The 57,546-nt window shown below is 40.8% G+C and carries 61 protein-coding genes (2 of these 61 running past the window's edge); 25 read left to right on the forward strand and 36 right to left on the reverse strand.

All coding sequences use genetic code 11. The annotated features are described in order from the left end of the window. The 8 genes from SD449_RS05720 to SD449_RS05755 form a co-directional block, all read left to right on the forward strand. Positions 1-706: the 3' portion of a type I restriction endonuclease gene (locus SD449_RS05720; protein WP_166250163.1), read on the forward strand. It extends 344 nt beyond the left edge of the window; only the last 706 of its 1,050 coding nucleotides appear in the window; its start codon lies off the left edge, out of view; its stop codon occupies positions 704-706. Next, on the forward strand, positions 696-923 hold the full coding sequence (locus SD449_RS05725) for a hypothetical protein (protein ID WP_166250164.1): 228 nt from the start codon (positions 696-698) through the stop codon (positions 921-923). The genes SD449_RS05720 and SD449_RS05725 overlap by 11 nt, the downstream gene beginning before the upstream one ends. A gap of 215 nt (positions 924-1,138) precedes the next feature. After that, positions 1,139-1,324 carry a YegP family protein gene (locus tag SD449_RS05730; RefSeq protein ID WP_166250165.1) on the forward strand — a complete coding sequence of 62 codons (186 nt, stop codon included), beginning with the start codon at positions 1,139-1,141 and terminating at the stop codon, positions 1,322-1,324. Positions 1,325-1,336: 12 nt separating this feature from the next. Next, the gene (locus SD449_RS05735) at positions 1,337-1,642 is read left to right on the forward strand and encodes an excalibur calcium-binding domain-containing protein (protein WP_166250166.1); all 306 of its coding nucleotides are present in this window, start codon (positions 1,337-1,339) and stop codon (positions 1,640-1,642) included. A gap of 13 nt (positions 1,643-1,655) precedes the next feature. Then, entirely contained in the window at positions 1,656-2,060 is a 405-nt protein-coding gene (locus SD449_RS05740) for a hypothetical protein (protein WP_309474609.1), read from the forward strand. Position 2,061: 1 nt separating this feature from the next. Next, positions 2,062-3,327 (forward strand): ABC transporter permease, encoded by a 1,266-nt coding sequence (locus SD449_RS05745; RefSeq protein WP_166250168.1) that lies wholly within the window; start codon positions 2,062-2,064, stop codon positions 3,325-3,327. Positions 3,328-3,331: 4 nt separating this feature from the next. Continuing rightward, the gene (locus SD449_RS05750) at positions 3,332-4,246 is read left to right on the forward strand and encodes a hypothetical protein (protein ID WP_166250169.1); all 915 of its coding nucleotides are present in this window, start codon (positions 3,332-3,334) and stop codon (positions 4,244-4,246) included. Between the two features lie 291 nt (positions 4,247-4,537). Then, a complete protein-coding gene (locus tag SD449_RS05755; RefSeq protein WP_240905090.1) occupies positions 4,538-5,323 on the forward strand; it encodes an ion transporter in 786 nt (261 codons plus the stop codon). 9 nt (positions 5,324-5,332) lie between these two features. Here the strand turns inward: SD449_RS05755 and SD449_RS05760 are convergent, their stop codons facing one another. The 18 genes from SD449_RS05760 to SD449_RS05845 form a co-directional block, all read right to left on the reverse strand. Then, the gene (locus SD449_RS05760) at positions 5,333-6,148 is read right to left on the reverse strand and encodes an endonuclease/exonuclease/phosphatase family protein (protein WP_166250170.1); all 816 of its coding nucleotides are present in this window, start codon (positions 6,146-6,148) and stop codon (positions 5,333-5,335) included. A 49-nt stretch (positions 6,149-6,197) separates the two neighbouring features. Next, positions 6,198-7,385 (reverse strand): PDDEXK-like family protein, encoded by a 1,188-nt coding sequence (locus SD449_RS05765; RefSeq protein ID WP_166250171.1) that lies wholly within the window; start codon positions 7,383-7,385, stop codon positions 6,198-6,200. A gap of 13 nt (positions 7,386-7,398) precedes the next feature. Next, the gene (locus SD449_RS05770) at positions 7,399-7,722 is read right to left on the reverse strand and encodes a DUF6804 family protein (protein WP_166250172.1); all 324 of its coding nucleotides are present in this window, start codon (positions 7,720-7,722) and stop codon (positions 7,399-7,401) included. A gap of 24 nt (positions 7,723-7,746) precedes the next feature. Further along, positions 7,747-8,835, reverse strand: coding sequence for a tellurite resistance TerB family protein (locus SD449_RS05775; protein ID WP_166250173.1), 1,089 nt, complete (start codon positions 8,833-8,835; stop codon positions 7,747-7,749). 87 nt (positions 8,836-8,922) lie between these two features. After that, positions 8,923-9,588 (reverse strand): hypothetical protein, encoded by a 666-nt coding sequence (locus tag SD449_RS05780; RefSeq protein ID WP_166250174.1) that lies wholly within the window; start codon positions 9,586-9,588, stop codon positions 8,923-8,925. Between the two features lie 246 nt (positions 9,589-9,834). Then, the gene (locus SD449_RS05785; RefSeq protein ID WP_166250175.1) at positions 9,835-10,551 is read right to left on the reverse strand and encodes a HEPN domain-containing protein; all 717 of its coding nucleotides are present in this window, start codon (positions 10,549-10,551) and stop codon (positions 9,835-9,837) included. Positions 10,552-10,744: 193 nt separating this feature from the next. Beyond that, entirely contained in the window at positions 10,745-11,557 is an 813-nt protein-coding gene (locus SD449_RS05790; RefSeq protein WP_166250176.1) for a DUF4138 domain-containing protein, read from the reverse strand. A 17-nt stretch (positions 11,558-11,574) separates the two neighbouring features. Then, positions 11,575-12,492, reverse strand: coding sequence for a conjugative transposon protein TraM (gene traM / locus SD449_RS05795; protein ID WP_166250177.1), 918 nt, complete (start codon positions 12,490-12,492; stop codon positions 11,575-11,577). Further along, complete coding sequence (locus tag SD449_RS05800; protein ID WP_166250178.1) at positions 12,473-13,099, reverse strand: conjugal transfer protein TraK; 627 nt, start codon at positions 13,097-13,099, stop codon at positions 12,473-12,475. Before SD449_RS05800 ends, traM begins: the two co-directional genes overlap by 20 nt. A 17-nt stretch (positions 13,100-13,116) precedes the next feature. Further along, positions 13,117-13,956 (reverse strand): hypothetical protein, encoded by an 840-nt coding sequence (locus SD449_RS05805; RefSeq protein WP_166250553.1) that lies wholly within the window; start codon positions 13,954-13,956, stop codon positions 13,117-13,119. Positions 13,957-13,958: 2 nt separating this feature from the next. Further along, positions 13,959-14,564, reverse strand: coding sequence for a conjugal transfer protein (locus tag SD449_RS05810; protein ID WP_205791799.1), 606 nt, complete (start codon positions 14,562-14,564; stop codon positions 13,959-13,961). Continuing rightward, complete coding sequence (locus SD449_RS05815; protein WP_166250179.1) at positions 14,561-16,972, reverse strand: TraG family conjugative transposon ATPase; 2,412 nt, start codon at positions 16,970-16,972, stop codon at positions 14,561-14,563. Before SD449_RS05815 ends, SD449_RS05810 begins: the two co-directional genes overlap by 4 nt. Further along, entirely contained in the window at positions 16,965-17,243 is a 279-nt protein-coding gene (locus SD449_RS05820) for a hypothetical protein (RefSeq protein ID WP_166250180.1), read from the reverse strand. The genes SD449_RS05815 and SD449_RS05820 overlap by 8 nt, the downstream gene beginning before the upstream one ends. Before the next feature lies 1 nt (position 17,244). After that, a complete protein-coding gene (locus SD449_RS05825; RefSeq protein ID WP_166250181.1) occupies positions 17,245-17,532 on the reverse strand; it encodes a hypothetical protein in 288 nt (95 codons plus the stop codon). A gap of 381 nt (positions 17,533-17,913) precedes the next feature. Then, entirely contained in the window at positions 17,914-18,759 is an 846-nt protein-coding gene (locus SD449_RS05830; protein WP_166250182.1) for an SMODS-associated NUDIX domain-containing protein, read from the reverse strand. Next, positions 18,756-19,640 (reverse strand): ATP-binding protein, encoded by an 885-nt coding sequence (locus tag SD449_RS05835; RefSeq protein WP_166250183.1) that lies wholly within the window; start codon positions 19,638-19,640, stop codon positions 18,756-18,758. The genes SD449_RS05830 and SD449_RS05835 overlap by 4 nt, the downstream gene beginning before the upstream one ends. Next, entirely contained in the window at positions 19,640-20,113 is a 474-nt protein-coding gene (locus tag SD449_RS05840) for an HORMA-1 domain-containing protein (RefSeq protein ID WP_240905092.1), read from the reverse strand. Before SD449_RS05840 ends, SD449_RS05835 begins: the two co-directional genes overlap by 1 nt. A 38-nt stretch (positions 20,114-20,151) precedes the next feature. Next, positions 20,152-21,132, reverse strand: coding sequence for a CBASS oligonucleotide cyclase (locus SD449_RS05845; protein WP_166250185.1), 981 nt, complete (start codon positions 21,130-21,132; stop codon positions 20,152-20,154). A 616-nt stretch (positions 21,133-21,748) separates the two neighbouring features. Here SD449_RS05845 and SD449_RS05850 point away from each other — a divergent pair. From SD449_RS05850 to SD449_RS05860, 3 genes are read left to right on the forward strand one after another with little or no spacing between them, the layout of a single operon-like run. Beyond that, positions 21,749-22,384, forward strand: coding sequence for an RNA polymerase sigma factor (locus tag SD449_RS05850; RefSeq protein WP_166250186.1), 636 nt, complete (start codon positions 21,749-21,751; stop codon positions 22,382-22,384). 10 nt (positions 22,385-22,394) lie between these two features. Next, positions 22,395-22,709, forward strand: a complete 315-nt coding sequence (locus SD449_RS05855; RefSeq protein WP_166250187.1) for a hypothetical protein — start codon at positions 22,395-22,397, stop codon at positions 22,707-22,709. Beyond that, the gene (locus SD449_RS05860) at positions 22,693-23,505 is read left to right on the forward strand and encodes an ImmA/IrrE family metallo-endopeptidase (RefSeq protein ID WP_166250188.1); all 813 of its coding nucleotides are present in this window, start codon (positions 22,693-22,695) and stop codon (positions 23,503-23,505) included. The genes SD449_RS05855 and SD449_RS05860 overlap by 17 nt, the downstream gene beginning before the upstream one ends. Before the next feature lie 4 nt (positions 23,506-23,509). Here SD449_RS05860 and SD449_RS05865 read toward each other — a convergent pair whose 3' ends face one another. The 5 genes from SD449_RS05865 to SD449_RS05885 form a co-directional block, all read right to left on the reverse strand. Next, complete coding sequence (locus tag SD449_RS05865; RefSeq protein WP_166250189.1) at positions 23,510-24,172, reverse strand: P-loop NTPase family protein; 663 nt, start codon at positions 24,170-24,172, stop codon at positions 23,510-23,512. Continuing rightward, complete coding sequence (locus SD449_RS05870) at positions 24,169-24,708, reverse strand: hypothetical protein (protein WP_166250190.1); 540 nt, start codon at positions 24,706-24,708, stop codon at positions 24,169-24,171. Before SD449_RS05870 ends, SD449_RS05865 begins: the two co-directional genes overlap by 4 nt. A 2-nt stretch (positions 24,709-24,710) precedes the next feature. Next, the gene (locus tag SD449_RS05875) at positions 24,711-24,989 is read right to left on the reverse strand and encodes a helix-turn-helix domain-containing protein (RefSeq protein WP_166250191.1); all 279 of its coding nucleotides are present in this window, start codon (positions 24,987-24,989) and stop codon (positions 24,711-24,713) included. A gap of 287 nt (positions 24,990-25,276) precedes the next feature. Next, a complete protein-coding gene (locus SD449_RS05880; RefSeq protein ID WP_127142150.1) occupies positions 25,277-26,116 on the reverse strand; it encodes an RteC domain-containing protein in 840 nt (279 codons plus the stop codon). Positions 26,117-26,128: 12 nt separating this feature from the next. Next, entirely contained in the window at positions 26,129-28,534 is a 2,406-nt protein-coding gene (locus SD449_RS05885) for an aminotransferase class I/II-fold pyridoxal phosphate-dependent enzyme (RefSeq protein ID WP_166250192.1), read from the reverse strand. Between the two features lie 198 nt (positions 28,535-28,732). Between SD449_RS05885 and SD449_RS05890 the strand changes: the two genes are divergently transcribed. The 4 genes from SD449_RS05890 (at position 28,733) to SD449_RS05905 (ending at position 30,906) form a co-directional block, all read left to right on the forward strand. Then, the gene (locus SD449_RS05890) at positions 28,733-29,116 is read left to right on the forward strand and encodes a DUF7793 family protein (RefSeq protein WP_166250193.1); all 384 of its coding nucleotides are present in this window, start codon (positions 28,733-28,735) and stop codon (positions 29,114-29,116) included. Between the two features lie 12 nt (positions 29,117-29,128). Next, positions 29,129-30,055, forward strand: coding sequence for a helix-turn-helix domain-containing protein (locus tag SD449_RS05895; RefSeq protein ID WP_166250194.1), 927 nt, complete (start codon positions 29,129-29,131; stop codon positions 30,053-30,055). A 96-nt stretch (positions 30,056-30,151) separates the two neighbouring features. After that, a complete protein-coding gene (locus SD449_RS05900) occupies positions 30,152-30,589 on the forward strand; it encodes a MauE/DoxX family redox-associated membrane protein (RefSeq protein WP_166250195.1) in 438 nt (145 codons plus the stop codon). Positions 30,590-30,660: 71 nt separating this feature from the next. Beyond that, complete coding sequence (locus SD449_RS05905; protein ID WP_166250196.1) at positions 30,661-30,906, forward strand: DUF6520 family protein; 246 nt, start codon at positions 30,661-30,663, stop codon at positions 30,904-30,906. Between the two features lie 116 nt (positions 30,907-31,022). Here the strand turns inward: SD449_RS05905 and SD449_RS05910 are convergent, their stop codons facing one another. The 3 genes from SD449_RS05910 to SD449_RS05920 all read right to left on the reverse strand — a co-directional run bounded on the left by SD449_RS05910 (position 31,023) and on the right by SD449_RS05920 (position 37,909). After that, a complete protein-coding gene (locus SD449_RS05910; protein ID WP_166250197.1) occupies positions 31,023-33,341 on the reverse strand; it encodes a zinc-dependent metalloprotease in 2,319 nt (772 codons plus the stop codon). 83 nt (positions 33,342-33,424) lie between these two features. Further along, entirely contained in the window at positions 33,425-34,864 is a 1,440-nt protein-coding gene (locus SD449_RS05915; RefSeq protein WP_166250198.1) for a RagB/SusD family nutrient uptake outer membrane protein, read from the reverse strand. 15 nt (positions 34,865-34,879) lie between these two features. Beyond that, on the reverse strand, positions 34,880-37,909 hold the full coding sequence (locus SD449_RS05920; RefSeq protein ID WP_166250199.1) for a SusC/RagA family TonB-linked outer membrane protein: 3,030 nt from the start codon (positions 37,907-37,909) through the stop codon (positions 34,880-34,882). Positions 37,910-38,715: 806 nt separating this feature from the next. Between SD449_RS05920 and SD449_RS05925 the strand changes: the two genes are divergently transcribed. The 4 genes from SD449_RS05925 (at position 38,716) to SD449_RS05940 (ending at position 40,573) form a co-directional block, all read left to right on the forward strand. Further along, complete coding sequence (locus SD449_RS05925; RefSeq protein WP_318309303.1) at positions 38,716-38,937, forward strand: hypothetical protein; 222 nt, start codon at positions 38,716-38,718, stop codon at positions 38,935-38,937. Between the two features lie 259 nt (positions 38,938-39,196). Beyond that, positions 39,197-39,418 (forward strand): hypothetical protein, encoded by a 222-nt coding sequence (locus tag SD449_RS05930; RefSeq protein WP_166250201.1) that lies wholly within the window; start codon positions 39,197-39,199, stop codon positions 39,416-39,418. After that, the gene (locus SD449_RS05935) at positions 39,418-39,951 is read left to right on the forward strand and encodes a DnaJ domain-containing protein (RefSeq protein WP_166250202.1); all 534 of its coding nucleotides are present in this window, start codon (positions 39,418-39,420) and stop codon (positions 39,949-39,951) included. The genes SD449_RS05930 and SD449_RS05935 overlap by 1 nt, the downstream gene beginning before the upstream one ends. 4 nt (positions 39,952-39,955) lie before the next feature. Then, positions 39,956-40,573: a hypothetical protein gene (locus SD449_RS05940; RefSeq protein ID WP_166250203.1), complete on the forward strand. Its 618-nt coding sequence runs from the start codon at positions 39,956-39,958 to the stop codon at positions 40,571-40,573. A 317-nt stretch (positions 40,574-40,890) separates the two neighbouring features. Here the strand turns inward: SD449_RS05940 and SD449_RS05945 are convergent, their stop codons facing one another. Continuing rightward, positions 40,891-42,126 (reverse strand): site-specific integrase, encoded by a 1,236-nt coding sequence (locus SD449_RS05945; RefSeq protein WP_166250204.1) that lies wholly within the window; start codon positions 42,124-42,126, stop codon positions 40,891-40,893. A 432-nt stretch (positions 42,127-42,558) separates the two neighbouring features. On the opposite strand from SD449_RS05945, the gene SD449_RS05950 reads away from it, so the two are divergent. The 4 genes from SD449_RS05950 to SD449_RS05965 all read left to right on the forward strand — a co-directional run bounded on the left by SD449_RS05950 (position 42,559) and on the right by SD449_RS05965 (position 45,966). Continuing rightward, on the forward strand, positions 42,559-43,782 hold the full coding sequence (locus tag SD449_RS05950) for a site-specific integrase (protein ID WP_225603158.1): 1,224 nt from the start codon (positions 42,559-42,561) through the stop codon (positions 43,780-43,782). Between the two features lie 184 nt (positions 43,783-43,966). Further along, on the forward strand, positions 43,967-44,404 hold the full coding sequence (locus SD449_RS05955) for a hypothetical protein (RefSeq protein ID WP_225603159.1): 438 nt from the start codon (positions 43,967-43,969) through the stop codon (positions 44,402-44,404). 96 nt (positions 44,405-44,500) lie between these two features. Beyond that, the gene (locus tag SD449_RS05960) at positions 44,501-45,685 is read left to right on the forward strand and encodes a TolC family protein (RefSeq protein WP_225603160.1); all 1,185 of its coding nucleotides are present in this window, start codon (positions 44,501-44,503) and stop codon (positions 45,683-45,685) included. Between the two features lie 20 nt (positions 45,686-45,705). Continuing rightward, on the forward strand, positions 45,706-45,966 hold the full coding sequence (locus tag SD449_RS05965) for a hypothetical protein (RefSeq protein ID WP_225603161.1): 261 nt from the start codon (positions 45,706-45,708) through the stop codon (positions 45,964-45,966). 285 nt (positions 45,967-46,251) lie between these two features. Here the strand turns inward: SD449_RS05965 and SD449_RS05970 are convergent, their stop codons facing one another. Further along, the gene (locus SD449_RS05970) at positions 46,252-47,352 is read right to left on the reverse strand and encodes a PepSY-associated TM helix domain-containing protein (RefSeq protein WP_225603162.1); all 1,101 of its coding nucleotides are present in this window, start codon (positions 47,350-47,352) and stop codon (positions 46,252-46,254) included. Positions 47,353-47,415: 63 nt separating this feature from the next. Continuing rightward, a complete protein-coding gene (locus SD449_RS05975; protein ID WP_225603163.1) occupies positions 47,416-49,800 on the reverse strand; it encodes a TonB-dependent receptor in 2,385 nt (794 codons plus the stop codon). Between the two features lie 342 nt (positions 49,801-50,142). Here SD449_RS05975 and SD449_RS05980 point away from each other — a divergent pair, with 342 nt between their 5' ends. Together SD449_RS05980 and SD449_RS05985 are read left to right on the forward strand one after the other, a co-directional pair. After that, positions 50,143-50,346, forward strand: a complete 204-nt coding sequence (locus SD449_RS05980; protein ID WP_225603164.1) for a hypothetical protein — start codon at positions 50,143-50,145, stop codon at positions 50,344-50,346. A 150-nt stretch (positions 50,347-50,496) separates the two neighbouring features. Further along, positions 50,497-50,901, forward strand: a complete 405-nt coding sequence (locus SD449_RS05985) for an efflux RND transporter permease subunit (protein ID WP_225603165.1) — start codon at positions 50,497-50,499, stop codon at positions 50,899-50,901. A 105-nt stretch (positions 50,902-51,006) separates the two neighbouring features. Here the strand turns inward: SD449_RS05985 and SD449_RS05990 are convergent, their stop codons facing one another. From SD449_RS05990 to SD449_RS06020, 7 genes are all read right to left on the reverse strand, one after another. Continuing rightward, a complete protein-coding gene (locus SD449_RS05990; RefSeq protein WP_225603166.1) occupies positions 51,007-51,309 on the reverse strand; it encodes a PepSY-like domain-containing protein in 303 nt (100 codons plus the stop codon). Between the two features lie 340 nt (positions 51,310-51,649). After that, positions 51,650-52,630, reverse strand: a complete 981-nt coding sequence (locus SD449_RS05995; protein ID WP_225603167.1) for a YVTN family beta-propeller repeat protein — start codon at positions 52,628-52,630, stop codon at positions 51,650-51,652. Between the two features lie 19 nt (positions 52,631-52,649). Then, the gene (locus SD449_RS06000; protein ID WP_318309306.1) at positions 52,650-53,363 is read right to left on the reverse strand and encodes a LamG domain-containing protein; all 714 of its coding nucleotides are present in this window, start codon (positions 53,361-53,363) and stop codon (positions 52,650-52,652) included. A 35-nt stretch (positions 53,364-53,398) separates the two neighbouring features. Continuing rightward, positions 53,399-54,115 carry an ABC transporter ATP-binding protein gene (locus tag SD449_RS06005; protein ID WP_225603169.1) on the reverse strand — a complete coding sequence of 239 codons (717 nt, stop codon included), beginning with the start codon at positions 54,113-54,115 and terminating at the stop codon, positions 53,399-53,401. Next, positions 54,108-55,667, reverse strand: coding sequence for an ABC transporter permease (locus SD449_RS06010; RefSeq protein ID WP_225603170.1), 1,560 nt, complete (start codon positions 55,665-55,667; stop codon positions 54,108-54,110). The genes SD449_RS06005 and SD449_RS06010 overlap by 8 nt, the downstream gene beginning before the upstream one ends. Beyond that, positions 55,652-56,662, reverse strand: a complete 1,011-nt coding sequence (locus SD449_RS06015) for an extracellular solute-binding protein (RefSeq protein ID WP_225603171.1) — start codon at positions 56,660-56,662, stop codon at positions 55,652-55,654. Before SD449_RS06015 ends, SD449_RS06010 begins: the two co-directional genes overlap by 16 nt. Before the next feature lie 11 nt (positions 56,663-56,673). After that, positions 56,674-57,546 carry the 3' end of a carbohydrate binding family 9 domain-containing protein gene (locus SD449_RS06020; protein ID WP_225603172.1) on the reverse strand. The gene runs 1,281 nt beyond the window's last position, so the window shows 873 of its 2,154 coding nt (coding positions 1,282-2,154); its start codon lies beyond the right edge, outside the window — the gene reads right to left on this strand; its stop codon occupies positions 56,674-56,676.

Raw genomic sequence — 57,546 nt, forward strand, 5'->3', positions numbered from 1 at the left:
TCAATTTTTTACCGATTTGGAATCAACCAATAAAATGGACGAAAAACCTTTTTTGGAATTCGATATCACTCAGTTAAAGGAGAATGTAGTCAACGAGATTGCAAAATTCCATAAGACGAACTTTAACGTCGATGAAATTGTGGACAATGCGAGCTCCCTGAAATATACCAAGGAAATAAAAAAACTTATTGGGGAAGAACTGCAAGCGCCAAGTTATGATTTTGTCAGGCTCTTCGCATCACGGATCTATACTGGCCGGCTTACTGAAAAGGTAATGGGGGAATTTACCGATTTGGTAAGCAAGGCCTTTACCCAAACCATTAGCGAGAAGGTGAACGATCGCTTGAATTCAGCGCTTCATAAGGAAGCGGAAAAACAACAGGAAGAGGACAAGGAGCCAGAAAAACTAAGCAAGGTCAAAACCACCGAGGAAGAAATGGACGCATATCGTATTGTGGTGGCCATTTTGCGGAGAAAACTCTCGGTTGATCGTATCGTGCATAGGGATACCCAATCCTATTTTGGTATATTGTTGGACGATAACAACCGAAAACCCCTCTGTCGTTTACATCTCAATGGGGGCAATAAATACTTAGGGACCTTTGATCAGCACAAGGAGGAGACCCGACATCCGATTGAGACGGTGGACGATATTTACCAGTTCGAGGACCTATTGTTGAAAGCAGTTGATTACTATGAGGATTAGAATTTTTTTGCTCCCGGTACTTTTTATGTTGCTTTGTGCCTACGGTATGCCTTCCAATAATGATACCATGGTCTATGTATGCATGGGAAAGGGAAGCAAAAAATATCACTATCGTAAAGACTGCAGGGGCCTTTCCAACTGTTCTACCAAGATATATGAGGTCACTTTGACCAAGGCCAAGGATTTGGGCCGTACGCTCTGTGGTTGGGAGGATTGATAATTTCTGAGAATTATACCAAACTTTTTTATTGGAATAAATATCGTTTTTTGCGATAAATGAACTTGCTTGCCTAGTAAGGGCTTTTTCAATTGTGTTTTTCCAAATCCTTTTTGAGCCCACCAGCCTAATTATTGCTATGCTTACGGAAAACCGTAAGGAATTGGTCAGTATTGGAAGTAGGTTTGAGGTAGTAACCTTTAAAACCAATAGAAATGGCCTTTCCTAAATTTGAAATCAAAAGAAGCAAAAATGACCAATATTTTTTCAACCTACGATCAAAAGGAAATGGAGAAGTAATAGCCACAAGTGAAATGTACAGTTCTAAACAGGCCTGCTTAAACGGTATTACAGCTGTAAAAAGGGATGCTCCAGATGCTGGGATAGAAGATTTGACATAATAGAGTTGAATCATGGGCTATCGCAGAGGATATCATAAAAAGGATGGGACCTATGTACAAGGACATTTCGTTAGCAATCGGTCTAAGAACAGTGATCGAAAGAAGAGTAAAAGTGGTTGTGGAGTTTTAATATTGATTCTAGCGATACTCATTGCTAGTATTAGTATATCATGTACCAATGAAAGTAATACGCCCTGTGTTAAAAAGAACTGTTTCGACTTTTCTTCTAGAGCAGAAGCACAATCAACATTTGAAACCAATAGAAGCTGCTATGCCAATTTGGATAGGGACAAAGATGGCATTGCTTGTGAAAATTAAATAATCATCAAACATGGAAAAAATGAATGTTTCATTGGAATTGCAGAGTCATTTTTTGAGGCTTTACCAGATGGCGTTTTCCGATGATAATTTTGATGTCCTTGAATTGCAAATGCTATACCGATTTGCAGAGGAACGGGGCGTAAACCAAGAACAATTAAACGAAGTGTTGTTGAATCCCTCACAAGATTCAAGGATACCGGAAGAATTGGAGGATAAAATTGAATATCTCTATGATTTGGCATTAATGATTTGGGCTGATGGTATAGCAACCGAAGATGAGATTAATACACTCAAGAAGTATTGCCTAAAGTTCGGTTTTTTGGAGGAAAATATTGAAGACATCTGCGAGTTCCTATTAGAAAATGCCAAACAAAGGATATCTAAAAAACAATTGATGAATCTTATGAACGATTGATATGAGTGCATTAAAAAAAATATTCTCCATCAAAAAGAAACCGGAGTCAGCTGTTGAACCGTCCAAAGAGGATGATGTCAAAAAGATAAAGCTCACCTTTTTTGAAAGCGGGTATGGCTCATCCAAACAAGCAGAGGGGAACCATATGGTATTTAAAGCTTGCTTACAGGATGTTTATATGGACTATAAAGGTAAATGTAGGGAAGATGAGAGACTGCAGAATTCTCTTAAGGAGCCCTATATTCAAGAAAGGAGCAAATATGAAATAGAATTAAAAAAGCGAAGGACAGTAAAAGCGATTTTGGATGAGTCCATTGCAACTTTGGAAAAGAAAATCCAATTGTTTAAATCTGAAATAGTTGATGTAAGGCACAATCCCGAAAAATATGTGGAGGACGTGGACAAGAAACCCAAGGCACAGTTTTATTTGGGGTTGATTGTTTTGATTCCTATTACTTTTTATCTTCTGGTATTTTATATATCAGCTTCTTACTCCGCATTTTTCAAAACTTTTGATCCAAATGCAACGGTAACCGCTGCTATATTTGATGCCAATGCATTATCAAAAGCAATAGAAGATGGCTGGTTGGAAGGCGTATTTGTAGCAACCATACCCTTCGCCTTTATGGGGCTGGGCTATTTGATACATATGTTTCAAAAACATAAGAATTGGTTGTCCTTTGTAAAAATAGGGACCTTATTTGTTGTCACTTTTATTTTTGACGCTATCCTAGCATATCAAATCGAGAAGAAAATATATGATTTTGATAAGACACCAATATCACCTCCATTTGATGTTGGAATAGCTTTGACCTCCCCAGAATTTTGGGGAATCATCTTTGCTGGATTTGTCGTTTATATCATTTGGGGGCTGGTGTTCGATTTTATCATGAAAGAGTACGAGAATTTTGATAGGATAAAATCCTTTATTAGGGCTAGACGAGAAGATATCGAAAATGCCCATCTCGAAATCAACAAATTAATTGGTAAAATCAATCCCATCAAAGAAGAGATTTCTGGTATAGAAGGCAAAATAAACGACCTGCAAAGAACTATAGATGGGTTCATTTTTTCCAATAAGCACTACCTCACTTACCACGCGGAGTATGTTAAAGGTTGGTTTTTGGCCATAGCTGATAATTTTGATTCGTTAAAAAGAAGGGATGAATTATTGGCTAAATGCAAAGAGGAAGAGCGAAAACATTTGGAAGAACATGAAATAGCCGATGAAAGCTACGAAGGTAGGTTATATAAACTCATAAACTGATTACATGAAGACAAAGATTCTAATAATGCTTATAACTTTCTGCTCACTACAGTCTTGTAGAAAGGATGCAAAAATAGAAACAGCTGAAAAAGAAGAACAAACCAATATCGAGCTAAAAAAAACTTCTCCTAACAATAATCTGAACATCAGTATTTTGCTAGATCTTTCAGATCGAATAAACCCCGAAAAGTACCCTTCGCCAGCTATGCAATATTATCAAAGGGACATTGGCTATCTGATGTCGGTTGCCAAGACTTTGGAGACACACATTTTATCCAAAAGGATTAATCAGATAGATGACAAGATTCAGGTTTTTATTGATCCCGAACCATTTGACCCAAACTTGAATAAGAAGATTGGGGAACTAAAGTATCATTTTACAAAGGATACTGCTATCAAAGACTCCATTTTTATGGTATCTGAAAAATATGGTCTCATTTCAGATTTTATTTATAAGGCAGCCATTGATGACAATCATTATGTAGGTTCTGATATATGGGGCTTTTTTAAGAACAAGGTCGATGACTATTGTATTGATGAGGGGTATCGTAATATACTTGTGATTTTATCTGATGGTTATATGTATCATAAGGATGCCAAGATGGAACAGGAAAACCGAACGAGTTATTTAATTCCGCAATGGATTGAGAAAAATAGATTAAACAATGAAAAATGGCAACAACGAATGGAAGAAAAAAACTTTGGATTCATGGTGGCCAATACAAACCTTTCTAATCTTGAAGTACTTGTGTTAGGTATCAACCCAAATAAGGGTAATCCTTATGAAGAAGATGTAATAAGAAGATATTGGAGCCAATGGTTTGACGAAATGAAGGTGGCAAAACACGAGCTAAAGCAGGCGGACCTACCGACACATATGGATAAGATTATTCGAGATTTTATTCTAAAAAAGGAGTAAAATGGCCTTCAGATTTAACAAACGGGTTTCACTTGGTAAAGGCATGGGCTTGAATATTAGTAGGTCAGGAATTACACAGAATTATAAAAGAAAGTTCAGAAGTGTCAGTAGTAAAGGATACTCTGTTCGCACAGGAATACCTGGTTTAACTAATCGCAAGGCATTTTCCTAAGGACAGGAATAGTGGATGTTTGGTTATGCTCCTATTTTTATTGCTCGTTGGATATGAATTTCCTGTTCATCCTTGATGAAATTGCCATTTAGGGAGCAGCATTTGTAAAATTTATTACTATGAATTTGAAAAGAAGAATGTTTCAGTTCGTTAACGGGGTATTTTTCTCCAAATTCATATACGGATTAATTGTCCTCAACGTAATTGCCATAATTTTTGAATCCCATAAGGATATACTGCGTTCGTATAATCAATTCTTTCAGGCCTTTGAGTATTTTTCCATTGTTGTATTCTCAATAGAATATGTAATTAGAATTTGGATTGCTGACTTGGACAATAATACCCCTATTCTCTTTAGGTCAAAACGTTTGGGCTATGTATGTTCTGGATATGGAATTATCGATTTGATAGCCATTGTCCCCTTTTATCTCCCACTTTTGGTTGCTTTCGATTTGAGAATAGTAAGGATTTTAAGGCTTCTCCGGTTACTGCGTATTCTTAAGTTGGGCAAATACTCCAAATCCCTGCGGATAATTAAGAATGTACTCAAGGATACCAAACCCCAACTTTCCGTGACAGTATTTGTGGCATGGATTCTTTTGGTGTTGGCTTCAACACTGATGTTCTATGCGGAGAATGATGCTCAACCGGATAAATTCTCCAATATTGGTGATTCATTGTGGTGGGCAGTTGCAACCTTAACTACGGTTGGATATGGGGATGTTTACCCAGTAACAGTTACTGGTAAGTTGTTAAGTGCGATAATCGCCTTAATTGGAATTGGGTTTGTGGCGTTGCCGACAGGAATCCTTAGTTCTGCTTTTATCGATAATGTTCGCAAGGATAGAGAAAAAAGCAAACCGTGCAGATGTCCCAAATGTGGTGAAGAATTCAAAACCTCCTAAGAAGGGGTATCAGTCTTTTAGAGAAAATTTTAAAAATACTGGTAAATGATCTGATAGTTTACGAGCCTGTTCCAATTCATCGCAGTAGCGCACAAAATCTATGGCCTTTCCTTCCAATTTTTGAATATTTTTAGAATAAAAAATATTGTCAATAGAGTGGTTGAGGTAGTCGGTTCGTTCACAACTCCATTTCAAGGTAGTCTTTTGGTTGGAAATGGCTGTTCTGTACCCTGAGTTTTTCAAGGTATTAAAAACGGGCATTTTTTCATCGACATTAAAATCTCCAGCAATGAGTAATGGCGTTTTTAAAGAATCGATGACAAACTTGGAAAGCACAATGATTTCACTTTCCGGGTCTTTGTTGTAAGGCCTGGAATGGAAGTTGATGATTGTAAACCGTTTCCCCTCGAGGTAAAAGTTTAGTAAAAAAGGCTCTCGGTCAATTTGGGTGGCCAATTCGGAAATTAGCCATCCCCTGTTCTTTATTTTGATGCGATGGGTCTTCCAAATAAAGGCATATCGTTCGGCAATATATTTAGGGCTGTTGGTAGGGTCACTGATGACATAGTCCCATTTCGCCCCTTTCCGATTCAATATATCCGCAAGCTTTGCCACAGCTTGGGCACCCCCATACCCTGCAACTACTTCTTGAATGGCCAAAATATCGGCATGCCTGACAATTTCTGCAATTTGATTGAGTTCTTCCGTGTTTTTGGTTCTGCCAAAGTCTTTGATATTCCAAGAAATTAAATTGACTTCACCTTGTTGGGAAAAGATTAGGAAGTGAGATAAAATCAGGAATAATAATGCCAGTCTTCTTATCATGAGGTGGGTTGATTTGTGCAATGTATTAGGTGCTCAGCACCACACTATTTTACTGGTCGAATATTTTTATAGGCTCATATGTCAATTCTACCGTTTTGTGGTAAATTTCCATCATACGGTCGATTTTATCTTCTAGGTCTCTATAAAAACCAAAATCTTTGTCAAAGTATATTTTGTTTAACGTGTGATAATAAAAGTCCCTATATTCAGTATATTCAATATAAGCTAGCCATTGATCGGATTGCTTACTTTCTGAAAACACTTTCTTGAATCCCTGATGCAATTTATCTGGGTCCAACGATATATTTGAATTGGTTTTCACAAAGCCCATGTTCAATCTTGAATATTCCTTTCCCTCAAAGTACAATGCGAGTTTTATATGATTTTTTTTCATGGATGCGGTCTGAATATGAAACAATGTACCTTGTGTAACTCCACAATCCATTGTTTTAACGTCTTCAATTCCTTTTTTGGAGAGCATCTCTTGGATTTTACCTAGAATCCTTGTGACCAATTCTTTTTTTAATTCATTGTTGACATCGTACAAAACTTTGTAAGCGGTCAAATATTCTTTTTCTTCCAGAATTTTATTTATGATCTCTTGACTCATTTTATTATTTAAACTTTGATTTGTCAATTTCTTGATTACATTGATGTATTGTATGATGGTTTGTTGTATTACAGGCATGTTCTCAACCTTGACAAGGCATTGTTCAAGCCAATTGACCATGTCCGTTTCATAGGACATGGTTTCATAAAGGCCTGCTGAATTTTCTTCTCGGCTTTTCTCGCCAAACAATGTTAGATAAATGAGCTTCCCACTTGGGAATGCGTTGTGGTACCTTAACAATTGATTGGATTGCTCTGCGGCGTAGACCTTGTTTTCGATCATGATGACATTGCCTTCTGCATCTTTGATCAAGATGTCAATTCTACCGCCACTTTCCGCTTCAACCTTTCCAACATAGTGTTCCACGTATACCTTGGTGGTAGCCAAATTTAACTTGGATTCAGGGGCAAATGTATTTTTGAAGATTGCGAGGAATTTATCGGATTGGTCATGGCTCCCATTTGGATTGAGCAGTTCGGCAATGAACCTTGAATGTGTAGTGACTTCATTGGATTCCATGCGGAGAATGGAAAATATATTGAAGTTTTCACCTGTACTTTTTGCAAGTTCCTTGTATTTGTTTGAAATCGTACCGGTTTTTTTGAGTATGTCGATGGCCGCAATCATATACTGTATCTGGTTAGGTTTTATTTTGACTGGTTTCGTTTGGATTGCCTTTAAGGAATATCGAAAAAGACAATAGGAGAGCCCAGACGATATCGATGATATTCCAAAGTTCTCTTCCCAAAGCTATTTTAAAAATAGGATTGATTAATATGGCGGAGGCAAGCCAGATGATGAACCATGTTTTGTTTTTTTCAAAATCATGGTACGCCAACAATCCGAATCCCACCATACCCAAAAAACGGACCAGTTGAAAATAGCCATATTCCCAGTCGAATAGGCAACCAATAAAAAGTATGATCAAAACGATTTTTAAAATCAGCAGTTTGTTGTTTGGCATTTGCAATGATTTTGTACTTCAATTTCAAAGTTCATCTATCAATCGAACAAGCATCATGGAGAAGATATCCACATTAGTGCTAAATTCGAGAAAAGGGCTTTTTCCTGCATCCTTTTGAATGTCGACCCCATTTTTATAGGGGATGATATCCAGTATTTTGTTCAGCCTAATGGTTTTGTTTCCCTTGGAGCCCATAAAAATGAGTCGTTTGTTTGTTAGGTACAAGTTTCCACTGTCAATGACCTTCCAAACATCTTCCGACACTGCTTTGGCGGCAATACTACCCATTCTATAATATACCCCCTTTGCTATTTTTATCCTGGCAGTAGGACCACCATAGTTGATTCTTTTGGTCACTCTCCGTTGCTCTTGCCAATTAACATGGCCCATAAAATATAGGTTTTCACTTTTTTGAATGTTTATGGGAGGGTTGGCATAGACCGGTAGTTCTCCGTTTTCTATAGTCCAATATAAACGGTAACGCTCTAGATTTTGTTTCGTTTTCGCATCTAAATTAGGCTCGATGCCTAGGCTTTGCGATATCTCGTTCATTTTCTCAAACTCTTCATCGCTCAGTCGCTCATCCGAAATAGCATTGTCAATGAAATCTTTTAAGATTTTATTTGAATTACTTTTTAGAATATCCTTCGCTGTTTCATCAGTGAGCAGAAGATTTTTTTTGAGTATCTCCAATTTATCCTTTTCGTCTTGGGTCAATTTCCCGTCAGATACGGCAACCTTAACTTCTCTGTCAAAAATCTTTTTGGTTTCAAAGTCGAGCATATGTTTGACCTCTGCATCGGTCAAATACAGCAGTTCTTTTAGATGTTGGATAGTGTTTACTTCATTCTCGTCGATAACTTGGTCTTCCAGGCAATGGTGAATGTACTTTCTGAAAAGTTCAAACCGAAGGGGCTTAAATTTTTTGTTGAGTTTTATTTTGTATCGATTTGCGATTTCTTGGATGTGACCCAAGTTTATCTTGATCAGGTCATCTTCGTTTTCAACGAAAAGATTGTTTATTTCAATGATGGCATTTTCCTTGGGAGTCCTTTTTAGGATTTTGTCAATGAACGAAGGCTTTTTACTTTTCTTTGGGGTAAAGATGCTCATAGTTCTGGTTTGGATATTTTTCAAAGTTTACACTTGTTCACGAAAAAATGTTCCAATTAAGTTTTATTTAAATGGATGTTATTGGGATTATTCCAAAGAGGTGCCATCTTCAAATATAATCTTTTCAGGTTCCCAAATGACTTTCAAATCTTTCAGTTCTTTGTTTTTTAGAGCTTGGTCGTCATCCATAAACTGATTGTAGTCCGTTGTTGCATTCCAATTGACTTCTTGGCCTGCCGGTATAGGTTGGTCATACACAAAGGTTAACGTTTTAATTTCATCATCGAACAAATTGGTAAATGTTATAGCACCTTTAATGGCCCGGATATTTTTATCGGATTTGTTTTGAATCACGAATTTATAGGTGATATAGTCTTCATAGTCACCTTCCGAAAAACCTTTTTGATAACAAGAAACCATAACCGCTTGATTGAGCCTTTTAAACCTTTCTGACTCTTCCTTGGCTGCTTTTTCCGCTAGTGCCTTTTGTTCGGCTTCCACTTTTTCCTGTTCTTTTTTCCACTCTTTGCCATCCTCCAAGATTTCTGCATAAGTCATATCTTCAAGTTCTTTGTCCTGCAGTTTCAATCGTAACATCGACCCTGTCAATAATTGAAATTCGGTTGTATCAAGTTTTGATTCTATAGCCTCAAAATCTTCTTTGACGGTTTCTTGATTAAATTTTCTGTCCAATGGGGAATTACAGGACATAAACAACGCTGTTAACCCCATCAGTATAAGTCCTTTCTTCATTTTGGTCCATTTTAAATCAATGGAAACTAAACTATACAAATTGCCAATAATGTGATTACGGAAAAACGTAATATGAGATTGTCTTTAGTGAAGATTGTGTAATATGATTTAAAATAAAATAGTGTTGAGAATAGGATGTAACGTAGATAAGGACATTCAAAAGAATTTTTGGTTATTCACAATTAAATTGATGTGAATAGGTGATTTACTTAAATCAGCAATCAGTTCTTTATTGGAAAAAGCGTCTTATTCTTTTAGGACGAAATCACCACTTTTATGGATTCCAAATAAATGTTCGCTAAATTCTGTGAACCTTGCTATTTGGCCTTCATATTTATTTTTAGTACTTCCTCCCTTTACGATGTTCTCTTCTTGAGAGACGGATCCCATTCGGAGGTGAATTGAAAATCCCACATCAGTTTTTTCCATGTGCTCCTTTTTATCCTCCTTGTTGAGAATGAAGTTATTTTCATAAAGGTGTGGCTCATTGTTTTTGATTGCTCTGCTATATGCAGATATAGATTCGCCCCCATTTTGTGTATTGACAATGAACCGTTCAATAAAGTCAATGGTATAATCCAATTCACCAATAAACTGATTGATGTAAAGGCCAATAAAGATTGGGCTCTTAATCCTGTCGTAATAGCGGATTTTGAATGCATTTTCCAATATCTCCAAGAATACTGGGTCTAATTCTTTGGTGATGTCCTTATTGACATTTTCAAGGAGGTTTTTGAGCTTATCAAATTTATCGAAATGGTAATGATATTTTTCTCGAACCTCGAGATTGAAAACAATCAGGGCTTTTAGGTATTTTTCTACGGAAGTGCTTGCAAGTGTTAACCCTTGCACTATGAGATGGTTGTTAAGCAGGAAACGGGCAGCGATGTAATCGCGATACCCAAGGTTCATTAACCAATAACCTTTATCCAACTTTTCTGTCCATGTAATTGAATTGTTCATACTAGACATTAACTCTTTCCTATTAGTTTGGGCGTTTTTTTGCTTGCTTTTTCTGTTCATTGTAATAGTACTGGATTTATAAAAAAATGCCTGACAGCCATGTTTCCGATTTAAGCCATATTACTTGTGCTTTATGTACAAGTTAGGAAAAAGCTAGGTATGATTGTTGTTGGCCGAAGGATTGATTTCACGTCTACTTAACTATCTTAAAGATAAGATTACGGCTTCCATGGGCTTCCAACACCTTTACTTGTAGCTGTTGCTTTGCGTTTAAGGTAAACTTGGGGTAGACAACCACAAAGCGAACCGTTTCGCCAGCGCCGATCTGTTTGGGCATTTGGAATTCGAACAGGGGAGTGATGGGCAATTCCTGATAAGAGGCTTTACGTTTGGGGGTGCCCAATACTTTTGATAATTGGAACAGGCCTAAATCATAAGGAATTGTGGATCGGTTCCTCAGTTCATAGACCATATAGACTTGATTATCATGGTAGACCTGATCTATTAGTTTAGCCCTGATGCCTTTTTGTCGCTTACTCCATTTATGTGCGGATGATTCCCTGTCAAGCAATTGGGTGCATAGTAACGTAAACTGTTTTTCTTTCGGAGACGGTTTTTTTGGAATGGAACCAGTAGCTTCTTGGGTCTGGGAATCATGTTGAAAAGGGTTTTTCAAACATTGATTCGGCCTAATGAAATAATGCAACTGGAGCAGGTCCTCCCGATAGGCAAGGATAAAGCTGTAGAGGTTACCAACGGTGGTGCGGACCAATAGATTACTAGTCACATCTTTATCCGCCTGCAGTAATCCCAAGTTATCTGCTTTCTCTCGATCAAAACTGAAGGCAAAGTTTTGGGCACCGGTCATACCCGTCTGGATAGGGTCGGGAAATGTAAGGGAAACAACTTGATGCGCATTGGCATAAATGGTATCCAAGGATTGGGATGTGCCATAAACGGCAAAAAAGAGGAGTATGATGACGGGTAAAAGGGTTTGATATTTCATGGTGTTACTGTTTATGATTACGGTTTTGGTTGTAGTAGTAAGCGATGACCATCCAATACGGTCACCTTTTGTTGGCGTTGCCTCCGTTGAAATAAACTTTTTAGGCCCCTTACTTCGGGTAGTCCCGCGATATTGATATCCTGTACCATATCATCTGTGATCTCACGGGTAGCTTCTTCACGTAGAGAGTTTTCCAAGTAGAGGCCCATTAAGCCATCTTGTAGGTCATAGGCCTCCCCCTCGAAGGGAATATGATTTATGTGGGTAATGTGCAATAGGGTCCGATTTGGTTGGAAACGTACCGTGCCAAACACTGTGGTGTACTTTGGAAAGTGATGGCCATTGAAGGTCATGGGCTCCACCAATCGTAACCGGATACGACTGTTGGTTCGCAATACCTGTTTGCCATCCACTTCAACCATTACTGGAGAGTTGATTTCGCTGTTGACAGTCTTGGGATGTGAAGCAAAGAACAGTTGCTGTTCCAAGGCCATTTCGGCAGCTGTGATAGCGCTCTCAGATGTAGGTATTTCGTTTTGGTCGGGCACGGTTTTAGGTTCTGTTATTGAGGTTGTGTCCAAATTCGGAATAGGTTCCTGATGATAGTTGAACCTACCCGAGCTATACACACTGTCGATGATGCGCTGTTTCTCATATTCCATATAGTCGGGATTGAAATAGCCTTTATCATCCACCATATGGTCCGGGTAGATTTGTGGTGCGGTAACTTCGCGTTCAGCTTCAATGGCATCCAAGGCCTCCATCTTGGATTCGTATACCTTTTGGTTCTCTTCCAGGTCGGGCATTGGAATGCGATCGGGTTTCAATTCGGTTTTTTTGTCCTTGCCAAAGGTGAGAATGGAGTAGACTGCTATAAAAAGGACCACGCCTACCAAGACCATGGCAAAAACGATTTTATTTTTCTGTGGTTTCATAGGATTCTATTTTACGGAGGGAGTTTTCAAAAAAATCAGTGATGAGCAACCCGTGGGGGTTGTGGGGGAAATGACGGGCCACTGTGATGAGCTTGCCCGTGGTTATCAATTCATAGGTATCGGTAACCGTACCTCGATTGATATGGATCAGGGTCCGGGTCTGAAAGGCATAAGGTTCTTGGTCCATATCGATTTGGGAATCGATGCGTTCCACTTGTTGTACGAGGGAATATTGCAATAAACGGTTATAGAAGCCGTCTGCCTTTTTTTGACGGAAGATGGCACCCACTGAGGCATTGCCCAACCATAAGGCTTTTTCCATGTTCTTTTCATAGCTGTTGGCCTCCACACCATAGAACCAATTGTGGAACTGTTCCAGATGGGCCAAAGCCTCGACTTCCAAGTTCTCACGTTCATTCGTCAATTGGAGGGGGATGACCGCTCCGTCGGAACTGACCACAAAGGCCTGATTCAGGCTATCTTTGTGTATCTTGACTACCAAAACAATCGCGGTGATACAGACCAAGCCCGCCATAACGACCAATGCCAAAACCACAATCCGGTTCAATCTCAAAACCTGTTGTATGTTTTTAAAGGGTGTTTTCATTTTTAGTAAAATCTTAGTTAACCAGTGAACAGGCGCAACGTAAAACTCATGGCCTTCCGGTACAGTTTGAATTTGAGCAATACAATAAATCCGATGGATCCTAGCTGGATAACTGGGGCAAAAAATTCACTGCCCCAATCCGTGCCGAACAGACTGCCCCAAAAGTTGGTGTTGATCTCCGTATAGAGGTTGTTGACAAAGACATTGACCAAAAAGAAGGCAGGCACCAACATATAGACTCCTGCATAGAGCTTGAAGTACGTATAGGCCAGACCTCGAAACTTCTCGAATACGGCCAAGCTAATGACCAAGGGGAAAAAGGCCTGCATGATTCCCAATAGGAAATATCGTTCGGCCAAAAAGAGCGGATAGATGAATATATCCAACAACCACAGCATAACCGCTATGACAAAAGCTACCATTTTCAATCCGTACAAGGGAGTGACCAAGGCTTCATAGAGCATGGCCATCGCTTTTTTGGCGGCTTCCAGGGCACCCACATCCCGTTCCAGGTCCACATCCTGTAGCTGTAAGGGGAGGAGTGCCGGAGCCGTGTCCCGGTATTGGGATTCAATGGCGACCAAAATACCGTCAAAGACCTCTAATACCTGTGTGGAAAAAATGACCAGTAGCACAATCAAAAAGTTTTTGGCCAGTTCGGTAGGGGTGAGGCCCCAGGTATGACCATCGGTCGTGGCGATGCCCTCATTGTATTTTTTGAGGATGTTGATCAAAAAGAACAGCACAGCCAAGGCCTTCATCCCAACAATGGTGTATTGGGAAAAATCACTGTCCTTGATGGTCTGAAAGACCGCATCCACATATTCCAATCCTATGCCCAAGAAATATCCCATCATCATCAATACTTTTCTTCTCTATTATTGATGATATCCTGCATCCGCCGAAAGGAAATGATTTCCCGGTAGCGTCTGGTCTTGACCTCTAGCTCGGCCACCATTTCTTGGGACTGCACCTTCTTTTCCATCAAAATGGCGGTGCGCTCGGCATCGGACATCTTTAAAAAGTCATTGGACAGGATCTGGTTGACAAAATCCAGGTCGTCAATGGCGGTATCCATGATTTGTTCAAAAGAGCGGGATACCTGTTCCACTTCCCCTGCCTTGATATAGGGAGAGTTTAGGATATCCCGTAAATCTTGCTGTACGGTACGGAATAACCGCTCATTGTTCCTGGTCAGCTCTTGCAAGGCTTTTAGTTGTTTGATGGCGTTGTTGACCTTGACGATGTTCTCCTTTTGCTCTTTTAGAAACTGTACTGTCTTCAATAGCTCTGAGGTCTGTTTGGCCGACTCCACCAACGACTTGGCCATACTGATAAAGTTGGTATTGTCATACACCGGCATGCCTTGGCAGGCAGCGCCTGTTGGCAGTAATAGGGTGGTGGTTAGGGCTATTAACAAGGTCTGGCCTTTTTTCCTAAGGGCTTGTAGCTTTGTTGTCTTCATAGGGTTGCTTTTTTAAAGTGAATGAATGCCTTGATGGCTTTTTCCATATCATGGGTCTCCTCATAGCGGTCCATAATCTCGTTGCTTTCCGTGCCGTCGGTGAGATAGGCAGCGTACACTTCGGGTGGGACTTCCAAACGGAAAACGTTGCTTTCCTTCCCGATTTTGATAAAGATCTCGGTGTACTTCCGTTCCCCGCTCAGATTGTTCCGGATGGATTTGAGTTGGTTCAAATCATGGCTGGAGAGATTGAGCCGCTTTTGAAGCGCATCATAGCCCTTTTCATTCCGTAGGCTATAGATGACCTGGGTGTTCTCCAGTATGCTGGTCGAGGTGGAGTTCTGGGGCAATTGGTTGATGGATTGTAGGATGATGCCGATGGCCCCGTTCTGTTTTCGGATGGCCTGATAGTAGAATTCCACACTTTCCAGGACATTGGGGAACTTGAGTTGTTTGGCAAACTCATCGAACAGGATGATGCCCCGTTCGGAACGGTTCCGCCAGATGGTCCGTTGGATGGCCGACTTGATCAATTTCAACATCACTGAGAGGATTTCCTTGTTGTCCCTGACCTCGTCCAGTTCAAAGATGATCAAGCGTTTGTCCTCGATGGTGTAGGTTTGGTCGGCACCCGTATTGAACAGAAAACTGTAGGGCCCGTCTTCCACATATTCCGAGAGGATGTGCAGGAAATCGTAGGTGCTAAAGTGGGCTTCCTTGATCTGTAGATCTTGGATGAGCGTATCTTTTCGATCATCAACGAACTGGTAGAGGGAAGCCAGAGAGTAGTCTTGCCGGATGGTTTTATAATACAACAGCAGTACTTTTTTGATGGCCACTTCTTGGGATTTGGAAGCATGGTGTTGAGCGAGCAGTTCCAAGAGAAAAACAGCGAGGTCTTCCAAACGCTCTGGGGTCAAATCGGAATCCGCTGCCATATAAAATGGGTTGATGCCCAGATTTTTGCCTTGTTCATAGCGCAGGATGACATATTGGTCAGGGTACAGCTTGGCAAACTTGGCGTAAGACCCACCGAGATCGATAAGGACCAGCCGAACCCCTTGTTCAAAATACTGTCGTAAAATGTTGTTGGCCAAAAAGGATTTGCCTTCCCCTGTCGGGGCAAATATGGCAAAGTTCCGGGCCTTGATGCGATGCTTTCCTTCATCCCAGACGTCCTTCAATACCGGGATGTTGTATTGACGGTCATTGAAGATGATGCCTGTGGCGTCGGAGGTATAGTTGGTGTTGTTGATGTAGAGACACAGGGCATGTTTGAGATCGGTCACATATAGATCTTCATTGGAGAAGTTGGTGGCATGACAGGGATGGGAGTTCAGGAAATAATGCTTGCGTTCCTCCCCATTGGGGTGATATGGGACGATGTCCGACTCCTTGAAACCAGCCTTGATCTGGGATGCGATACGTTTCAGGTGCTCGGCCTCCGAATGCCAAAAGATGATATTGAGATGGCCCCGTATGATGCGCGACGCATCATCAGTGTTGATTTGGTCCAGAATATGTTGGACTTTTTTAAGCACAACTTTGTTCTGTGAACCGAAATTGGAACTCTTGCTCAATTCCTCCACTTTCTTATCCAGAAGTTTGCGCCATTTGTGTTTGTCGTCCAGATAAAGGATGTGGTTCACGATATGGTTCTCGTTCAGCTCCAATCCCAAACCATCGATAAAGCCTTGATGGAAGGTGAAATCATCAGAGGTGAATTTTTCATGGGTCTTGCTGCTTTGGACCGATCCGCCAAAACACCTTTCATTAGTCACGGCGATAACATCGAAGAAATGGTCACCGATTTCGATGTGTTTGTTGTCCAGTAGCACATCAGTATCGAAATCTTGGTTGAAGCCATTGTAGTAGTTGTTCGTATAGGTGATGATGTCATCAGACGCCATTGGGCTCAAGAAAACGTGTTGGCCATTGTTGATAAAGGAAACGGTATCATTGACCGCCGTGATGAACTCCGCAACTTGCACGTCCAGTTTTCGATGGAACCCCTTTTCGGCTTTCCGGAAGGGGTTGACATATTTGGCCGCGTTCAAGGTTTTATCCAAAGGCAGCACAAAGAATAGATAGCTATGGTGACTTAGGTATTCCCTCCCCTTAAAGTAATCATGTGTAACCTTTTCCAGGAAGGTATTGTTGGGCAATTGTTGGGCATCGTATCCCACTTTTTGGTAGCTATCCTGTTTGTGGATGACCGTAGCTGTGGGCAGGGATTTGAAGGCCTGAAACCACATGCTATGCAGTTCCTCAAAATCTTGCTCGGAAAGGGAATGGATTTCAGGAAGCGCTACCTTATAGCATAGGACCACATTACCATTGTTGGCAAAGACCACATGGTTTTGAATGTCCAAAATGGGATGATGGGAATTGAGGTTGATTCTATTCATAGGAAAGCGGGCTTAGTTTTTTGTTGCTGATAATTTTGGGGAAGACCTTTTGAAGGGAAAGTAACTGAGGATTTTTGACCCACTGTGCCAATGCCCCATAGAGCAGGACATTGAACAGCAGTAGGGCAACGATGACACCTAAACTGAATGAAAAGATGATGACTAGAAGAGAGCCAATAACGGACACCATTAAAAGGGCAAAGAGCGAAATGGGCAGGCCCATAATCATGGCCTGCTTGCGGATGTTTCGGTAGACTTCGTACTTTTTCATCTTACACTACGATTCCGATGAGATAGGTAAAGATGCCCACAACGGCCCCTGCAATCAGGACAAAGACTAAAACCCGGGTAATCCCTTTTTTAAGATCGGCGTTCTCGCCAAAGAAATGTCCTGCATTAAAAAGGAAACCTACCAAAAAGATAACCCCTAGGATGATGGGGAAAATGGCCCGTATGGTATCGGAAATATCATTGACAGAATCCTCGATGCCCCCGATCTGGGCCAAAATGGAACTGGAAACAAATAAGAAAAGAATGGTGATGAAGAAAGATTTTCGCATATCGTAAACGCTTTGGGATTAGACGATTTTTGATACTTGAAAAGTACTGCGAATATTTATTCAAATATTTGATAAACAGTTATTTGTGAATAAAATATTATTTGATTTTAGATATGTTTTATTGATGTGAATTGGCATCAAAATTTATGGGAAATTATAGGCGGTGTGTTGAATAGTTTTAAAGGACAATTATAGTTAAATCTCAAAAACATCAGTTTTTTGATTTTGACATTAAAAAACTATGGAGCTGTCGCACTATTGTATTAGGCCAGGACAATTAAAAATTTGAGGATTGAAATACTTGGCTTGCAATCCAAAATTATTCTAGAAACACTAAAACAAACATTCTTAGCAACTAAGGGACAAAAAAACAGGTTCAGTTTATTCTTTACTCCATTTCATGTTTAGTGCCCACTTTGTATGAATGCCAATATCATAAAGCTGTTTCATTTGTCTGTTATCATGACCTAGGCATCGAATTAATTCTGCATCAGCCCATTTATGGTATTTTTTATCGCCTTTCTCTTGTAGTTTCTTTAACTCCTGCCTCTGTTCTGGTGTAGGGATAATATCCAGTATGTCGTATTGTAGAATTTCGTAACAATCCCATCCAGGAGTTCTTTTTATTGGAGTCCGTATCCTTCCCTTAAAATTGTAATTTATGTATGGGAATTTTTCCTTGTCCAAAAGTTTCGCTTTGCCCTCAATTAATTCCTCATAAAACTCTCTCCAATGGCTAATTTCACGATCCTCCCCCTTGTTAAACCAATCTAGGAATTTGATCGCTTTGCTTGCCGGAATGAACAATGCGAAGTCATCTTTCATCAGGTCTTTATTCGGCAATTTGGGATCATCAATGGCTTTAAACTCTTTTTGAAGAAATGACCGGGTACCTTCCAAAATCTTATATTTTCCCCCAACCAATTGATAGTGTGGAAAATTACTATTTTTCACCAATAGGTATTTGTCATCCACCTTGATTCGATAAAGATATGCCATAGAGAATCTTATTCTTTGTTTTCTGAGAGCAAGCCATTTGCAGTAAACCATAAGTCCCAACCTATTCCGGTTAATTACAATAGATTCAACCAACAAAGCCAAAAGTGTAAGCAGACCAATAACACCAGCACCAACAAATTCGGGTTGCAAATCTGAACCTGACAAAAAGAAATAGCCATATATCAATAGGCCTAATGCAATTATTGCCTGAAGTATTTTTCTAATCATTTTATTTCTGGGCTTGGCTTTATGGATTGTATGGTCTTTTTCAAAATAGAAAACGATATAGGATTGTCTGGAAAAGAGTTGGCTATTGCCTCAGGTAAAACCTTTAAACGAATATCTGAAAAAGAATAACCAAGTCCAGATTCTTCCCAAGATACCGACATTGATGCCAGTTCTTCCAGCTGTTCCTTGGTAAAATCCAAGCCTTCAAGGCTTTGAGAGTAAAGTTCTTTGCACTCATCAAAAGAAGGTCTTTCAAACTCCAAAACAACTGCTGCCCTCCTAAGAATTGCTTCATCAATAAAATGTAACCTATTGGTCGACATAAAAATTATCGCCCTACCATTTAAATCCCGAATTTCATCAATTTTTTGGATTAAAGTATTGACAGCTGCTTTTTCTTCTTGGTGCATTTGATTTGTAGAACGTGTAGTTGCGATGGCATCTGCCTCATCAATCAGTAGAAACGCAAAACGTCTTTTACCCGCTTGCTGCTTTAATTGTGCAAAGGCGTCATTCACAAGTTTTCCCATTTCACCGTGAAGTCCTTCCCCGCGTACCCGAGTACTTAGTTTTAGGAAAAAGCCTTCTTTTTTAAGTTCCCTTGTCATCCTATCGGCAATTGCCGTAGCAGAAACGGTTTTGCCTGTTCCCGCATCCCCAGCCAATATTATCAAGGGGTACTTCTCCTTTAATTGCCTTATTATAGGTAGTTCAACCTTATGATATTTTTTACTCCACTCAGTAAGACTTTCTTGGTCCAAAAGAAGTTTGAGGTTATTGTAAATACGATTGAACTTGTTTTCAAAACCAACTAAATACTCTGATTGCAAATGAATCTCTTTGCTTGGAAGCTCAATTGTGTTATCAAATATTGAAGCCATTATTTAAAATTGGTTTTTTGAAGTTCATAGTTATTACTGCCATAGAGTTGAGCTCTGTCCGAACTTAAATGTGAAAATGAAATATCCTCAGTGGTGCTTGTCCAAGTAAATTCGAAATCCCTACTAAATTCGTTCTTCTGCTGTGTGGATAAAGAATGCCAGGCAGATGTGTAGCTAAGAATTACTGAAAGGTAGGTGTCATCATCGGATGGCCACTCATAGTTTCTGCCTGCTCTATCCCCTTCTGAGGTAGAGCCATTTTCATTTACAGTGAACTTAGCGGCTCGAATTTGATATCCCGTATTTTTTCTTTTTAGGATTACCGTCACACATGCTAGGTACTTGCTCTCGGCAAGTTTCAATATGTCATTTCTCAATCTATCTACATAGGCGGAATCCCATTTGCCAGTTCTTCTGGCTATCATTCTCAAATCTGCAATGCAGTTCTCAAATGTCTTTCTAATATCTGTCACCGTGTAGGTGCTAGTGTTTGTTTGTGTGCTATACATAATTAATTTATACTAAAAGTTGGACCAAAGACGCGCTTCCATTCATCAACAGTGGTGCCCTTGTTATTTCTTGATTGAGCTAAATTCAATGAATCGAATGCATCCTCCGCTTCCTCAACTATTTCCTTCCATTTTGAATCATCAATTTTCTTTGCCGCATTGTTCTCATTGTTCGTATCATCAGCTATATATATGGGCGTTGTGTAATAAGGTATAGTATTTATCGAATGAGCAAATTCAATTTCCGGGAAACTTGATTCGCTCAAAAATTGAAAAAACCTAATAATCGCCTCTTCGATATCGGTTTCAATGCCCTTGGTAATATCGAGATAGGCCACTATCAATTCAATACAGAATGATGAAATACCAGGCTCATCATCATATGGCTTTAGCTCTTTATAGTTTTTCCACCATTTTAGAGCCCTGACTATTGAGGTGTAAGATGGATTGTTTTTCCTTAGATCAACAGAAAAACTTAAATGGTTTTCTACACTTGTAATATACTTTCCACCGCCTCCCCGTTGTGGTTGCCAGACATAATTTTCAGGATTTTCTATGGGTACTACGGGCACAATATCCACTTCTAGACCTGAACCCGAAAACCGAATTTTAATTGACTTGGTGTTCCCTTCGGCATCAACATCTTGGGTGATGTCTTTTTGAGGATATATTTCTTGTAAGTATTCAACAATAAAATCATGGAGCTTCTTTAGGTCGTTATGAATGTTTTCATCACCTGAAACAAAGAGGACCAAGTCTATATCAATAGGATTGTCTCCAGTAGGTCTTAGAATTGTATGCTTTTTCCAAGAACCTGCTAACAGATATTTTGTTACTTTCAGGCCATTGCTTTCATCATTTTCAATTTTTTCTTCCAGCTTCTTTTTTAAATTGTTTATCTGGTCACGATACTTGGGCATATTGTCCTTGTGTAATCTAATTTTATCAATAAAAGGACGTAGGCTATTGTTATCTAATTTCATCTTCCTTTGAGTGTTTTCTTAACATATTCTTTTCAATTTCTGCGCCAATCCGCTTTTTGATATGGTTATGACAAATTGACTTGTTAGCCACTTTACTTATGGCAGCCATTAATAAGCTGCCATAAGTAAACTTCTAATTAGAATTTTCTAACCTTGAAGCTATGCCACTAATCACAATAAGGACTGCTAGTCCAAAAACAATAGTTTTAGCTAGATCGCCCTTGACATTTACACAATTACCTTTATGGCAAATGCTCAATCGCCTTTTTGATACTTCAATCGAATTCATACTATAATTTTAAATTAAACTTTCTCCATTCAGAGCTGTGGAGTTCCGCTCATGACTTTCCTTTGCTGTCCCTCCTATTGCTTCTTAAATGTTCTTTTACGGTTATTGTCTTTCCACCAACTTTCCTTTTGTGTTCAGGTATTCTATTAAACTTTTTGCCTGATGAATCTTTCGCCATAATTTTTATTTTAATAAGATTATTACTACTTTACAAATCTCCCCCGTGGTAATGAAACCAGTCAATTAATTCCTTTGACATTATCATATGATTAAAGTGTGACAAAAAAATAATCGTCACACTATTTACATATAGCATTGAAGTTATTTATGGATATAGAAACCCACCTGCTTATTATTGCGGATAAAGAGTCATCTCCCAAGGAAGCCAATGAATCGATAACAAAACTGTATGAGGAATTCAGAGGGTTTGTCTATAATCTAGCATTTAAGCATATTGGGTTTATTTTGCAAAAAGAAGAACTTGCTTTAAATGTAATGACGGAAGTTTTCCTGAAAATATGGAACTCCCCTCTCGATTGGGAATTTAATTCCAATAAACATGGTACTCAGGAAGATGGATATAAAGCTTATCTTGCAACAATTGCGCACTACAAGCTTTTGGAGGAACTCAGAAAAAACAAGCCTGTAAGAGAAAATGAAACAACCATTATTGACGATGCGGAAAGTGAATGGAAGTGGGCATTATTGGATGAGGATTTTGACACTCTGGATAAAGAATTAATTAAAAGACATAATTTGATTGACTCATGTCTGGCTGAATTACCAGAGCGCAAAAGTGACATCGTAAGAATGTATTTTTTCCTATATGAGGATGACAGAAGGATGACCTCTGAAAAAATCCGACTAATGGAAGAAACTTTTGAAACTACCTGGCAGAATATCAGGCAAATTATCTCCAGAACTAAAAAAACCATAGAAGATCTCGTTAAGAAAAAACTATAATTGGAAAAAAATGTCATCCGATAAAAAAGACATAAGAAAGCTTTTACGTAAATACGGATATGCTATACCAAAGGAAGTCGATGAAATCAAATCATTTGAAGAAAAGTTTGGTAATGAATTTGTATCCCCTGTTAAATGGCCAAAAATAGAAGATATCATTAATGGCGATGAGACCTCGATAAATCCAAAGATTTTACCTATTCAGTCTTCGGGGGAAAACAAAGCTGCCAGAAACTTAGCTATGGCTGCAAGAGATGGTAAAAAAATATCCAAAAAAGATAGGGAGGAAATGGATAAGGATAAACGGAATGCAAGAAAAAAGTGAATTCCTTTCTGAAAGAGATGTAATCGACATAAATGCACTAGCAAGTAGTATTGCAGATTATTACTTCCCGCATGGCCAAATCGACCCAATTGTCATAGCTGATAAGAACAATATCACTTCTAGCTTCGGAAATTACTCTGATTCCTTCGATGGGCTACTTGAGTGTGAGGACAACGATTTTCATATTTTCATAAACCTTGACAGACTTCAACAAGCCTATTCAGAAAGAGCTCGCTTCACATTTGGACACGAATTGGGGCACTATTTTATTGACGACCATAGAAACTCTTTATTAAAGGGTTTGTCTCCAAGCCATTGTTCTTTTACAGGTTTTAAAAGCAAAAACAGGGCCGAAAGACAAGCTGACTACTTTGCCTCCTGCTTGCTTATGCCCGAAACAAGTTTTAGAAAATACTGTTTCCAAAAAAAATTCCAATACCGAATAATCCAAGAATTGGCGAAAAAATATGGCACCAGTATTTCTGCGACCGCCCTGAGATTTTGTTCAATTGGAAATCACCCTATTATGGTTGTCTATGCTTATGACAAGAAAATAAAGTGGTATTGGTCATCAAGTGATTTTAGATTTCGCTGGTTGAAGTATGGCAAAGACAAATTACCCGAAGATACCGTTGCAGGAGAATATTTCGAACTCAATAGAAAAATAACTACGACGGAGCCCGTATTTGCCATGGATTGGTTCAACATTAAATATTCCCATCAAGCGGAATTACCTTTTAAGGAGCATTGCTTAGCACGAGATAAACATACTTTAAGTTTAATATGGGAGGAGTAAAATTCTACACCCTCTTATCCCTACTTCCTTTATCAAACCCCACCAAATTGAAAAGCTCCCGCATCCTAGATCTCACTCGGGTGCCGTAACGTTCCTCAAGCTCTTGGGCATTGAGGTTGGTAGTGGCATAGGTCTTGCGTTTTTCATTGATGAAGAGTTCGTGTCGGGAAAGCAGGATTTCGCCCATGACGTTGCAGTCTTGCCCAAAGTGTCTGCCAGTTGGTTCTACTCCGAGATCATCAAAACAAAAGAATTGGGAATTGCCATAATCTTCGATAATCTTAAAGCCAATGTGATTAAAACCAAATACAATGTTCCGACAGGGAATAACTTCATAGGGCCGCTGGTGTGGAACAATGTGTTTCAACAATTTCATAAGACTTGTCTTTCCGCAACCCACCGGCCCTGAGAGGAGAAGACCTTTGTTGACATCAATTCCCATTTGACCACATCGGGTCTTGTCCCGAATAAAGTAGAGACAGAGCTTATACAGAATCTCTCTATCCTCACGGTAGATTTTAAATTTTTTCCCGAACAGAAGTTTTCCCTTGGCGTCGAGATAGATGAGGATTTTTTCAAAATCGTACTGGATTTCTCGACCCTTGAGAGCACCTATGGGATAGTGGGTGGTTCCTTCGGTGATGATATGTGGAGCATGGTACTTCACAGGGGTTCGTTGTAATTTTTGTGTTTCTTGGTTTTTAGGTTGTCCTGATATGGGACAGTGGTCTTCTGTTTGTTTCTGTTTCCTGGAGCATAAACATCCAATTTTTTGAAATTTCGTGGTTTGTTATTGTTTTTTTGGTTTTCTAAGGTTTGTATAGGTTTGTTTGTAGGTACCACTGCTTGTCCATTGCTTGTCCCGATATAGGTATGGCTTGGGTCCACCACTTGTCCAGCACTTGTCCCAAAATCGAACATCTTGATGCGACTCCCCTTAAAAGGATTGTGGGACGGGGTATAGACTATATAGCTCCAATGGTCAAGTTCCTTGATACATCGATGATAAGTAGATTTTGATCCGATTTTGGCAATCTGCATGACTTCATCCCTGTTGATAAAGAATTCCGATTTAAAGTAGTTGGTGTTCCAAAATTGAAACAAGGCCACATAGAGGCTGATATGGGTGGGATTCAGCCGGCTGTCCTTGGAGAATTGTTCAAATACCCCATTGAGATGCTTGATGTAATTGACGTCTTCCAAAGCTAGATACGGTTATGGATCTTGTTCTGCTCCAATACCCCCATGATTTCATGGTACTCGTAATAGAGGACTCCACCGATCTTGGTATAAGGTAATGTGCCGTTAATACGAAGGTTTTGTAATGTGCCGGGTGAAATTCCCAATAATTCCCGAACCTCATTGGATTTGAGCCATTTTTTGTTGGTTGATTTGTTTTGGTTTTCCAATAGATCCTTGATATCCTCCAGTAGTTCAACTTTGAATTCCATAAGGTCTTCTGTGGTAATAATGGTTGCTCCCATAGTTTTTGAGTTTTTAAAAAGAAGGACCACCGCATTACTCTCATTTCATTTGATGGCCCTTCCACTGATTTGACTTTCATCACAAAACTGAAAAATGATTTTGGAAAAACTTCCCAAGGTGGGTCCCACCTTGGGAAAGATTTTTACAACATAAAATTTGGTCAGGTATAGAGGGATTTGATAGGTGGCAACCAATTCTATTGTCTGATATGGTACAAAAAAGGGATTGAAATTGGCTCAAAACCAAAAATCCCAAGTTGGGTACCAACTTGGGAAAAAATACATGGTCATTCATCCAATGATTCCATACGCTGGTGGAGCAGTTCTATGAGCTTGTCCAAGAATCGAGTTCTACTGGTCTTTCTTGACCTGATTTCGATAAAGGTATGGTAGTAATTGCCCAAGTCGATATTGTAAAAGTGTTCAAAATGGGAGGCCATTTCCTTGATGTCGACCGTGCCGCCATTAATGGATTCACTGGCATGAAGGGCATAGAGCAGTTCGATGAGATCGGTCTTGCTGCCGGTCCAGAATAATTTTGAGGGTTTTTCCATGGGTGTGTTCTTTTGGGGTTCAAGAGTGTTGTTCAAATCATCTACTTCCTTTCTCAGGTATACAATCAGCATATCATAGGCCATAATGGTGGCCACGGTCCCGTCCTGACATGTGGAAAATTGGTTGTCAATCAAGAAATGGAAGGATTCCAAGGGGAGTCGTAGGTCTCGGTTTCCACGGACAAAATATTGTTCATCCAAGGACATGGCACCGCGACGGTAATAATTATAGAATTCCAAATTGTCATTGAAGAAGGCCTGTAACTTGTCAATTTGGTGCTGGAGGTATTTGATTTGGGCGGCATTGTTGCCACGGGGACGTTTGCTCTCGATACTAAAGAGCCTGGCGTAGTAGATGAGCTTGCTGAATATCTGGGGCTTGACATGTTTGAAAAAGTAAATCTCATCGGCTTGTGTGGCAAAGGTTTTTCCAGTAATCTGTTTTTGTAGCTTTCGGATACACTTTTCCACAATCGCAATGCCCTTTTCGGCCTTGAACAGCACATCCCCATTCCCGCTTTCCAAGGTATCCAATTGACCTTCAAATTCCGATAGCAGCTTTTGGTATTTCATGATAACCGACCATTAGTGCTGCCCTTCCATGACCCCGATCATTTCCAAAATGAAATTGTCATTGGTCTGGAGATAGGCATATTTTTCATGGACCGTTGCTCCCAGTTTTCTTTTTTCAAACGAAGCTGTCATCCCAAAATCGATTTTGGGGAGCTTGAGTGCAATGGCCCGTTCAATGGTTTTATACAGCAATTGCCGATAGGTGGCATACGTTTCCAAATGGTCATAGTCCATGCCGACAAAAGCAGGGATATAGACGGCCGTTTGATTGGTATAGCAGAACATTGCACCGAGTATCTGATTGGGTTTTCCTTTAGGGGTAAGCACGATAAATTCCCAAAGGTGATTTTCGTTCATCTTGTCGAACAGCTTGTCGGGAAATGAAAAGGTGTTGAGCCCTAGGTTCCGTTTTTGGACTTCTTCAAATAAACGTTTGAATTCCTTTACTTCATGTGGATTGGCCTTGGATAGTATTTTTGATTCTGTCAGTTCAAGGAAGGGTTGGATGTCCTTACGGAAATGCCTTCGGTTTCGGGAGGATAGTTGTTCAACGTACTCGTTGATAGAAACAACCCCTTTCAAATCGACGGCACAGGAGTTGGGCATTTGTACTCGCAAGAAGCCATGCCCGTAGATGGTTTCGTTCCAAGCTGTTTTTGGCCCAAAGTCCCGCAGCACGGTCATCTTTGCTTCCAGCTGACGCTCCATTTTTTCTAGGAGTTCCAATAGGGTTTCCCTTGCGGCATCCCTCTGTTTATGAATGGTGTCCCAGTAGAGATGGTCACCTTCGGTAAACAAACAACCCAAGGACAGCACCATAGAGGTCAAATGGTAAGGCTTTGTTGTTCGCTCCTGTTCAATAGTTACTGAAACTTCGGCTTGGGCAAGCATGTCATCTTTCCAAAGCGAGAGGGTCACAAATGTCATCAGTATGGGAACGCCCTTGGAATCCTTGATGATTACATATCGGAATAACCAGTTGTGTTCCTTTTTGGAGTTTCCTTGGAATGCCTCTTCCAAAAATCGCAGTCCCTCCCAATCATAGACGCCTTGCCCTCCCATAAATCGGTTCCACTGGTTTCTATCGACTTGGCGGATGGTATCCCAAATTTCGATGTTTAGATTATTGGACTGCTGCGGTTCATTTTTGACCTTGGGCTCCAGCTTAAAGGCATGGAACACCCTTTCTGGATTCGTTTGCGTGTCCTGTAGGGCCAAGGGAAAATGATATTCCAAGGCTTCTACCAATGCTTTAATTTCGGCCTTTTCATTATGTCTGGATATGGTGATGCGAACCCCAGTATTCTTGACAGGCACCGCAGGGAATATGCCCAGATTGACAAAAAAACCTTCTCTCATCAATCGGTTGACAAAGTTGTAACCCGTTTTGGGCATCCCTGTACCAATGTAAAAAACTGGGGACTCGTTCTGGTCGATCAAAGGCAGTTCGGTCGCAGACAGGCATGCATTGAAATAAGCAATGCGTTCCCGCAACTCGCGTTGTAATTCATAGATCTCAGGGGAAAGATGGATTTGCGCAGAGGCTATGGCGGCAGCCACAGAGGCTGGTTCCAATTGGGCCGAAAAGGTCAAAGGACCACCAAAGGTCTTTATCTTATCGTACATTTCAGGGTTGGAACATGCCAAGACCGCGCCACTGGCCCCGAAGGTTTTACTTAAGGTGCCGAAAAGAAGTACGTTTTCTGGTAGTTCCTTGAGCTGATCGAGTACATAGCCCGTTCCATTTTTTCCCACCCAGCTCATACCGTGCACATCGTCAAAATAAAAGTGGAGCTGTGGATACTTCTTGGACAATTCCATCAACTCCTTTACTGGGGCGTAGTCCCCATACATGGAGTAGATGCCATCGGCCATATACCAGATGTGCCGTTTGGAATGTTGGTACTTCTTTATTTTGTCCTCCAACATTTGCAGATTATTGTGACGTATCATTTCGATGGGAACGCTACGTGTCTTGAGCATCTTGGCTGCATTCTGCACGCTCCAATGTACCTGATGGTCCAAGATGATCACATCATCATCCTCCACGGCACTAGGGATGACCCCTAAGTGGCCCAGAGTGCTGTTCTTGGTAATGACTATGGGATGCCTGTACATTTCATGGATGTGCGCTTCCAAATCTTTATAAAGGGGATTGGAGATATAGGACTTCGACAGGGGAAATTGGGTGCCATATTTTTCTATGGCATCCATGGCAGCGGTTTTTAACCTCGTATCCTGCTCCAGTCCCAAGTACCCCGTGGTCCCGAAATGATACAGTTCCCTGCCTTCAACTTCAATGGTTCTACCAGAAAAGGATTTTCCCCCGGCATACAGATGTAATACTCCGGCCTGTTTGGCATCGGTGAACACCTCGTGAACGGTGTTCAAAAAATTGTGGTGTTTGATCTTGGCCATATCGTTTGGTTTAAAATGTCCTAAAAAGTAATGGCAATTGTCAGATTAACGATAATTGAATAATGATATAATCCTTTTGAGATAACAGATACTCCTTTTTAGATAACTCTATAGCCTGCTTGGAATGAGGTATGACCGTTTCAATTTATCCAATTCCAATATTTTTGTAAATTCCAGTTGCTAACCAGTTTTCTAGAAATGAAAAGGACACATGAAAACAACTATGCGATTTATCTCCTGACCGATGAGCTAATGCACGTCATTTATAAAAAGGTGCCCCTCATTGACCTGAAGGCGGCAGAGTTGATCGTACAGGATCGGATGCACCTGCAGGAAGGTAGGGAAATGCCGGTACTCTGTGATATTCGGGATGTGAGGACCATCAATAAGGCGGCGCGGGATTATTTGGCACTGGAGGGTTCACTATGGATCAAGGCCCTGGCCTTTTTGATCGACCCGCCCGTAACGGACGATCTCAGTATTTTTTATATGAACACCCATCCTACTAAGATTCCGACGGCATCTTTTGTTAGCAAATCAGAAGCCCTGGCTTTTTTGGCAAAACACACCTCCAAAAACTAGAAACAAGGGGATATGGAAAATAACGATGACTTTAGGGTAAAACGAATCAAGAAAATGCTCTTGGAAATGGCGAAGGGCAATTTCTTTTACACCATTGAACCTTCCGATAAGAATGACAATATTGCCTCTTTGGTGGTGATGCTCAATATGGTCAGTGAAGAAATTCGAGCGGCCTTTATCCATCAAGGTTTTGCCAATGCCCATACTACCCCACAATGTATCATTCAACTGTCCCTTATCTTGGATGACCACGGTCAAATTGAATTGGTCACCAATGGCACCTGCTCCCTATTGTCCTATCTGCCCAAGGACCTTATCGGAAAGCCTATCACTGAATTTATGACTGAAAAGTCCCGGGAAAGATGGGCCAAAAAGTTGTCCAAACACCTTAAAAGAGAACGGTCTGAAACGGTGTTGTTTTTGGAATTTATGACCAATGAAGGTCTTATATTGGCCAAGGATTGTCAGTTATCGGTCTACCAAGCATTGGATGGGAGCGGTCAAAAAATCCTATTGAATACGGTTTTCTTTTCCAAAGGAGAACCTTTTGAAACGGGACTTCCCAAAAAGACACTCAAAGTGACCAAGGGAACCAAGGAACACAAGGTCACCTTGACCCCAAAGGACATCCAGATCATCCGTGGTGTACATGACGCCATCATCAACAATCTGGACAAGGATCTTCCTTCATTAAAGGAGTTGGCACATCAGGAGGGTACCAATGAGTACAAGTTGAAATATGGGTTCAAACAAGTGTATGGTACGACCATATTTCGGTTTTTGATTCAGGAGCGACTTAGAATGGCAAGGACCCTTATCCTTCATAGCACCCATACCATCAAGCAGATTGTTCAAATGACAGGCTTTAAGAGCAAGACCCATTTTTCAAGGGCATTCAAGGATAAATATGGGCGTTCCCCAAGCGAATTACGGTCATAACTGCTTCATAAACATCGATTTAATCCGTTTCGGATAACAATTGCTCCCTTAGGGATAAACGAGACCTCCGAACTTTGTCATATCCAATTAAACGATATGTCGAATCAAGGAATCCACTCCAAGCTTGTTACCCTCTTCAGTCTTTTGCTGACCCTTCTTTTTGTGTATACAGCGGTAAGCAAACTGATCGAGCTGGACACCTTTCAATGGCGCATGGAACGGATGCCCTATATTGCCCCCTATGCCTCCTTGATATCATGGGCAGTACCCTTTCTGGAATTGATCATTGCTGGCCTATTGTGGTTGCCCAGATACCAAATCATGGCACTCTATGCCAGCTTTGTCCTCTTGGGATGCTTTACCCTCTATATCGTTTTGGTCTTAAAATTCAGTGATACCGTCCCCTGTTCCTGTGGCGGGGTTATTTCAGCATTGGGATGGAGGGACCATGTCCTATTGAATGTATCATTTATGGTCTTTGCTTTATTAGGGATCCTTTGGTCCAAGAAACACGATAATATCGAAACCTATTAAAATACTGTGCAGTGAAAGGGGAAGCCGAAAACCTAGAATAGAGTAGGCATTCACTTATAATACTTAACATTATGAAAGGTAAATTTTTCAAATTGTTGTTACCGGCCTTCGCCATCCTCATGGCGGTCGGCCTGGCCTTTGCCAACGAGAATGAGCGCGTGACACAAGAGGCTCATTATTTTCTTCCAGGACAGGGTTGGCAGACTGTCATGATTGAAGATGACTGTGGCCCAACAGGGCAATTACCCTGTGAATTCAATGGGAATCAATTGTATTCAGAACCAGATTTCGCAAGTATTCCCCTGCGCAAACCTTGATTGGTTTTAAATGCCATTAACCCAAAGGTGCCCGAATTCGGGCACCTTTTTTGACTAACTCAAACATCTCCCATGCAGAAGTATTAGTATACTTTGCTAAGGGAAAACTCTTCTGCTCAAGGTAGGATAGTGTTGATTTTTTGAAGGCATAAAAGCCAATGTCCATTCACTTCTGTTCTCCGTCCCTTGTTCACATTCTTTTCCAATTTGGTCTTTAGTTCCAACAACCGCTCCGCCAATAGTCCTTTTGCATAATCGGTATAGTCGGTCAGCTGAGCATCGGAATTATAGACCGAAATTTCAATGTCCAGGATGGCCCCCAATCTTTCGATATAGGCCTTTTGGAGTTCCTGTATTCGTGGAGAGATATCCTTTTCGTTGTCCAGATTTTGGAATAGACCCTCCTGTACTCTTACCAGAAACTGTTCCAATAGCTTATTGTCCATCAGTCCTTCCATATATTCCAATCGTTTGAACCTTGGAGCCAGCAATAATTCGGTCATTAACTTAATTTGGTATTCCGAGACCTTATCAGGAAAGGTGGTATACTTCACCTTTACCATAAAATCAGGATCGGTCAACCACTTTGGTGGGTGGAATGCGTTTTGAACCAAAAAGTCAATGGCTTCTTCCTGCTTGCTCCATGCAATGGGGTCGAACATATTTCCAGGCTGGTCCAAGGCTTGATATTGCAAGTCATAGCCACCGATGACCGATGCAACATGCTTCATGTGATCGTACCATAGATTGACGGATTTGTTGTACAGACGGAACAATCTTGCGTTGCCTGTTTCATTCGAGGTGGCACTGGGTATCATGGCGATGGCGCGCTCTACATTCCGCAGGGCCATGGAGGTACTGCGCACGGGGTCGTTGGTCTCGACCACTTCATCGGTCTTAGCTGGGCCGATGTCCTCAAATCTTGTTTCATTGAACCGGTACCACGGAAAGGAATCCTGTAAACGAATCATGGTCTCCAACAGTTGGGATTCTTCTTCCTTAGTGGTACCAGATGGGAACTCCTGATAACCCCATCTTATGGAATAGAGATCTGTGGGACCGACCTTGGGAATCAATAAGTTCGGAGGGATGTTATCCTTGGGTTGCGGGATATTGTTGTGCCTGGTATAGTTCATGACACTTGGGGTATGTCCCATAGTGGTCAACCAGTTCGGATCGGTTACTTGATCCACACCATAACTGTACTCTCCAAAATTTCCATCTTTAAGACCTAGGGCGTGTCCGGTCTCATGGGCCGTCAATCCTTGGAATAATCGTCCGGTCAAGTCATCAGGGAAGGGAAAGCTGCGCGCTCTTTTATCCAAGGGAGCTGCCCGGATAAAATACCTTTCCTCCAGGGTCTCTCGGGAAGCGTTCAAAAAAATGTCTGCCTTTAAGATTTCACCTGTTCGGTCATCGATGACACATCCAATGGTTCCCCCATATTCATTTTGCTCATAATCCCTAAAATAGCGTTTCTGCCCCCAATAAACTATATTGGTATTGATACTGAATTTATCCCATTCGCTTAAACTATCGGTTTCTATAACCCGTATAGCATCTTTGAAGCCTGCAGCCTCTAAGGCAGGCAACCATTCCTCGATGCCCGCTTTAACATAGGGGCGCCATTTTTTAGGAATTTCAGGGGACAACAGAAAGGTAATGGGTTTGAAAGGAACGCTGCTGCTGTTGTCTTTATATTTTTTTATCAGCCGCCACCTTCTAATATTGGCCCTGCTGTTATGGGTCCCATCGGGATGGATGCCATGTCGGATTCCATAAAGGTCCTCGCTATAATAACCCATTCGATAATCATGAGTTCTTGATTTCATGGGTTCAGGCAAAGTTGAAAAGCTAAAATACATGGGAAACGATACCTTTTCTTTTTTAGAGACCATTCCTCGTCGAATTTTGATGATGACCTCGTTGTCACGGTCTTTGCTGTCCTCTACAAATGAAATATTAGGAATGGAGGGGCCAAAGGATACGCCAAGATATTGGGGCCATTCGACAATCTTGTTCAAGATCAAATCGGTGACATCGATGCGGTATCCCCTGGATTCATCTTGTTGTTGTTCCATGGGGAAAATGGCTAGTACATTGTCCATCAAAGCCCTGTCCGTTACCACGGGCAAAATAACCCCAGAAGTGGATGGAACACTAAGGGCCTTTAATATGATGTTATCCCTATGTCGGGCCCACGCTATTTGCATATAGCTATTGGTCATTCCTTTAAAGCAGTTGAACAACATGGGTTGGTCCAATAATTTTTGGGGAATGTTGAGGAACAATTGGTCCCTTATGATTTCCGTGGTCAAAAAAACTGGGCTGTGATCACTATCTAGGACGGTTTTGAATTCCCCATTAAACGGTGAGGCTTTCAACTGCCCAAAGAGGAGGAATAAAAGAATAAAGGGTAATTTGATATGTTTCATCTTACGTTATGTTTTACTATTGAATTGACCCTATTACAGGACCTTGTTATTGGACAAGGTCCTGTTATTGGTCTTTTTTTGTTTTAATAGCCTGCGTTTTGAGGCAATAGATTTGGATTGAGTTCCAATTGGGATTCTGGTATGGGTAGCAGTAGATTCGTGTCATTCCAATTGGGCTTGATGCCATCCAAGATGTTTGCCGCATTTCCAGTGCGTTTAAGGTCGAACCAACGATGTCCCTGTTCCGTAAAAAGTTCCAGTTGCCGTTCTTTCAGGATAGCTTCCAATAGTTCAGTCTGGGTGTTTGCTTGTGTGGTAGCAAGTCCTGCCCGCTCCCTGATCTGATTGAGGTCGTTCGCGGCCCCAATGAGATTTCCCAGACGGGCGCTTGCTTCTGCCCGGATCAAATACTGTTCGGCCAAACGGAACAAAATGGAATATTCCAAGGATTCCGTTTCATTGTAATCGGCCTTGTATTTGTGGGGGTAGTAAAACGTGATGGTGTCGTCCGTATCCGAGATGGGTTCGGTCCATTCCTCATACCTAAGGTCATTTTCTTCAAATGACGACAACAGCTCTTCGGTAAGGGCATAGGTCTGACCCGGGACCAATTCAATGGTCAATGTGCCTCCTTCACTTGTATTGATGGGAAATTGATCATCGGCCTGTAGCTGCCAAATGGTTTCTGTGGACGCTTTTAAGAAGACACGGTCAAGATCCATTTCCAATTGAAAGTTCTCCATCAAATCCGTTGCATAGGATACCGCCTGTTCCCAATCCCTAACGTACAAATGCATTCGGGCCAAAAGGGCCTTGGCGGCATAGGCATCAGGAATGACCCTGTTGGACGTTACAGGTTCTTGGCCTTCCAAGAGCTCAACGGCTTCTTCCAAGTCCACAATGATATTGTCGTACACAGCAGATTCAGGCAATCGCGAAACCCTATTGTTCTCTTCATAATCCGTGGTCTTGATATAGGGCACATCCCCAAATAGCCCAACCAATTGACTGTGCATGTAAGAGCGAATGAAAAGGGCCTCTCCCTTGAACTTGTTTCTTTCGGAACTGCTCAAGGCTTTGGATGACTCCACGCCTTCAATGATGGCATTGGCCCCGTAGATCAGGCTGTAGGCCTGGTTCCACCATAGCTCCACTCGATTGTTGGTAGCGATAATGTTATGATTGTAGAATTGGGCCAGATCCACATTGAATCCATAATAGTCCAGTTCATCGGCATAAATGCCAAGGGTAGGGGTCAGGCCAAAGTTTCCAGATACCATCCCCTGCTCCCTCATGTTAAAATACAGATTGGCCATTGCGGATTCCACCGTGGCAGGGTCTTCAAATACGGTCTCAGCTATGAGAATGTTCTGTGGCGGATCGACTTCAACGAATTCCGTACATCCCAAAAGCAACAAGCATTGCAGGATGAGGATCTGATAGGGTCTTGATAAAATGGGGTTCTTTACAAAGGACTTTATCGCTGTCCTTTTATGATATCTTGTTTTATCTATTTTTTTCATCTTGAAAGGATTTGGTTAAAAACTGATTTGTAGGCCTAAAGTGAGCTGTCTTAGCGGAGGCAAGCGCGTGCTTGAGGGTTGTTCTGGATCTGGCCCGTAGTAATCGGTCAAGGTCCATAGGTTTTGTCCCTGCAGGTAGACGTTGATATCCAACCCATTCTCCATGGTGGGCAGCTTGTAGTTCAGGGAAATGTTCCTGAGACGGAGAAAGGAGGCGTCGGATACCGCGGCATTGCTACTCTGTTGGCGCCCCCCCAAATCCTCGACCGTTGTGAAACCACTGGAAGAGCGCTGATAGGTCGCAATATCCCCAGGCTGTTGCCATCTGTCCAATAGGGCTACGGGCACATTGCCCCTAAACCCGGGGGTGGCATCGAAGCGGACCGCATTATAGGCCCGCTGTTTTTTGAACTGAAAGAACACGTCCAAGCTCAGGTTTCCCAAAGTGAAGGTGTTGCCCATGCCCCCATACCACTTTGGGGCCAAATCTTCGATCCATTCCAAGTCCCCCGGATTACTGACCTCCCCATCTCCATCATAGTCCTCAAACTCATAGATGCCTGTCTCTGGATTGACACCGAGTGCATTGTAGAGCTTTACAATGGTCAAAGGTTCCCCGATGACATACCGATTGGCAAAAGTGGAGGATTCAAGGTCATCGAATTCGACCAGCTTATTTTTGGGAATGGTCAGGTTCAGGGTGGTGGACCATTGAAACTGCTTGGAACGGACATTGACCGTTCGTAGGTCCACCTCAAGTCCCGTGTTCTCGACCACAGCATCAAAATTGCCCGTTAATTGGGAAAAGCCAGTGGTGGCTGCCAAGGGAATCCCTACCAACTGATTGGAGGAACGGTTTCGGTACCAAGAGGTGTTAAGGAAAACCCGATCATTGAAAAACCCGAGTTCCAAGGCGGCTTCCAATTTTCGATTGGCCTCCCAGCCAAACTGTGGATTAAATATGCCTGAGGGTTCCAATAGGGTAGTGCCTGCATAGGATTCCCCGGAGACATTGTAGGTGTCCAAATAACGATAGTCACCAATGTTGTCACTTCCCGTGATTCCATAACTGCCCCGAAGCTTTCCATGGCTCAAAAAGGAGCTTTCCTTAAAGAGGGCTTCCCTTGAAAAGATCCAGGCAAGGCCCACGGCGCCAAAGTTTCCGAACTGCCTTCCCGGACCAAAGCGGGAAGACCCGTCACGACGGCCCGTAAGGTTCAAAATATATCGGTCATACAATTTTAGGTTGATACGGCCGAATAGGGCACTATAACGATAATCGGCATCCGAAGTGGAGAAGATTTCCAAGGATTGGGCTGCGGCCAAATTCTTAATCAGGCCATTATTGGGAAAGCCCCTTCCCCGCAGTACGATTTGATTCGAACTTTCTTGTTGGAAGGTAGTACCTACCAATATATCCAGCGAAAGCCTGTCCCAATGCTTCTTCCAGTTCAACTGCGGCTCCACGATCCATGATTCCCGCTCTGAGGCATTGGTGGTCAGATTGGAAAAGTTTTGTGGTGTGAGTCCCAGACCTGGGTTTCTGGCTGTATTGGGATTGGTGACATAGGAGTCCAATCGATAGCGGGTGAAGCCCATGCTGGACTTCAGTTCCAAGTTGGGCGTTATGGCGTAGGATAAAATCGCATTGGAGATAATGGTGTTGGTGGCAGCTACAAATTCCTCCTCCAAGGCGGCCAAGGGATTGTCCCAGGTATTGTTCTCCCAGTTCAGGTTGCCCTCCTCATCGAACAGGGCTGGGGCATTGGGTTCCAAGGAATAGGCTTGCTGGGTAAAGTCTGCTCCTGGCAATCGGTTATCCTCTCGGGTGTAACTACTGGAAAAGTTGATTTTGAACTTCCCATTTTTGGATCGGTGGGTCAGATTACTGTTCAAGCTTGCCTTTCTGTAATTGGCATCCCCGGGAAATACCGTGGTCTCTTTCAAATAACCGCCGCTGACCAAGAATTGGGTCAGCTCGTTGCCGCCGGAAATGGAAAGCTGTGCATTCTGGCGATAGGCGGTACCTCCGATCAATTCCTTTTGCCAATCCGTATAACGATTGTTGTCCCATACCGTAATATCGGGCCAAAAACCGTCAAGGGTAGGATTTTCCAATAGCGGGGTAAGCCCATCGTTGTCTATGCCTTCCCTACGGATTTCCAAATATTGTTGGCTGTTCATCAAGTCCAAGAAATTGGAAACCTCGCTTAGGGTGGTACTTAAATGGGCATCGAAGCGGGTTTTACCAGACTTTCCCTTTTTGGTGGTGATCAATACCACCCCATTCGCCCCACGGGAGCCGTAGATGGCCGTGGCATCAGCATCCTTCAATACTTCGATGCTTTCGATGTCGTTGGGATTGATGGCGTTCAGGGGACTGATGTTCCCGATGATTTCGGTGGAGACACGAGGGGCTGCCAATGACTGGGAACCGTAAGGTACGCCGTCCACGATGTAAAGGGGGTCGGTAACTCCGTTGAGGAAGTTTCGGCCACGGACCTCTACAGAGAAACTACCTCCAGGGACTCCTGTGTTCTGCACAATGTTGACGCCCGATAGATGTCCCTGCATGGCTGCCAGTGGATTGGCCACGGGTTGTTTTTCCATGATTTCTGATTTGATGGTGGCGATACTTCCTGTCCGTTCCTTTTCGGAAACCGTATAATAGCCCGCATTGAGGACTACTTCCCCTAACTGGGTGACATCTTCTTCCATTTGGACGTTGATGGTATTTCTTCCATCGATAGGGACTTCCAAGGTCCTAAAGCCTACTATGGAAAAGACCAAAAGGTCATTGTTGCCCGCTTGAATGCTGTAGGTACCGTCCATATCGGAAATGGTTCCCCGGTTAGTGGATGTTACCACTACATTGACTCCGCCCAAAGGCAGTCCATTCATATCGGTAATGGTACCAGAAATGGTATTTTGTGGTGGATCCAATGTTGTCCCTGCTACCAGTTTTTGGTGGAGTAGGGGAGCTAATAGGAGATGAAAGAACAGGAACATTTTGGTCCTGCTTATGTGTATTGATGAGTTCTTCATTGTTTTGAGTTCTTTTGATTAAAGCGTGAGTTAGATATTTCTTTTTCCTATGGGCAAATACTTAAGTCCATAGGTTTTTAGCCACACTGCCCAAAAAGTCAGGATAAAGCCGTAACTTCCTTGAGGGCATTAAGGTTCGGACATAGGCCACCCTGTCCAAGTAGCAATGGCTCTTGGCAATAGGATTCCTAGAAGGAAAATGACTATGAAATTGTATTAGGGCCGGATACCCTTAAAATGGATATGGTGAGCTATGGGACAAAAGGATATCGTAAACCGGAATAGTGTATCGTGTTTCCCATAACTATAGTCATGAATGGATCAAATAGGATTCTTGGGCTTTTTCTTAAAGAGAATATCAAATAGGGTCAGGCCCGCTCTAGAATTGGAACCGACCGATGATGATATCTCTGTTAAAAAAACAAGTCTTTTGTTTCTCATAACCCATTGGTTGGGCGATGCCTCGAAAAGCAAAAGAAACTAAACGCTAAGAAAAAAGTTGATATGAACCTAAACAAAAAAGGCGCGGAACTCAACTTACTGCACTAGGGGCACTGGTATGCCTTGGAAACAATAAGAGAGCCCACGCCCCGGGTCGTGAGCAATCTACTTATTATCTCGTTTCCATAAAAATTACCAGTTTTCTAGTACGAGACTCTAAGCGAAAGCTTCAAATATGTTCTAAACGAAGAATCGCAAAATTACTTAATACTAAAACGAATATAATAAAATTTTATACTTATTGTCAAACTTGACAATTTTTTTTCCTAAAAACCATAGACATTGCCTTTATGAAAGATTGGAGGATGGCATATAGAAGAAAATTAGGAGAAAATCTCTTAAGGCTGATCAATGAGCGTGATACAGATGTTCAAACAGTTGCCTCCTTGGGTAATATCGAAAGTAAACAAGTCTATAGAATCATTAGTGCCGAAAATGAACCTAAAGTAACAACCCTGCTTCCAATCGCCAAGGGTTTGGGGTTACATGTTAAAGTTTTATATGATTTTGATTTCGAAATTGAATAAGAAAAATCAATAACTTCTAAATTTATCTAACCAAATAGCTTCTACCCTTTTTAAATTCCTTACAGAAATTCGCATTTTCCTTTTTTAGAAAATTCTTACATTTAACGTTGTCTCCCCCAACATTTTAATGAAGATTAGAAAACTATGCTTTTCCATTCCATTGAAAAACCTTTGCATAGCTGACCAAATTGGCTGTATATGCTGAATAAAGTTGTGGATATAAACTAGTTAGCATTAATTTAAACCAACAATCGAAATTATGAGTAAAGGAGCAAAAGTATTAGTAACAATCGGAATTTTAATTGGATTTTTCTTTTTATTCGGAGCATTAACTTTCACAAGAAAAAGTGGAGGAAACGCAACCCCAGGAATATTTGGATTAATTCTATTTGGTGGAATGATTGCCGGAATCAGAGCAGTTTGGAAAAAACCAACTGATGATAAAGACAATGATAATCACCAATTAGACAAAACCAGTTAATGGAATTTAAAGATTATTATAAAATTCTTGAGATTAATCAAACAGCAACTCAAGAAGAAATAAAAGCTGCATTTAAAAAGCAAGCTGTAAAATGGCATCCAGATAGAAATTTGGGTACAGATACTACAGAAAAAATGCAAGAAATAAATGAAGCTTATCTAATACTAAAAGATAAAGAGGCTCGTGAACGTTATGACCGAGAATATTTAAGGTATAAAGAATTCACTCAAAAGTCTAATTCTTACTATCAAGAAAAAACATCGCAAGATTTTAAACAATCTCAATCCGAAAATAATCAAAGGAAAGAAAAGGCAAACGAACCGAATTATGAATTTGATGACGAAATATTAAAGAAATGGATGAGAAATGCAAGACGTCAAGCGGTAGATTTGGCAAAACAAACAATCCGAGAGGTCGGAGAGTTAAGCGTAACTGCAACTAAAGCAGCAGGTTCAAAGATGCTGGAATTGTTTATTGGTTATGCAATTGGTGGCATAATAATTCTTATAGTTTTTAAAGCTTGCACAGGATAAACGTATGAAAAAATCAATCATTTTAACTTTAACAATGCTATTATTCCAATTAGGGTTTAGTCAAGAAAATTGGGACAAAATAGATTTAGGTAATTGGGGCGAAATAAAAATGCCTTCAAGTTTAGAAGTTCAATCAGGTAACTACAAAAAAATAATCGATTACCAAAAAAGACATTTTTCTGTAAACGCAGAGAGAATTGTTTTCCAGCAGAAAGGTGTTAATAATGGCAAAAATTTAGACACTTATGGAAGAATAATTATTAGAACCGATTTTGCAAGTGAGGAATTTCCAGACTTAAATACGACCGAAATTACAAGTCAAGATATTGCCGACCTTAATCAAATGTATAAATCACAAATTTACGAAGTCGCTAATAATCCGACTTATCCTGCCAAAATTATAAAATGGAATGGAGTGAAAATTGTAACATTAAACGGTAACAAATCAATTAATTACAGTTACGTTCGACAAATGAACGGAAAACCACAAACCTATTCTGAATTTTACATCTTTTGGAAAGGAAACAGACAACATACTTTGAACATTGAATATCGAATTATTGATTCTGATAAATGGAAATCTGACCTTGAAAAAGCGACAAAAACATTTAAACTGAAATAAAAAACTAATGCTAACAATGGTAACCGTTGCACAAGTCCCTGATCAGCACCAAAACCGATCGTTATAAGCCTCATTAAGGGGCTTTTTTATTTTCCCATCAGTATTGAAGATTGGGTTTTAATTGTTTTTCAAGGGCTCCGAATAGCAACATAAAAGCGTTTTTCGGCAAAGTGGACAAAGCAAGTTGCCCCGCCCCACTTTTCGAGCGTTTTTCAATGAATTTCAGGTATTTTTTGAGGTTGTATGCGATTGCCGAGAGGTGCATGTGTAGCCTTCCCTAAAAATGTAGCCTTACCCCTTTTAAGACATCGCTAAATTCATATTGACTTTGCAAATTCCAATAGGGCAGGGTCATTTTTCAATTTTTCCATGTCATCTGAAATTTTACTGTCCAAAACCTTTGCGTAAATCTGTGTTGTTTTCAATGAGGTATGGCCCAGCATTTTGCTCACGGACTCAATAGGTACCCCATTGGAAAGGGTCACGGTGGTGGCAAAAGTATGTCTGGCCAAATGCGTGGTCAATGTTTTTTTGATTTTACATGCCGTTGCAATTTCCTTCAGATAAGAATTGGTGCGCTGATTGGTGTATACCGGTAGTAAGGTCTTTTTTTTGATTACTCTGGGATGTTCTTTATACTTGTCAATGATTGCCTCTGGGATGCTCAATAGGGGAATACTGCTCAAAACCTTGGTTTTTTTTCTTTTGGTCTTGATCCATTTGTTTCCTTTGATGTCCTTCACCAAATCGTCCTTCGTCAACTTTTCTATATCGGCAAAGGCCAATCCGGTATAACAGCAGAACAAAAACATGTCCCGTACTGTATCCAGTCTCTCAAATTCAAATTCTTGTTTTAGCATAGCTTCCAGTTCCTCGTGCGTCAAAAACTCTCGTTCTTTTTGTTTCCAACTGGCGGACCAGTGGAAGAAAGGGTCACGATCGATCCATTGATTGGCATAGGCGATGCGAACAATCTTCTTGAAATTGACGATATATTTGGTCGCGGTATTATGGGAGCAATTTTTTTTGCTCTTCAAAAAGTAATCAAAGCCCGTTATAAACTTATAATCGAGCTTTTTAAGCGGAAAATCTTTTTTTTGGTACTTGTGTACTATATAATCGGAGATATGTGATTTGGCAGCTTTATACCGTTGAAGTGTTCCTGCGGAATATTCCTTGCCCACTAAACTTTCCATTTGATCGTTGTGATCTTGGAATATTTCCAAGATCATATACTGTTTCTGACCCTTGCCCAAAAAGATGTTCTTCACGGTATCGGCATCCACATATTCACCACTACGGACAAGCTCATCATAGATAGATATACACTTGGCCTTTAAAGTATCGAAAAATCTGTTAAGCACTAGTATTTCTGGGCTTTTACCTCGAATCCTGCAATTGTCCGCATCCCATCTGGAAAGTTCAATTTGCTTGCCCGTACTGAACTCTGCACGTTTCCCATCGAGGGTGATTCGAGCGTATATAATTGATTTTTTGGGTTCCTTAACTACCTTTCTTTTTGGGTAAAAGATGACATTGATTGTTGAAAACATAAGAATAGGATTAAATTAACACTTTGAAGGTACAAAAAGAGGTCTTAAATAAATGTTAACAAATCCTTGCAATAAATTGCAAAACAGCTAATTATAGCGATGGAGGTGCCTCTGAAACCAGAGTCTTGAGAGGCACCGAATTAGGCACCTTTTATATGGTGTTTTTTGCTATTTTTTGGTGTCAATGGAAATGAAAAAAAGCCTGTAAACATCTAGTTTACAGGCTTTTGTGTAAATTTGGAAATATTCCAAGCGGTCTGGACGGGACTCGAACCCGCGACCCCCTGCGTGACAGACACGTCATTTATGGTTTTAATTGATTTTAAAAATAATTAAATAACTGTTTATCAGTAAATTAAAAACTATATAAAGCCATATAGAACCAAATAATACCTATATTTGTTTATAAATAGTTTATAAATTTATAAACACATGCTAACCACAAAAGTCCTTCTAAACAAAGTACGACAAAAACAGGACGGAACATTTCCGTTGGTAATTCGAATCACCTATAATCGTAAATCTATATATCTACCCTTTGGCTACAACTTGGCTGAAAAAGACTTCGATGCCAAGAATCAACGTATAAGGCCTTCAAGTAAAATAGCTTCCAATATTACGCGGCTGAACAACGGAATACAAGAAAAGTTGAAGAAGATTTACGACACTATTTCCCGATTGGAGGAAGATGGTAAAATTGAAAGTTTGTCGATGTCCTCAATCAAAAAAGAAATAGAGGGTAAGTCCGTTGGCAACATGGACTTTTTTCAATTCATCGATTCTCTAATACTAGATTTTAAAAAGGCCGGAAAATATGGCAATGCAGAAATCTATAGGACCCTGAGAAATAGAATAGAAAAATTCCATGGAAAGCGTTCCCTCCCTTTCCGTCAAATCAACTACGCTTTTGTAAAGAAGTTGGAGACGAATCATTACGCTTCCGGAAATACGGCCGGTGGTTTAAGTGTGTATCTCAGAACTCTGAGATCGGTTTACAAAAAAGCGATTAAGCACGGGATAGCCAAGGAAAATCACAATCCCTTTAACGATTATTCGATAAAGAACGGAACCCCGAAAAGACAGTTCTTGAATGGGGAACAATTGACAACATTAAAAGATGCTTTAATCGAGGAACCATTTTTGGCCAAGGCTCGAGACTTGTACATGGCCTCTTTTTACTTGCGGGGTATGAATTGGATGGATATGGCCTTATTGAAAGGGGATAACATACAAGGCGATTTTGAGCGGATAACTTACATAAGGGCTAAAACAAGGAACAAATTGTTTTCCATCAAAATAACCCCTGCCTTGAAGCAAATACTTCTTTCCTACAATAATGGCCAGATTGGAAAGGACGATTATATCTTTCCCATACTTACCAAGGATGTATCCCAAAATCAAACCCATGAAACCATAAAAAACAAACGAAAAAGGCAGAATATTTATCTCAAGCGCTTGGCGGAAAGACTGGAACTTCCAAAATTCACAATTTATACAGCCCGACATACGTATGCCAACATACTCAAAAGAAGCGGTGCCCCTAGCAATGTAATTCAAGATAGTCTGGGCCATACGACCGAGGCCATGACTCAAGCCTACCTTAATTCATTTGAAACCAATGTCATTGATGACTATGATGCAAAAATTATGTCGTGATGCATAAGACCCTACATGGCTTTATAGCTCTCAAGAAGCACTCTTTTCTTCTTCTCCCTAACCACAAAAAAACGCCCGATAGGGCGGAATATCCAATTAAATTCAATTTTTAAATCGGTATAGATTTTAATTGCCAATTTATGCAACGTATAAGCCATCCTTAAAAATCATACCTTTGTATCTGATGCAAAGTCATAAAAACATAACGGCACTTTTCTTCTTGGGCTTATTCAGCCTAATAGTATTGCATCAGGTTTTTCCGCATCTGCATCATCAGCACCAGGATTCGCATTCCCATTCCCATTCGGATGTTGCCCAAACGGGCGAACACCACCATCACGATAATGGTTCGCACGAAGACGAAGAATCACCATACGGCTTTTTCGGGTTCTTTATGGATATGCATGTCCATTCCTCGGTTTCAACCGATATTATTGTCGAAAGACAAATCGTTGAACACCGTACCGATACGAATGAGAATGTTGTAAAAACCTATCCTTGTTTTCAAGAACTATATTTTATTGATAAGAGGCGAAACAACGACCCGCCGCTTTATCACCCGCCCAAACAATATTTTAATCCTTCCTATCATCCCTCGATTTACGGGGGCCACCATCTTTAGGTTAATCGTTTGGGATTATCTATCTATTAGGTAGAAATCCTATTGAATTTCAGGCCTGTCTCTTATCAGGCAAGATTAAACCTAAATTTTCAAACAATGAATACATACATCGTGTCCGCGATATGCGGATGCCTGTTCTATGTTGTCGGTTTCTCACAAGATAAAAATATAGGGGAGCTACTCAACGAAATAGAACAGAACAATATAGAGCTGAAGGCCTATCAATCTCTTATCGATGGCCAAAAGCTTCAAAACAAGAGTGGCAACAATCTGCCCGACCCACAGCTTTCAGGATACTATCTGCCTTTTGGCGACCATCAAACCGATGACTACACCGAGTTTGAAATATCACAATCCTTTGAATTTCCTTCGGTATATGCAGCCCGTAACAAGTGGAACAACCTAAAAGCAGAACAGTTGCAGGCAGCCTATGGCGAAAAACGCCAGGAAATCCTGCTAAAGGCAAAAAAATGGTTAATAGATTTCTTTATACTTCAAAAGCGAAAAACCATTGAAGATGAAAGAAAGAAACAAAGCCAAGAGGTGTATGAACAAATGCAAGAGCTTTTTAACAGAGAGCAAGTCGGCATTTTAGACCTCAACAAAGCTAAGGTAGCTTGGATTCAGGAGCAATTTGTGGTGGAACAACTGGAAGCGGAAATCCAAAATCAAAAAACAGCTTTGCAGGCTTTGAATGGAAATCAACCGCTTGGGTTGGACAATCTGCAATTCAATATTCCATTTCAAATACAAACCGTAGCCGATTTATGGAATGAGAAATTGGCCAAAGACCCCAAGCTTTTGGAGCTAAAAGCTTATGAAGCCGCGGCACAGCAAAACGTCCAGTTGGAAAAAAACAAACTACTGCCGGACCTTTCATTGGGTTACAATTACCAAGGGGTCAACGGCAACAACTATTCGGGTGTTTATGGAGGGTTGACCATTCCTTTATGGAACAGTAAAAACAGGGTAAAAGCGGCACAAGCCAATTACGAATACCAGCAGTCCAACACACAAGTTGAACAACAAATGCTATATGCCAAATTACAACAAGAGTACAATCAGTATCAATTGTTGCTAAACAAGTACACGGAATATCAGGACACCATAGAAACCCTAAATAGTGAAGATTTGCTCTTTAAAGCCTACAGCTTGGGAGAATACTCGTTTTTGGAATACTATATGGAAGTGCAATTCTATCGGGACGCAACCGATAGAATGTTGCAAATGGAAAAACAGTTACAGCTTTTACAAGCACAATTATTAATACATCAGTTATAACAATTTTAAAAATTAAAAAGATGAAACATTTATCAAAAATACTAATAGCACTTATAGTAATAGCGGCAATCAGCCTTACGGGATGCCGGGAAACAAAAAAGGAAGAAGCACAAGATGACCACGGTCACGAGCATAACCCGGACGGCTCTCATATGGAACAGGAAGATTTGAAGCAGGAAGAATTTATGGTAGGTCAGGACACCCTTCAAAAGCAAGAACACGGCCATAGTCACGATGACGACCACGGCCATTCCCACGATAATGACGGACACCAACATTAATAAAAGAAAAAGATGAAAAAGTATTTAATAATTGTGCTTGCCTTTATGGCAGTAGCTTGTAAACAGAATCACGAAGATGAACACGCCCACAATGCTGACGGGAGCTTCATTGGCAACGAAACTTCCCTTCGTTTTGGATAAAGTAGTACATTAGGATTTGAATCAATGGACCATGAAACGCAAAGGTGACAGGCTGACCAATTGTTTTCGTATAAACGGACGGGTTAGGATAATTGATGCCAAGGGCCATATCCCTTGCAATACCCCATTACAATAAGCAGTTTGCTATTTTCCTATTTTTGGGCCTTTCTTGGACGGCCTTTTTTTTGATCTGTACATTCTGAAACCGGTGATAAATAGTACCAATGGTACCATTCCGGAAATAAAGACCAGGATCCTGCCGCCCAATCCTGCTATCTCACCAATGTGTACGGGATAGAATTGTGCTGCAATGCGGGTACTGTTCGAATCATGCCGAAAATCGGATAATGTTGTAATTTTTCCTTTTGCATTTATTTCCACTTCCTTGGTCTTGCGAAGGCCGGCTTTAATAAAACGTTCCTTTATATACCTGAAACGGTACACACCTGTACCGTCCTGGGGGAAATAAATGGCCCGCAATGCATAGCTTTCATCTGCTTTTAACGAAAAATCCTTTAGAAATAGAGAGTCCTTAACCGCCTGTTTTCGTTCATGGTCCAACCCCACTTTATTGCTTTTTCCATCAAAAACTTTCAGGGCTGTTTTGTAATAAGAATTATAAGTGAAATAAGAACCCGTAAAGGCCATGACAAGCAGTGGGATAAAAAAACAGATTCCAAGAACTTTGTGCAGATCAAGATCAAGCTTCCTTCTTTTGCCATTCCATTTTATTTTTAGGCCTTCCCGTAAGTTGTTGCCATAGGCCCTCCACCAAATATACGCCCCGGAGGTCAATAAGAAGAGGAAAAATATTATAGTGCTGGTTCCAATAATGTATTTACCGATTTTGGGTATTCCCAAAGTACGGTGAAGGTTCAATAGGTTTTCAAAAAAAGAGATGGAAGCCGATTTTTCTCCTAGGTTTTTAGTGGTTACGGGATGGTAGTAATTCGTTTGCCCATTTTTAAACCGGATGGAAATGGTTTGTTGCTCCCGGTACGGGAGAAAAATTTTACCGATGCTGTCCTGGTGGGTTGCAATTAACGTTTCGGCCGATCTTAGGATAACCGCCTCCTTTATGTTTTCTGTTTGTTCAACTTTTAACAATCCGGGATTAAGGATTCCCGTTATTTCGGGTTGCCAGACATATAATGCACCCGTAAGCCCGGAAAAGGATGCGATCAGGCCACAGCTAAGTCCCAACCAAAGATGGATTTTCCGTATTGTTTTATTAAATACTATCAATAGAGCGCTTAAAAGTTTAATAAAAACAGTGCCAGTGAATTCACTGGCACTGGTACTGCTAATTTAAAAATTATAATGAAGGCTTAATTTGGCATTCGCGCCTTCACCTGCCCCTGTAAAAGTCCTCAATGGAGCGGCCCATTGCGATCTTGCAGGCAGATAATATTCATTCAACAGGTTGTTGATGGCCAGGGAAACTGACATATTGGATTGCAATTGGTAGGTGGCAGACCAATTCAGCAAGGTGTATCCTTCCACAGGGAACTGTGTGTGCCTATAGGTATAATTGTCATTGGAATCCAAATAGGGGTCAAATCTTTTTCTGTCTCCCAGGTGGGTCATTCTTAAAGAAGTACTCAATTTGGTTATCGGGTTCCAGGTTATATAGGCTGTCCATTTTGGAGCGGCAATAACGTCACCTCCCAAATAGATTAAATTATTCTCGTTGCCCGCAGTATGGGTCACGCCTTCCACATACGAATAGGAGGTACCCAGCTGTATTTTGTTGTTATTGGAAATATAATCAATGGCAACCTCGCCACCATAGATGTCTTGTGGTTGTTTGGAAGGGACAAAGGAGTTGGCGTTTTCATCAAAAACTACGCCCGTCCCCAGGTTGGAGGTGCTGTAATATCCCACCGCTTCCAGTTTAAAATTATGGAACCTGGATAGAAACCCAAATTCATAGTTCTTTGTAACAGCGGGCTCCAATTGAATGTCGCTGATATTATCTGCCGTCGCAGAGCGCAGGACCGACCCTAGATCGGCAATGGAAAATCCCTGTGAATAACTTATATAAGGAATGAACTCCTGATGCTTTATGTAGCGTAACCCTGCATTGAATGCCAGGTTATTAAAACTTATTTTACCCCCCGTAACGGCTACTGAAGGGTTATAATTGCCATCCCCTAACGGAGAATAAGGCAGTGTGTTGTAATCATCAATGTTTAGGTTCATGTCATCGTACCTTAAACCTGCTTTTACCACCCATTCATTGTTAAATTTTAGGGTAGACTGAAGATAAGGTGCCCAACTGAACATCTTTATGTTCGGTACCCATAACCTGCCGTCTAAAAGGCCCTGATTGGTTTTGTCTTTAAGCAGATCCACGCCGTAAGTCAACGAAATATCAATGGAACCATTGGTGTTAATATTTGTATTGAAATTAGGCCTGAACCCATATTTTTCGGCATTGATAACAGATTGCCCGCCATTTTCGAACTTATCGGAATAAAAGAAAATGTTCTCCGTATTCTGGTAATAAAGATCGGTCGTAAAATCGGTGGTGCCTGAAAAAATATTGTTCAAATTATATTGTAATTGTCCGTTTATAAGGGTAGAGCCCGTTGGCTTTTCTCCCTCTATCGAACCTTCAACACCATAACCGGCCGTTAGCGAATAATCACCTTCTTCGTTATAAACCTCAAATTCTGCGGGAACGGGAATAAACGGTGTGTCCTGATCAGATTTATAAAAGTTACCGCCTATGGAGATCCTTTGGTTATCGGAAATTTGGTATTCCAATTTTGCCAGGGTACTGTAAATATTGGTATTGTCAAGTCCGTAGGTCGGAAGGACCACAACCCCATCCGCATCATATTTATTGCCCGTTTTTTCGTAGCTTCCACTGATGTAATAATTGAACCTGTTCAAATTGCCCTTTAAGGATTGGTACACCCCGAAACCAAGGGCATCCTTGGTCTTTGCCAGGTTAGAGGTACCCCAAACGTTTGTTGACCCTTCAATCTTTTTTGTAGCGTTTGGTTTATTGGTAATGTAGTTTATAAAGCCTCCATTCCCTCCATTACCGAAAATGGATGTCGCGCCTTTGATAACCTCGACCCTGCTGATATCGTTGGGACTAATTGACTTTATCCCGAGTTGTCCATTTCGTAAGGGGGTGGATTGTGGGATCCCATCCACCATGACCAGGAGCGAACGCCCGCGTAAAGTTTGTCCCCAGTTGGAGAATGTCCCGGTAGAAACCGCTAGGCCGGGTACCGTAAATTCCAATATTTCACTTATGTTCGAGGTGGAATTTGAGAATTCCTGTAATTTAACTTCATTGACAACCGTTACCGATGCCGGGATCTCTGAAAGATATTCAGAATTCCTGCTGGCCGAGACGACAACTTCGTCCAAACTGTTCAGGTCTTCCTTTAGCACTGCTGTAAATGAAACAGTTTCATCTTTCGTGAAAGTTAATTTCTTTGTTTGGGTTTGATAGCCCAACATTCGGATGGTAACTTCCCATGTACCTTCTTCAACATAGGCCAGTTCAAAATTTCCATCATAATCGGTCGTAGCGCCCTTTTGCAAAGCTGAAATGTAAATTGTGGCACCAAATATGGGTTGATTTTGTTCATCGGTTATTTTTCCCTTTAGACCGGATTGGGAGAATGCGTAAAATGATAATAAAAAAGTCGTGGCCAGTGTAATGATTTTCATTTATTTGGATTTAATTAAAATAAGGTGCAAATGTATATGTTATTACCCTGAAATCAAATACTATTTAGAATTATTGTAAATAATATTTAATTGTTAAGCTTGAAATCAAAAGACCGATGACTTGGCATGTATAAATAGTAAATTTTTAGAAGCTTTTGACCCTCTGTGAATCAATGGATTGCGAGGCTAAGGTTTTTGGTTCCCACGAATTTTCTTTCTTTGATTCAGTAATCAAATAAGATAAAGCTTAATCAATATTCTTCGAAAGTTAAGCCCGCAAAATGTTTGTCTATCGATTACTTGTCCCATGCTCAAATATTGTTTGATTAAAATTCATGTATCATGGAAACAATAGCAAGACAGAACTGGGCCAAAAGATGGTTGGAAGACAAAAAGCAACTGCGAAGGGATGTCAAGGACAAACTAACCAAGGAAACTACGGAGAATACCAATGTAACGGCTGAGATTAAAAAGGAAGATGCCGCCGCAATTATCCATGAAACGGGCCTTGACTTCAACCACTCAAATCTATGCGAATGTGATTAAACAAAAAGTAAAAGAGGACTGGCGGTTTTTAAAATCAATTATAGACAAAAAATATAAGCTAAAAAATGTTAAGCGATTCTTTTGGCCCTATAATTTCTTGGAGAAATGCCTGATTGTTTTTTAAAATATTTACCAAAAAATGACTGAGTAGTGCTCATTAATCTTCCCTTGGCATTGATTGGTGGTATTCTCATTGTGTACTTTACATCAGGAATCGTAAGCATCGCGGCGACCATAGGATTTATCAGTCTCTTTGGTATTGCCACAAGAAACGGTATCCTTTTGGTTTCCCGTTACGAAGATTTGCGAGAGGAAGGTAAGACAGGTATAGAACTGGTTAAAGCTGGTGCCTTGGATAGATTGAACCCAATTCTGATGACCGCCTTTACCACAGGATTGGCATTGATTCCGCTTGCGCTAAAAGGCGGGCAGCCGGGAAGTGAAATTCAAAGCCCGATGGCGGTGGTCATTTTGGGTGGATTATTGTCAGCCACTTTACTCAATTTGATAGTCATACCGTGTGTGTATGAGTTGGTAATTAAAAAATCCGAATAGCTTAAAATGTTTTGATTAACTAAAAATCCTGTCCGTACTAATAACTAAACGGACAGGATTTTTACGATGAAATAATTTCTAACCACACCTTGTTCATACTGCATGCTACTCTGTAGCTACAACCTTCCCTTGCTGGTCGAAGTAGATTTCCAGATGTTTATCGTCCGGGCTCTCCAGTTCTAATTCATATAAAGTTCCCTTGTCGGTTTCAACTTTTTCTACTTCTTCTATTTCCCAGTCCTTGTATTCTGAGCTCTCAAAGGCAGTCTGTACAGACGCCGGTAAGTCAGCATATTCAATTTCCTCTTCGCTGATTTCTTTAAAATTGTGGTTCTTGTTTTCGCAGCTTACTGTTACAGCCACGAATAACAAACAAGCTATTAAAAAGCATACATTTTTAAATCGCATAATAATCTTTTTTTTTATTTCTTACTAAAACCCATTACAATGATACAAGCTAATTCTGCAGAAATACGGGAACTAGTTTACAGGCATACCTTCGGCCATCTGCTTATTGGACATCAATTATGTTTTCAGATCCCATGTGTGCCGTTCATCGGAAACATATTTCGTCCAAATGTACAGCGCATCATATATTTTATTCCTATTTCGAGCATTTCAAAATCATTTTTGCAATTAGTAGTGAAACACACTTCCTCCCACTTGTCCTGAACTTGAACATGATTAGTCCACTTTCATATGAAGACTTACAAGGTTATCAGGGAGTGCTAATTTTGAGATATTCAAGCTAATCTCTCACCATACTTACATCCAACCTTTTCGGATTTTTGCCAACAGCAATTTTGGCTATACTTTTTCCTAAAGATAAATCAATAATGTCTGCATCATTGGAAGATGTATTGCTCACTACCGCAATTTTTCCATCAGGAGTAATGTCAATCCAGTTTGGATTTTTGCCAGCCTGAATGGTGTTCACTATCTCATTGGATTCGGCATCAATTACATATACTTTGTCGGTAAACTGGCTTGTCAGATAAACTGATTTTCCGTCTGGTGAAGCACAAAGTCCATGAGCAGCTTTGCCCTCATTATCAAATTTTTCTGTTACCGGAAGTTGTATCCAACTAACGATCTTATTTTGTTCCGTATCAATTTTAACCACACCATGCAACCACCTTATTGTAAGATAGATTAGTTTCCCATCCGGAGTTGCTGTCATTACTCTCGGAAATCCAAAAACTGGGATTTCTGCAACTACCTTCATTTCGTCAAGGTCGATTTTTACAATTTTGTTGTCCCCTTCGGAAGTGACCCAGACGGATTTACCGTCAGGCATGGGCAAAACAATGTGCGGGTTTCTGCCGACTGGAATGGATTGGCTTAATTTCCAGTCTGTTGTTGAAATCACATCTACCTTATGTTCACCATTAATGGCGGTTAATAGGTAGTTCCCGTCCATACTGAAACTTAATTGATGTGGTGTCTTACCAACGGCAATGGTCTGTTGTACTGTATTGTCGGACGCACTGATTATGGAAACTGTGTTATCACCTTCATTACTGACGGCAACAGTTTTTCCATCCGGAGAAACAGCAGCTCCATGTGGATTCTTTCCTGTCTTGATGTCCGCAATCTTTTCTTTACTCGCTACGTCAATTACTGAAATAAAGTCTTCCCCATAGTTTGTGATATATGCCCTGGGTGATTGAGCCATAAGGCTTAGTCCGAATGATAAGCCCGTTACCAATAAGCTGATTTTTCTTTTCATCTTGTTCATTTTATTAGGATTAATATTTTTCAATTTCAAAATCATCAAAGTACGTGACAGCATCCGCTTTCGTCCAAAAGCCTACTTTTCCGGCTTCCGTGAAGGTTTCGTCCTGCACTTTGAATAGCTCTTTCCCGTTGAGGAATACAGTAAAAAGATCACCTTTCACCACTAACTTCAAATTATTCCACCCATTGCCCAATGTCGGTACATCCACCCCATAGGTTCTGCCTTTGTCGACTATGGGTAAATCGGTACGTTTTCCATTTTCTACTTTATAAAGAACTACATTATCCTCCAGCGGATTGGCCCTTACCACGTAGTAATTGTTCTTATCCGTAAACCTCCACACAAAACCGCCTCCCTGGTCGTGGTTTCCATTAACACCCTTCAATCGGGCAGTGAGTACCATGTCTTTAGCTGTGACATTGTTATTGACAACTATATTAAAATGGCTATTGGGATTATCGCTATATAGTTGTGCCATAACTTTATTCCCGTTATCATCCATCACTTTCCAATCAGTGCCTCCGGAACCCGTATAGTATTGCGTCCAGTTGTCAGGCAATTGATTAGCAGAATAATCCTCAAAATCAAACCGGAGTGTTTCCGATGGTTTTATGGAATCAGGAAATTGTGCCTGTTCATTGATTTCCTTAATTTGTCCTTCTGAGAGTTTGGGTTTTGAATTGCCACAGGCAACCAACATCAAAACAGATGTGACTGCTGGCATGAAAATTTTTGATATTGTATTCATAATTATTCCATTTAAGATTTTAGAAATGATTTTACAAATTCTGATGATGAAAGACTGACTTCTTCCTTCGATCCGTCAGCCTCTATTCTTCCTGCATTCATGACCACAAGGCAATCACCTGTGTTCATGGCTTCTTTGTGGTCGTGTGTTACATACAGCATAGTGAATTGCTGTTGTCGCTGAATATCTTTTAAATGCAGAAGTAAGCGCTCTTTTAAATGTGTGTCAATATTGGCCAGTGGCTCATCCATTAAGAGTATTTTGGGTTGTAGTATCAGCGAGCGGGCTATGGCCACCATTTGTTTTTGCCCACCGGAAAGCTGGTGAGGGTATTTCTTAGCCTTATCGCTTATCCCGAATAACTCGAGCCATTCAAATACTTTATTCTTAATATTCGTGTCTTTCTTGTCTGCTAATGCAAACGCAATGTTTTTGTACACGGAAAAATGTGGCCAAAGCGCCAGATCCTGAAAGACAAATCCTACCTGGCGTTGATGTGGAGGAATAAGGATGCTCCCCTTTTCACTTACTTTAACTCGGTCTATTTTTATCACACCGCTGGAAGGTGTTTCCAAACCAGCAATTAATCGCAGCACGGTGGTTTTTCCACAGCCGGAAGGGCCTATTAAGCAGGTTGTCTTACCCTGCTCAAAAGAATAGGTGAAATCGTTTAACACTTCCTTATCTCCGTAGCAATGGGTGATATGTTCCAGGATGATCTCAGGCATATTGAAATTTTTTGAATAACCATTTTCCAGTCAGAAAGAACAACGTGATTAATACCAGGGTCACAGTCAAATTGATCAAAGTCATACTGCTGGTAAGGGCTTCAGCTGCGTTAGCGCTTATAGTGAAAGTTTTAACAGGCATCAGTTCTGTACCTGGAGGATATACCAGCATAGTAACGCCCAGTTCTCCCAGGCTCAAAATGAAGGATAGGACAAATGCGGCAAATAAAGAAGGTATCAATAAAGGCAAATTGATCCTCACAAATATTTTCCAGGATGGTATTCCCATAATAAGAGCTGCCTCCTCCAATGAAACAGGTATTTGCCTCATACCATTGCCGATAATTCGGCTAGCGATAAAACCAAACTTGCCGAGATAGGCGAGCAGCAGAATTAGGGCAGTACCATAAATAAAATTCAGGACAGGCAGATTATAATACCGTATAAGGGCAATACCCAGTACGGTAGACGGCACAATAAAAGTCAGTAAAAGCAATACGTTGGGTAACCGGTTGTTTAAGCGGACTTTAACGTAAGCCGACCAAAGGCCAACAATTGTAATTATTAGGGTGCCACATAGTGCAAGTTTTATCGATTGCAGAACAGCCGGGCCCATCAATATCCACGCTTCTCTGAAGAACAAGATTCTTCCTGTTAAAGACTGGGTTCCCAGCATAAAGACAGGCAGCACCAAAGCCATTATCAACAATAACCAAAGTAAAGCGTGAAATAAGGCTTGACGCTTCTGAATAGCGTATTTTTTGGACATGCTCCCTCTTACTGACACGGAAAAGAAAGGAGCATCAGAAAGGTAGCGTGTTTCTGCCAGCATGAGTAACAGGCATATTACCAGTAATAAAATTGATTGCCCTATGGCCAGTGGGAAATTGTATAGGGCGGAAAACTGCGTAAATATCTCGGTGGTAAATGTGCGAACGCCAAAGAAGGCAGGAACTGAAAAATCACTCAGGCTGAATATCAGAATGAGCAGGAAGGATATCGTTATTGCAGAACGAATCAGAGGAAGAACAATTTTTAAAAGCATTGTCCCGAAAGGAATCACCATTAATCCAGCTTCTTCGTAACTGGCATCAATTCGGGATAATGCGCTACCGATAATGAGCATCGCCAATGGAAAGAATACGAGGGTGTGCACCAGAATCACTCCTGAATCTGAATAAAAGGCAGCATTGTTTCCAAATATCCAGAAAAGACCATCTTTCCACGCCACGGCAAAAATGTAGGGGGAAATGAGCAGGGGCAGGAGAAGTGCCATTTTGTAAAAGCCGGTGAAAGCAAGCCGCATTTTGTATAGAATAAATCCGCATGCCGTTCCCATGAAGGTGGCAAACAATGCCACTATACCAGATATGAGCAGGCTTTTACCGATAAGAAATAGCGTTTCCCTACCAATGAAAGACAAAAGCGCTGACTTATCGTCACCATTAACTAGCCATTGCAAGAGCAACGCTATCATGGGCAATCCCAGAAGCAGAAACAGCAACAGAGAAGGAACCTTTGATATTATATGTCTGACTATTGCTCTGCCCATTGTTTTAGCCAGGGTTGGATGTCCCTCAGTTTTGCAGAAGTTTTGTCGTAATCTATGTTCATGGATTTGATATTGTCCAATGAAGGAACGTTATCGGGTAATTCCGTTCCTTTAATTAGTGGCATTTGTGCACAGGATTTGGCAAGTTTTGTCTCTGTTTCCTTACTTAGCAGGTAATTCATCAGTTTTTTGCCATTTTCTGTGTTCGGACAACCTTTAATTAAACTCAGTGCATTGGGCATAATTAGCGTCCCGATATCGCTTCCTTGTTGATCCAGAAAAACAAAATCTACTGCATCACTTTCTTTTTGAGCTTCAAAAGCATCATCCGTGTCGGTGAGGCCAAAAGCGAGCTCCCCGTTCATCACCCGTTTTTTAACATCCCCGTTGCTGGCGGCTATCACCACTCCATTTGCTTTCAAGTCATTCATCCACTGCTTGGCTTTTTCATCGCCCAAATTCACAAAGAGCGCAGCTATGTGAAACGTAGTGGTGCCGAACAATGGATTGGCAATAGCAAATTCCCCTTTGTAAGCAGGATCAGTGAAATCAAATACAGATTGAGGCAAAGAATCAGTAGCGATCAGGTTTTTGTTATAGATAAGTACTCTGGCCCGAGCTGAAAAGCCCGTCCAATTATTATCCTTTTCTTTGAAATACTCAGCAATGAGATTTGTTTGCTCCGATTGATATGAATCTGTAATTCCATTGGTTTGCAAAACACTATTGCGTACCGGATCACCACTCCAGAACACATCGCACTGCGGATTATCCTTCTCAGCAATCAATCGATTCATTACCCCGGTAGATTTGGTTTCTTCGGTATCATATACCGCCTTTACCTTGATGCCGGTCTCTTTCTCAAAATCCCTCAGGATAGGCTCTGAAAAGACCTGATCAACAGTACAATAAACGATTACTTCATTGGATGAATGACTACATGCGGTAAGTATAAGCATGAACAGTACAATCATTTTAATAAATAACAATCTCATAGTTTTTCCTTTTAAATTACAAATCTCCATATCAGTTTGCCTAAAACGGTGGTTCTTTCCAGTGTCCAACTGTTGCCCGAAGTATCGTAAGCCTGGTTGACGATGAAAAAGAAATCAGCTCCGATAATTGGAATCCATTGCAAACGAAAATTTAGAAGTGCTTCTTCATCTTCACTGTTCCACTGGGAAAATAGGGAGCCGAATAGATTCGGGTTTACTGCATACTCTATGCGGTTACCGATCAGGTCTGTATCAAAGCTTCCTTCCGGTAAGTCAATCCAGTTTTTTTCGTAGTTAGCAGCGATCTTTAGATAACGGCTTGTTCTCCATGATAGCTCAAAAGCACTTTGGGTACTCTTTCCTTTAAAAAAGTTTCCCCAGTTAAAATACGTATCGAGTGCAAAGTTTCGACCGCTGAAAGTAGCGGCTTGTATTTCCATACGGTTGTACCAATACTCTCCTTCAGGAATGACAATTCCTTCCGTTATCTCAAATGGTTCTCGCAGACCTTCCGCTCTCCTTTGGAGGTTAAACTCAAAGGATTCCCCACTACGTGTTTCAAAGCCTAATGGTCTGATTTCGTAGAAAAATGATTGCAGTTCACCTGTGTCGTCAAAAATGAAGTAATTCATGTCCAACCCTTTAAAACTGAACTGTCGTATCCATTTGAAATGGTTTTTAGGTCGGGGTTTCCATTCAAGTTCAGTATAAAACTCCTGGAAATTTTCCCTGCGCAGAAAACCCACTTCCGGATTGAAGGGGGTAGCACTTCTTTGCCAAGCCATATCAAACTCAACTTTATCGTTGGGATAGCTCAGGTAAATACGGTGAGCATTGGCCCTTGCATCAAAATCATCAGAGTTAATGTTTTGTGTGAATGATGC

This window comes from Flagellimonas crocea, assembly GCF_033441595.1.
Lineage (GTDB): Bacteria > Bacteroidota > Bacteroidia > Flavobacteriales > Flavobacteriaceae > Flagellimonas > Flagellimonas crocea.

Excerpts from the sequence above, each read along its gene's own strand:
- SD449_RS05725 (WP_166250164.1), top strand. The coding sequence starts at position 696 with ATGAGGATTAGAATTTTTTTGCTCCCGGTACTTTTTATGTTGCTTTGT.
- SD449_RS05730 (WP_166250165.1), top strand. The coding sequence starts at position 1,139 with ATGGCCTTTCCTAAATTTGAAATCAAAAGAAGCAAAAATGACCAATAT.
- SD449_RS05735 (WP_166250166.1), top strand. The coding sequence starts at position 1,337 with ATGGGCTATCGCAGAGGATATCATAAAAAGGATGGGACCTATGTACAA.
- SD449_RS05740 (WP_309474609.1), top strand. The coding sequence starts at position 1,656 with ATGGAAAAAATGAATGTTTCATTGGAATTGCAGAGTCATTTTTTGAGG.
- SD449_RS05745 (WP_166250168.1), top strand. The coding sequence starts at position 2,062 with ATGAGTGCATTAAAAAAAATATTCTCCATCAAAAAGAAACCGGAGTCA.
- SD449_RS05750 (WP_166250169.1), top strand. The coding sequence starts at position 3,332 with ATGAAGACAAAGATTCTAATAATGCTTATAACTTTCTGCTCACTACAG.
- SD449_RS05755 (WP_240905090.1), top strand. The coding sequence starts at position 4,538 with ATGAATTTGAAAAGAAGAATGTTTCAGTTCGTTAACGGGGTATTTTTC.
- SD449_RS05760 (WP_166250170.1), bottom strand. The coding sequence starts at position 6,148 with ATGATAAGAAGACTGGCATTATTATTCCTGATTTTATCTCACTTCCTA.
- SD449_RS05765 (WP_166250171.1), bottom strand. The coding sequence starts at position 7,385 with ATGATTGCGGCCATCGACATACTCAAAAAAACCGGTACGATTTCAAAC.
- SD449_RS05770 (WP_166250172.1), bottom strand. The coding sequence starts at position 7,722 with ATGCCAAACAACAAACTGCTGATTTTAAAAATCGTTTTGATCATACTT.
- SD449_RS05775 (WP_166250173.1), bottom strand. The coding sequence starts at position 8,835 with ATGAGCATCTTTACCCCAAAGAAAAGTAAAAAGCCTTCGTTCATTGAC.
- SD449_RS05780 (WP_166250174.1), bottom strand. The coding sequence starts at position 9,588 with ATGAAGAAAGGACTTATACTGATGGGGTTAACAGCGTTGTTTATGTCC.
- SD449_RS05785 (WP_166250175.1), bottom strand. The coding sequence starts at position 10,551 with ATGAACAATTCAATTACATGGACAGAAAAGTTGGATAAAGGTTATTGG.
- SD449_RS05790 (WP_166250176.1), bottom strand. The coding sequence starts at position 11,557 with ATGAAATATCAAACCCTTTTACCCGTCATCATACTCCTCTTTTTTGCC.
- traM (WP_166250177.1), bottom strand. The coding sequence starts at position 12,492 with ATGAAACCACAGAAAAATAAAATCGTTTTTGCCATGGTCTTGGTAGGC.
- SD449_RS05800 (WP_166250178.1), bottom strand. The coding sequence starts at position 13,099 with ATGAAAACACCCTTTAAAAACATACAACAGGTTTTGAGATTGAACCGG.
- SD449_RS05805 (WP_166250553.1), bottom strand. The coding sequence starts at position 13,956 with ATGATGGGATATTTCTTGGGCATAGGATTGGAATATGTGGATGCGGTC.
- SD449_RS05810 (WP_205791799.1), bottom strand. The coding sequence starts at position 14,564 with ATGAAGACAACAAAGCTACAAGCCCTTAGGAAAAAAGGCCAGACCTTG.
- SD449_RS05815 (WP_166250179.1), bottom strand. The coding sequence starts at position 16,972 with ATGAATAGAATCAACCTCAATTCCCATCATCCCATTTTGGACATTCAA.
- SD449_RS05820 (WP_166250180.1), bottom strand. The coding sequence starts at position 17,243 with ATGAAAAAGTACGAAGTCTACCGAAACATCCGCAAGCAGGCCATGATT.
- SD449_RS05825 (WP_166250181.1), bottom strand. The coding sequence starts at position 17,532 with ATGCGAAAATCTTTCTTCATCACCATTCTTTTCTTATTTGTTTCCAGT.
- SD449_RS05830 (WP_166250182.1), bottom strand. The coding sequence starts at position 18,759 with ATGATTAGAAAAATACTTCAGGCAATAATTGCATTAGGCCTATTGATA.
- SD449_RS05835 (WP_166250183.1), bottom strand. The coding sequence starts at position 19,640 with ATGGCTTCAATATTTGATAACACAATTGAGCTTCCAAGCAAAGAGATT.
- SD449_RS05845 (WP_166250185.1), bottom strand. The coding sequence starts at position 21,132 with ATGAAATTAGATAACAATAGCCTACGTCCTTTTATTGATAAAATTAGA.
- SD449_RS05850 (WP_166250186.1), top strand. The coding sequence starts at position 21,749 with ATGGATATAGAAACCCACCTGCTTATTATTGCGGATAAAGAGTCATCT.
- SD449_RS05855 (WP_166250187.1), top strand. The coding sequence starts at position 22,395 with ATGTCATCCGATAAAAAAGACATAAGAAAGCTTTTACGTAAATACGGA.
- SD449_RS05860 (WP_166250188.1), top strand. The coding sequence starts at position 22,693 with ATGCAAGAAAAAAGTGAATTCCTTTCTGAAAGAGATGTAATCGACATA.
- SD449_RS05875 (WP_166250191.1), bottom strand. The coding sequence starts at position 24,989 with ATGGGAGCAACCATTATTACCACAGAAGACCTTATGGAATTCAAAGTT.
- SD449_RS05880 (WP_127142150.1), bottom strand. The coding sequence starts at position 26,116 with ATGAAATACCAAAAGCTGCTATCGGAATTTGAAGGTCAATTGGATACC.
- SD449_RS05885 (WP_166250192.1), bottom strand. The coding sequence starts at position 28,534 with ATGGCCAAGATCAAACACCACAATTTTTTGAACACCGTTCACGAGGTG.
- SD449_RS05890 (WP_166250193.1), top strand. The coding sequence starts at position 28,733 with ATGAAAAGGACACATGAAAACAACTATGCGATTTATCTCCTGACCGAT.
- SD449_RS05895 (WP_166250194.1), top strand. The coding sequence starts at position 29,129 with ATGGAAAATAACGATGACTTTAGGGTAAAACGAATCAAGAAAATGCTC.
- SD449_RS05900 (WP_166250195.1), top strand. The coding sequence starts at position 30,152 with ATGTCGAATCAAGGAATCCACTCCAAGCTTGTTACCCTCTTCAGTCTT.
- SD449_RS05905 (WP_166250196.1), top strand. The coding sequence starts at position 30,661 with ATGAAAGGTAAATTTTTCAAATTGTTGTTACCGGCCTTCGCCATCCTC.
- SD449_RS05910 (WP_166250197.1), bottom strand. The coding sequence starts at position 33,341 with ATGAAACATATCAAATTACCCTTTATTCTTTTATTCCTCCTCTTTGGG.
- SD449_RS05915 (WP_166250198.1), bottom strand. The coding sequence starts at position 34,864 with ATGAAAAAAATAGATAAAACAAGATATCATAAAAGGACAGCGATAAAG.
- SD449_RS05920 (WP_166250199.1), bottom strand. The coding sequence starts at position 37,909 with ATGAAGAACTCATCAATACACATAAGCAGGACCAAAATGTTCCTGTTC.
- SD449_RS05925 (WP_318309303.1), top strand. The coding sequence starts at position 38,716 with ATGGCATATAGAAGAAAATTAGGAGAAAATCTCTTAAGGCTGATCAAT.
- SD449_RS05930 (WP_166250201.1), top strand. The coding sequence starts at position 39,197 with ATGAGTAAAGGAGCAAAAGTATTAGTAACAATCGGAATTTTAATTGGA.
- SD449_RS05935 (WP_166250202.1), top strand. The coding sequence starts at position 39,418 with ATGGAATTTAAAGATTATTATAAAATTCTTGAGATTAATCAAACAGCA.
- SD449_RS05940 (WP_166250203.1), top strand. The coding sequence starts at position 39,956 with ATGAAAAAATCAATCATTTTAACTTTAACAATGCTATTATTCCAATTA.
- SD449_RS05945 (WP_166250204.1), bottom strand. The coding sequence starts at position 42,126 with ATGTTTTCAACAATCAATGTCATCTTTTACCCAAAAAGAAAGGTAGTT.
- SD449_RS05950 (WP_225603158.1), top strand. The coding sequence starts at position 42,559 with ATGCTAACCACAAAAGTCCTTCTAAACAAAGTACGACAAAAACAGGAC.
- SD449_RS05955 (WP_225603159.1), top strand. The coding sequence starts at position 43,967 with ATGCAAAGTCATAAAAACATAACGGCACTTTTCTTCTTGGGCTTATTC.
- SD449_RS05960 (WP_225603160.1), top strand. The coding sequence starts at position 44,501 with ATGAATACATACATCGTGTCCGCGATATGCGGATGCCTGTTCTATGTT.
- SD449_RS05965 (WP_225603161.1), top strand. The coding sequence starts at position 45,706 with ATGAAACATTTATCAAAAATACTAATAGCACTTATAGTAATAGCGGCA.
- SD449_RS05975 (WP_225603163.1), bottom strand. The coding sequence starts at position 49,800 with ATGAAAATCATTACACTGGCCACGACTTTTTTATTATCATTTTACGCA.
- SD449_RS05980 (WP_225603164.1), top strand. The coding sequence starts at position 50,143 with ATGGAAACAATAGCAAGACAGAACTGGGCCAAAAGATGGTTGGAAGAC.
- SD449_RS05990 (WP_225603166.1), bottom strand. The coding sequence starts at position 51,309 with ATGCGATTTAAAAATGTATGCTTTTTAATAGCTTGTTTGTTATTCGTG.
- SD449_RS05995 (WP_225603167.1), bottom strand. The coding sequence starts at position 52,630 with ATGAAAAGAAAAATCAGCTTATTGGTAACGGGCTTATCATTCGGACTA.
- SD449_RS06000 (WP_318309306.1), bottom strand. The coding sequence starts at position 53,363 with ATGCCAGCAGTCACATCTGTTTTGATGTTGGTTGCCTGTGGCAATTCA.
- SD449_RS06005 (WP_225603169.1), bottom strand. The coding sequence starts at position 54,115 with ATGCCTGAGATCATCCTGGAACATATCACCCATTGCTACGGAGATAAG.
- SD449_RS06010 (WP_225603170.1), bottom strand. The coding sequence starts at position 55,667 with ATGGGCAGAGCAATAGTCAGACATATAATATCAAAGGTTCCTTCTCTG.
- SD449_RS06015 (WP_225603171.1), bottom strand. The coding sequence starts at position 56,662 with ATGAGATTGTTATTTATTAAAATGATTGTACTGTTCATGCTTATACTT.